Genomic DNA, 55,335 nt, shown 5'->3' on the forward strand with positions numbered 1-55,335 from the left:
CGCGGGGACCCGCTCCGAGGGCACCATCTCCCCCTTCCGGTCGATCCGGCGGGCTCGCGCCGCTCCGTAGGGTCGGGGCATGCCCTCCTCCGCGCACGTCCCCCGCATCGGGTCCGCCCGCCGTGCCCGCGCCATCGGCCGGGAGGCGGCGCTCGTGATGCTGTCGCTCGCGATCGGCACGGTGGCGTTCGGCGCCATGCTCACGCTCGTCGACGAGGCCGGCGCCGGCGGCACGCGCGTCGGGCTCCTCCTCCTGCTCGACGCGGCAGCCGGCCTCGTGGGCATCGCGCTCCTGCCGCTGCGCCGGTTCGCGCCCCTCGCGGTCGCGTCGGTGCTGGCCGCCATCGCGGCGGTGTCGAGCCTCGGGCTCGTCGCCTCGGCCATCGCCCTCGTGTCGCTCGCCGTGCGCCGTCGGCCGCGGGAGATCGCGATCGCCGCCGCCGTCTGGATCGCCGCCGTCGGCGTGTGGGAGGGCGCCGGCCTCTCCGCCCTGCCGGTGACCCCGGCGGAGCTGCCGCTCACGGCGGCCCTCCTCCTCGTGGCGCTCGGCCTGCTGATCGTCGTGGGGCTCTACGTGGGCGGCCGCCGGGAGCTCCTGGCGTCGCTCCGCGAGCGGGCGCGGCTCACGGAGGAGGAGCAGGCGCTCCGATCCGCGCAGGCCGCCGACCACGAGCGCACCCGGATCGCCCGGGAGATGCACGACGTGCTCGCGCACCGGCTCTCCCTGGTCGCCCTGCACGCGGGGGCGCTGGAGTACCGCGACGACCTGGACGCCGCCGAGGTCCGCGCCACCGCGGGCGTGGTGCGCGACAACGCCCGCACCGCGCTCACCGAGCTGCGCGGCGTCCTCGGCGTGCTGCGCGATCCGTCGGGCGCGCCGGCCGTGGCGCCTCCGCAGCCGACGCTCGCCGAGCTGCCGGCGCTCCTCGACGAGGCCCGCAGCCTCGGTGTCGAGGTGCGCGCCGACGTCCACCCCGACACCAGGGACGACCTCCCGCGGCTCTCCGCGACGACCTCCCGGCATGCCTACCGCGCGATCCAGGAGTGCCTCACCAACGCGCGACGGCACGCGCCGGGCGCGCCGATCGACGTGTCGCTGGACGGCAGGGCGGGCGGACGACTGCGCATCGTCGTGGGGAACCCCGTGCCGCCGCCGGCCGCCGCCGGGTCGCCGGAGCCGACGATCGGCCACGGCCTCGCGGGGATCGCCGAGCGGGCCCGCTCCGTGGACGGCACGCTCGACGTCGCCCGGCGCGACGGGCAGCACGTGGTCGAGGTGGTGCTCCCGTGGACGGCATGAGCGCGGGCGGTCCGCCGATCCGGGTCGTGATCGTCGACGACGACGCGCTCGTCCGCGCGGGCCTCGCGATGCTGCTGGGCGGCGGGCACGGGCTGGAGGTCGTGGGCGAGGCGGCCGACGGGCTCGCGGCCGGCGCCGTGATCAGCCGCAGCGCGCCCGACGTCGTGCTCATGGACATCCGCATGCCGGTGTGCGACGGGATCACCGCCACCGCCCGCGAGGTCGCCCGCCGGCCCGACCTGCCGGTCATCGTCCTCACGACCTTCGACGCCGACGAGCTCGTGCTCGGGGCGCTCCGGGCGGGCGCGCGCGGCTTCCTGCTCAAGGACACTCCCCCGGTGGACCTCGTCCACGCGGTGCGGCAGGTTGCGGCGGGCCGGTCGATCCTCTCGCCGTCGGTGCTCGACACCGTGATCGGCGTGGCCGCGCAGCGCGACCGCGCCGACCGCACGGCCGAGCGGGAGCGCTACGCGACGCTGACGGAGCGGGAGCAGGAGGTGGCGCTCGCCATCGCGCGCGGCTGGTCGAACGCCCGCATCGCGGCCGACCTGTTCCTCGGCGTCGCGACCGTGAAGACCCACGTCGGGCACGTGCTCGACAAGCTCGGCGTCGACGGCCGCGTGCAGGTCGCCGTGCTCGTGCACGAGGCCGGGCTCGCTCCCTCGGAGTGAGCCCGGCCTCGTGCGGTGCCGGCCTGCGCCGGTCAGGCGGCGCGGATCAGCGCACGAGCGCCGGGTAGTCCGTGTAGCCCTCGGCGCTGGGGCCGTAGAACGTCGCGGGGTTCGGCTCGTTGGTCTCGAGGCCCTGCTCCCAGCGCTCGACGAGGTCGGGGTTGGCGATGACCATGCGGCCGACGGCCACGACGTCGGCCGTGCCCTCCTCGACGAGCTGGATCGCCTCATCGCGCTCGGTCTGCACGCCGAAGCCGCTGTTGATCATGAGCGGACCGCCGAACGTCGTCCGCAGGCCCTGCACGAGCTCGCCCGCGGGCTCCGCGTGCAGGATGCTGACGTAGGCGAGGCCGAGCGGCGCGATGCCGGAGAGCAGCGCCTCGTAGGTGGCGCGGGTCTCGTCGGCGTCCTCCTCGAGCACGTCCTGGATGTTGTGCGACGGCGAGATGCGGATGCCGACGCGCTCGGCGCCGATCTCCCGCGCGACCGCGTGCGCCACGTCGATGCCGAGCTTCGCGCGGTTGGCGGGCGATCCGCCGTAGGCGTCGGTGCGCACGTTCGAGACGGGCGAGAGGAACTCGTGCAGCAGGTAGCCGTTGGCGGAGTGGATCTCCACGCCGTCGAACCCGGCGTCGACCGCGTTGCGCGCGGCGACCGCGAGCTCGTCGACGATGAGCGGGACCTCGTCGGTCTCGGGCTCGCTCGGCACGGGGTACGGCGCCTTGCCCGAGGGCGTGTGCACCTCGCCCTGGATCGCGATGGCGCTCGGCGCGAGCAGCGGAAGGCCGCCCGTGATCTCCTCGTGCGAGACGCGGCCGCCGTGCATGAGCTGCATGACGATGCGTCCGCCGGCCTCGTGCACGGCGTCGGTGACGCGGCGCCAGCCGGCGATCTGCTCGTCCGTCACGATGCCGGGCTGGCCCGGGTACGCCTTGCTGCGCTCGCTGGTGAACACGCCCTCGGAGACGATGAGGCCGGTGGAGGCGCGCTGGCGGTAGTACTCGACGACGAGGTCGCCGGGCACGCCGTGCTCGTCGGAGCGCATGCGCGTGAGGGGCGCCATGGCGACGCGGTTGGGGAGCTCGAGGGCGCCGAGGGCGACGGGGGAGAACAGCTTCACGTGGGGATCCTTCGTCTCGCGGGTGGCCGGGGCGCGCACCGCGACGGATCGCGTCGGGGAGGGCGGCGGGCCAGCGGCCCCAGCGGACCGCCCTCGGGCAACCCGGCGACCCCGCGACGGCATTCCTCGGCGACGCCTTCTCCCAGGCCCTCGTCAGGCTCGCCGCGACCCGGGCGCGTCCGCGGACGCCTCCGTCAGTACGCGGGGAACGGCTCCGCGCGGCGCGCCAGCACGACGTCGTCCGCGGCGAGGTCGTGCCATCCGCGGAGGAGGTGCCGCGGGTCCCAGCCGACGGACGCGTACGGCAGCCAGACCGTGAACAGCCAGCCGAGGACGAACCCGTTCTGCACGACGCCGCGGAGGAGGGCCCGTCCGAAGCCGAGCGCGCCGGGCTCCGAGAAGCGCTGGACGCGGATGCCGACCATGGCCTTCCCGGGCGTCGTGCCCTTCCATCCCAGCCACCACGTGGCGATGAGGAGGTAGGCGATGAGGCTGATGAAGATGGCGAGCACGGCGCCGCCGAACGAGGCGTCCATCACGTCGTCCGCGGCCTCCCCGAACAGCTGCAGGTCGGTGATCCGCTGACGCGCCATGCCCTGGATCGGGATGATGGACGCGGCCGCCGACAGCCCGCCGACGAATCCGAGGACGACCTGGTCGAGGATCCGGCCGGCCGCACGCCGGCCGACGCCCGCGAGGCGCCAGGCGGGGTCGATGTGCGCCGGCAGCGGACGCAGCGCGTGCGGCAGGAGGACCATCCCGTGGTAGCCGGGCGGCGGCACGGAGCCGGGGCCATAAGCCGATCCCTCCGCCACAGACGCCTGACCCTGTCCCGCGTCCGGCCGTCCGTCGTCGTGCGTGTCGCCCATCGCGTCTCCCGTGCTCGCTGCGCCCCGTGGCGCGGATCCAGCGTATCCAGCAGCTGAGGGAATCAGGACGCACGAAGGGCCCGGCACCCTCGTGGATGCCGGGCCCTCCCGGTGGTGCGGTGTCGCCGTCGTCAGCCCGTGATCTCCCCGCGGGAGACGGCCTCGGCGTACTTGCGCAGGTCCGGCCCCGGCTCGAAGTCGATGAACCGGCCCTTGAGCTGCTCGAAGAGGCGCTGGTACACGGTCTCCCAGTCCTCGCCCTGCAGCTCCTTCGCCGCGGTGAGCACGGCCTCCTGGAGCACGCGGTCGCTGTCGGTGAGGATCTTGTCGCGCGCCTCCTGGTTCCAGACGATCTCGGAGGTGTCCACGATCAGGCCTGGACGTCCCCGCGCCAGGCGCCGTCCTCGGTGCCGCGCTTCTCGATGAACTCCTTGAAGTTCTCGAGGTCCTTCTTGATGACGTGGTCGTCGACGCCGATCGCGGCCCCGACCTTCTCGACGAGGCCCTTCGCCTCCCAGTCCAGCTGGACGGTGACGCGGGTCTCGGCGTCGCTGAGCTTGTGGAACGTGACGACGCCGGCGTGGTCCTCGTCGCCGCCCGTGGAGTTCCAGGCGACGCGCTCGTCGGGGTGCTGCTCGGTGATGTTCGCCTCGAACGTGCGCTCGATGCCGCCGATCTTGACCTTCCACTCGGTGAGCGTGTCGGTGACCTGCGTGATCGACTCCACGTAGCTGAGGAAGTTCGGGAACGACTCGAACTGGGTCCACTGGTTGTAGGCGGTGCTGACGGGGACGTTGACGTCGACGGTCTCGATTACTCGGGGCATTGCTTCTCCTCGTTCGGATTCGGTGCGTGGGTCGGATCCTCGTGCGATCCAGGAGCCCGAGCGCCGATGTGGGCACCGGCGCGGGCACGCCTTCGACGCTACGCCGGGGCCCGGCCGGGCATCCGGCACCCGAGGAATGCACAGGGAACGGTCAACCGCAGGTCACGCCTCGCCGGAGCGGGAGGACCCGAGGAGCTGCTGGACGCAGGCGCGCGACCACGAGGCGTAGACGCGGGAGGCCTGTGCGGCATCCGGATCGCCGAGGTCCACGACCCGGTCGCCGGGGAACGGGACGGCGACGACCTGCGGGCGGGACGCGACGATCTCGGCCGTCACGCGGTTGAGCAGCCGGGCGTGCCGGGCGGCGACCGCACGCCAGGCCACGGGGATCCCGACGCTGCCGTTCAGCGGCGGGACCTCGGGGATGAGCACGCGCGCATCCTCCGGCAGCCCCCGCGTCAGGTCGTCGACGGCCGCGCCGAGCAGCCGACGCCAGGTGCGCTGGGGCGTGAGCCGGATGCTGTCGCCCACGCCCACCATGAGGAGCACCACGTCGACCCCGTCGAGGAGCGCCCGGTCGCGGACGGTGCTCGAGGCGCTGTGGATCGTGAGGTCGGAGAAGGGGCGCGTCGCCCACTCGACGCCGCGACCCGTGCGGCGGGCCAGCTGGCGGGAGAAGTGACCGGCCATGCCGAGCTCGTGCGAGAGCACGCCCATGCCGACGGCCGTCGCCTCGCCGATGACCAGCACGCGTTGCGGGAAGTCGCCCGGCACGACGCCGGACGCGGCATCCCGGGGGAAGACCGCGCCCTCGAGGCCCGTGCGGAGGGCGACGAACTGCGCGAAGATCGCCGGGCGGGCCACGGCCTCCGCGAACCGCCTGATGCGTCCCGTCATGCGTCGCACCCTCCGGTCGTCGACGCGCTCAGCGTACTCGGAGGGTCAGACGCCGCGGGCGCGGAGGAACGGCATGGGCGAGGTGGCGACGCCGCCCTGCCGGATCTCGAAGTGGAGGTGGCAGCCGGTGCTGTAGCCCGCGTTGCCGACCGCGCCGATCTGCTGCCCCGCCTGCACGGTCTGGCCCGTGCGCACCATCACGCCGTACGAGTACATGTGGCCGTACACGCTCGTGACGCCGCCGCCGTGGTTGAGCGTGATCGCGTTGCCGAACCCGCTGGATCCGCCCGCGAACTGCACCGTGCCGGCCGCGGCCGCGTAGATGGGCGTGCCGCAACCCGTGCCGAAGTCGTCCCCGGCGTGGAGCCGCCACACCTTCGCGATGGGGTGCAGGCGCATCCCGTAGGACTGGTAGAAGCCGTAGCTCCGGATGGGCATCGTCCAGCCGGACGCGGAGGGCTGGCCGCCCGACGACGGCGGGCGCGGGGCGTTGGCGGGCGGTCGCGCGGCGGCGTTGGCGGCAGCGGCGGCCGCGGCGGCCTCCGCCCGGCGACGCGCCTCGGCGGCCGCCGCCTCCTGGCGCTTCCGCTCGCCGATCGCGAAGCCCTCCTCGACGGAGATGCGGGAGTCCCGGAGCGTGGTCAGCTGCGCCTGGAGCTCCGAGCTGCGGGTCTCCTGCTCGGCGAGCGCCTGATCCGCACGGGCCTGCGCCGCGGACGCCTCCTGCAGCTTGGCCTCGGCATCGGCGGCGAGGGCGGCGAGCGCCTCCTTCGCGACGGAGGCCTGCTTGCCGAGGGACGCGGCCGTGCGAGCCGAGGTGACGGCGGCGGTGAACGCGGTGTCCTGGCGGTCGGCGAGCTTGGTCGCGGTGCCCATGCGGGAGAGGAGGGCGTCGGCGTCCTCGCCTCCGCTCGTGAAGAGGCGGAGGGAGACGTCGCCGCCGCCGCCGCTGCGCGCGAGCTGGGCTACGAGCTGGCCGACCTGGCGCTTCGCCTGGTCGGCGTCGGCCTGCGCCCGCTCGGCCTTGGACTCGAGGGCCTGGAGCTCGCCGGTCGCCTCGTCGAGCGCATCCACCGCGGCGGCGTGCTCGTCGGCGCGCTGGAGAGCGAGCGCGGCGGCCGCATCGACCTCGGCGGCCAGGCCGGAGATGAGCGAGGTGATGCGCGTGACCTGGTCGGCGGTGGCCTGCTCGCTCGAGCGCGCGGCCTGCACCTCGGACCAGGTCGGGTACTCCTCGGCGGCCTGCGCCGACGGGACGCCGAGGCCGAGCAGGAGGCCGGACGCGGCGAGCGCGGCGGCCAGCCGGAGGCGCGGCGCGGCCGCGTTCCGCGGGCGCCGGACGGCGGGGCGGGAGGTGCGTGCGGTGCGGGAGATGGCGGGCCTCGTCGAGGTCGGTGGAGCGCGGACGTTTCGACGCTAACCGAAATCAGTGCGAACATCACCATCCACTTCTATTTCCATACCCGATGAGATCCGCTGGACGATGCCGGAGCGGCGCGGCGCCGACCCTAGGATCGGGCGACAGGACCACCGGCGTCCGGTCGGGAGCGCGCATGACGGTCATCGAGGCGCCCGGCGGTCGGGGGCAGGCGCGCGGGGCGGGCATCGTGACCGCGGTCGTCGGCTTCGCCGGCACGTCGGCGGTCGTGCTCACGGGCCTCACCGCGGTGGGGGCGTCGCCATCCCAGGCCGCATCCGGGCTGCTCGCGCTGTGCGTCACGCAGGGGCTCGGCACCGTGCTCCTCGCGCACCGCTTCCGCCGCCCGATCACGCTCTCCTGGTCGACCCCGGGGGCGGCGCTGCTCATCGGATCCGGCGCGGTCGAGGGCGGCTGGGCCGCGGCGGTCGGCGCGTTCCTCGTCTGCGGGATCCTCGTGCTCGCGACCGCGCTCTGGCCCCTGCTCGGCCGGCTCGTGCGCCTGATCCCCGCGAGCGTGGCCGCCGCGATGCTCGCGGGCGTGCTCCTCCCCCTCTGCGTCGCGACCGTGACGGCGGCCGTCGCGACCCCGCTCGTCGTGCTGCCCGTGATCCTCGCCTGGCTCGTCGCCGCCCGCCTCGCCCCGCGCTGGGCGGCCCCGACCGCGCTGGCCGCCGCGCTCGCGGTGGTCGGGATCTCGCTCGCGGTCGCGGGGCCCGCCCCTGGCACGTCGCTCGACCTCGCGCACCTCGTGCCGCGCATCGAGCTGACGGCGCCCGTCTTCACGGCCGCGGCCGCGGTCGCGCTCGGGATCCCGCTGTTCGTCGTGACCATGGCGTCGCAGAACCTGCCGGGCGTCGCGGTGCTCGCGAGCTTCGGCTACGAGACGCCGTGGCGGGCCGCGATGACGACGACCGCCGCGGCCACCCTCGTGAGCGCGCCCTTCGGCGGGCACGCCGTGAACCTCGCCGCCCTGTCGGCCGCGCTCTCGGCGGCGCCCTCCGCGCACCCGGACACGCGTGAGCGGTGGCGCGCCGCGAGCACCGCCGGGTGGACCAACCTCGTGCTCGGGCTGGCCTCGGCCGCGCTCGCCGCCGTGATCGTCGCGGGGCCGGCCGGCGTCGTCGCGGCGGCCGCCGGGCTCGCGCTCGCGCCGTCGCTCGCGTCGAGCCTCGCGTCCGCGGTGCGGGAACCGGGGGCGCACCTGCCCGCGGTCGCGACCTTCGTGGTGGCCGCGTCCGGGATCACGGTCGGCGGGCTCGGCGCCGCCTTCTGCGCGCTCGTCGCCGGCGTCCTGGTGCACCTCGCGCTCCGGACGCGCGCGACACCGCGTGGCAGACTCGATCGACACGAGGAGCGCGACGCCGCATGAGCCACGACACCACCCCCGCCACGCCCGGAACCGACGCCGCCGCCGCGCCCCGGGATCCCGAGCTGCAGAGCACGACCTGGACGCTGGTGCTCGCCCTCAGCGCCGAGCAGGTCTCGGGCGACGGCACGAGGTCCGCCCGCCTGGCCGAGGCGCAGGCCGCCTTCGAGCGCCTGCTGCCCGCCGACCACGTCGTCGTCCGCTGGACGCGCGAGGTCGGCCGCATGATGACGGAGGAGGCGCGCCTCTGGACCCGGTGGGAGCTGTTCACGCCCACCGTCGCGACGCCGCTGAAGCTGTGGTCGGAGGGCTACGTCGACGAGACGTGGTTCGCCGAGCGGCTCGAGGACGACCCGTTCGTGCCCGTCGTGATGACGGCGCCCGACGGCCAGGCGGGGGTCGGCGCATGAAGGTCCTCGTCACCGGATCCCGCGGGAAGGTCGGCCGCGCCGCCGTCGAGGCGCTCGTCGCCGCGGGCCACGACGTCACGGGCGTCGACCTGGTCCGCCCCGTCTTCGACGCCGGCGTCGTCGTGCCCGGCCGCTACGTCATGGCGGACCTCACCGACCAGGGCGCCGCGTTCGCGGTCGTCGCCGGCATGGACGCGGTCGTCCACGTCGCCGCGATCCCGCAGCCCACCGGCAACCCGGCGCACGTCGTGCTGCAGACGAACCTCATGTCGACGTTCCACCTGATCGAGGCCGCCGTGCGCTTCGGGGTGCCGCGCTTCGTGAACATCTCGAGCGAGAGCATCGTCGGCAACTTCTTCCCGGAGCGGCCGTTCCTGCCCGACTACGCGCCCGTCGACGAGGAGCACCCGCTCCGCCCCCAGGATCCGTACGCGCTCTCGAAGGCCTTCGGCGAGCAGCTGATGGACGCGGCCGTGCGCCGCTCCGACATCCGCGTGATCTCGCTCCGCCCGAGCACCGTGCACAACGAGGACAACTACGCGTCGAACCTCGGCAAGCAGGTGCGCGACGCCTCCGTGCTCACGGCGAACCTCTGGAGCTACATCGACGCGGACGACCTGGCCGACGCGATCGTGCTCGCGGTCGCCTCCGACCTGCCGGGCCACGAGGTCTTCTACATCGCCGCCGCCGACAACGCGGGCGGCCACGACTTCGCCGCGGAGCTGAAGCGGCACTACGGCGACGCCATCGAGCTGCGCGCGATCGAGCGCGTGGACTCGTCGGGCATCTCGACCGCCAAGGCCCGCCGCCTCCTCGGCTGGGAGCCGACGCGCAGCTGGCGCGACCACCTCGACGCCGACGGGAACGCGCTGCCGCGCTAGGCGGACGCGCCTGCCCGTGCCCACCTTCGTCCGCCCCGCCATCGACGCCCCGCCGGGGCTCGACGACGCCGGCGTCCCGTACGGATCCCGATGGGACGACGCCGACGGCCCGCCCGAGGACGCGTACTCGCACACCTCGCACCTCGAGCGGTTCGCGCCGCTGCACGCGGTGGCCGATGCGCTCGTCGCGCACCTCGCGGCGACGCACGAGGTGAGCGTCGTGGAGGGCCCGGATCCGGCCCTCGCGGATCCTCACCCCGACGCCGTCCGCTCCGTCCGTCTCACGCCGCGCGACGGGAGCGGCGGGACGCTCGCGCTCGAGTGGACGTCGTTCCCCGGGGTGATGCTGCACGCGGGCCGCCGGTTCCCCGAGGCGTTCCCCGCGTGCGGCTGCGACGCGTGCGACGACCGCTGGGAGGACGTGGCGGACGAGCTCGAGCAGGCGGTGCTGCTCGCGGCGGGCCAGGTGCCTCCGCCGCCCGAGCCGTTCGGCGACCTCGTCCGCTGATCCGCCGCGCGACGCCGCCGATCGCCGCCCGGTCGTCCGTCCCCCGCGTCGGTACGCTCGCGAGGTGACCAGCCCCGGGGACCCCGCCGACCCCGCGGGCGCGCACCCGGGATCCGCCCCCGGCACCACCCCGGCCGGCGTCGAGGGCGCGGTCGTCGGCGCGACGGACGCCCACGGGACCCGCAGCACCGCCGCGGGCGCCGCGCTGCAGGTCGGCACCATCGTGAGCGTCAGCTACGGGTCGTCTCTCGCCGGGCTCGTGATCCCCGTCGTCTGCCCCGTCCTGGTGGTCGCCGCGCGGCAGGTGATGATGGCGGCGCTCGTGCTGCCGGTCGCGCGGCCGCGGATCCACCGCATGACGCGCGCCCAGCTCGTCCCCGCCGTGATGCTCGGCCTCGCGCTCTCGCTGATGAACCTCTCGTACTACGCGGCCGTCGACCGGCTGGGACTCGGCATCGCCGCGACGATCGAGTTCCTCGGGCCGCTGTCCATCGCGCTGCTCGCGTCGCGCCGCCTGCTCGACGCCGCGTGCGCGCTCGTCGCGGCCGCGGGCGTCGTGGTGCTCACCGGGCTCGAGGGCCGGATCGACCCGTTCGGCCTCGTCTGCGGCGCGACCGCGGCGATCACCTGGGCGGGCTACATCGTCTTCACGCGCCGGGTCGCCGAGCGGCTGCCGGGCTTCCAGGGGATCGCGGTCGCCAGCATCGTGAGCCTCGTCGTGCTGGTGCCGTGGGCGCTCCTCACGCTCGACCTCGCCGCGATCGACGGGCGGATCCTCGGCCTCCTCGTGGCGATCGGCCTACTGTCGTCCGCTGTGCCGTACTCGCTCGACACCGTGATCCTCCGCCGCATAACCCCGCGCCTGTTCGCCGTGCTCACGAGCCTCAGCCCGGTGGTCGCGGCGATCCTCGGCGTGATCGTGCTGCGGGAGTCGCTGTCGCCGATCCAGCTCGGGGCGATCGTGGTCGTGTGCGTCGCCGCCGGCGTGGCCATCGCGACGCGCGCGCCCGCGGGACCCGCAGCGCCCCGCCGACCGCGCGGCCCCCGGACGCGGACGCGCCCGGCCGCGTCGTGAGGCGGCCGGGCGCGGATCGATCGGACGCGGGTCAGCGCGCCCCGAGCTCCGTCAGCACCTCGGCGAGCTGCTCGACGGCCCAGACGAGGTCCGCCTCCTCCACCACGATGGGCGGCGCGAGCCGGATCGTCGAGCCGTGCGTGTCCTTGGCGAGCACGCCGCGCGCGGCGAGCCGTTCGCAGACCACGCGGCCCGTGGCGAGCGCCGGGTCGATGTCGATGCCGGCCCACAGCCCGCGGCCGCGGACCTCGAGGACACCGTGGCCGACGAGATCCGCCAGCCGGGCGTGCAGCACGGCGCCGAGGCGACGCGCGCGCTCCTGCGGCTCGCCCGTCGCGAGCATGTCGACCACCGCGTGGCCCACGGCCGCGGCCAGCGGGTTGCCGCCGAAGGTGGATCCGTGCTGCCCCGGCTGGATGACGCCCAGCACGTCCGCGTCGCCGACCACAGCCGAGACGGGCACGATGCCGCCGCCGAGCGCCTTGCCGAGCAGGTACAGGTCGGGCACGACGTCGGAGTTGTCGCACTCGAAGGTCGCGCCCGTGCGGCCGAGGCCCGACTGGATCTCGTCCGCGATCATCAGCACCCGCTCGCGCGTGCAGATCCGCCGCACGTCGGCGAGGTAGCCGGCGGGCGGCACGACGATGCCGGCCTCGCCCTGGATCGGCTCGACGAGCACGGCGACCGTGTCCTCGTCGATCGCCGCCTCGAGCGCCACGGCGTCGCCGTACGGCACCGTGACGAACCCGGGCGTGAACGGCCCGAAGTCGGCGCGCGCCTCCTCGTCGTCGCTGAAGCTCACGATGGTGGTGGTGCGGCCGTGGAAGTTGCCGGCCATCACGATGATCTTCGCCCGGCCCGCGGCCACGCCCTTCACCCGGTAGCCCCAGGCGCGCGCGACCTTGATCCCGGACTCCACGGCCTCGGCGCCCGTGTTCATCGGCAGCACCATGTCCTTGCCGGCGAGCGCGGCGAGCGCCGTGACGAACGGGCCCAGCTTGTCGTTGTGGAAGGCGCGGCTCGTGAGCGTGATCCGCCCGAGCTGCTCGGTCGCGACCCGCACGAGGTCCGGGTGCGAGTGGCCGAAGTTCACGGCCGAGTACGCGGCCAGGCAGTCGAGCAGGCGCCGGCCGTCGAGGTCGGTGACCCAGGCGCCCTGGCCGGACGCGACAACGACGGGCAGCGGGTGGTAGTTGTGCGCGGCGTGCGCCTCCTCGGCGTGGATCGCGCGGGCGCCCGCGTCGGACGCGGCGGGGCGGTCGATGGTGTCGGTCATGGTCGTGCCTACTTCCGCAGCTCGAGCGTGCAGCACTTCACGCCGCCGCCGCCGAGCAGCAGCTCGGACAGGTCGACGCCGATGGGGTTGTAGCCGCGCTCGCGCAGCGACGCCTCGAAGCCGACGGCCTTCTCCGCGATGACCACGTTGTAGCCGTCGCTGTAGGAGTTGAGGCCGAGGATCGACGCGTCCTGCTCGCTGACCTCGACCGCGTCGGGGAAGCGGCGCTCGATCTCGTCGAGGCTGTCGGCGTCGAACGCGCTCGGCAGGTAGGCGATGTTGGTGTCGTCGAGCACGGCGATCGCGGTGTCCAGGTGGTAGAACGACGGGTTCACGAGGCGGAGGGTCACGACCTCGCGATCGAAGATCCGGGCCACCTCGGCGTGGCTGGTGCTGTCGCTGCGGAAGCCGGTGCCCGCGAGGATCGTGTCGCCGACCAGGAGGATGTCGCCCTCGCCCTCGTTGACCTGCTCGGGCACGCGCACGTCGAAGCCCGCCTCGCGGAACCAGTCCATGTACGCGGGGCCCTCGGGCTGGCGCTCGGGGTACTGGAACGCGGCGCCGTACGCGATGCCGTCGAGCGTGAAGCCGCCGTTGGCCGCGTAGACCATGTCCGGCAGGCCGGCGATCCCGTCGATCAGCTCGACCTGGAAGCCGAGGCCGACGTACGTGTCGTGGAGGGTCTGCCACTGGCGCACCGCGAGCGAGGTGTCGGTCGGGACGGCCGGGTCCATCCAGGGGTTGATCTTGTAGACCACGTCGAAGTGGTCGGGCCGGCACATGAGCACGCGCTTCGCGACGGGCGTGCGGCCGGTCGGGGCTTCCGTGGGCCGAGGGAGGGTGGAGGGCATGGTGCTCCTGCTTCGTGCGGCGCGCCGGGTGGCGCGGTCGTGGAGGCGGACGATGTCCCAGAGCCCCGAGGGGACGCCTTCCGCACAGCCTGGCACGCGGATCACGCCCGTTCACCCGGTCGCCACGCGGATCCCGCGCGTGAGACCCCCTTCTCGCGCAGGATCCCGCCATAGGCTCGGAGCATGGACAACCTCGACCACCGGATCATCGACCTCCTCCGCCAGAACGGACGCGCCGGCTACGGCGACATCGGCGGCACCGTCGGCCTCTCGGCCAGCGCGGTGAAGCGGCGGGTCGACCGGCTGGTGGCCGACGGCGTGATCCGCGGCTTCACCATCCAGGTCGACCCCGCGGTCGACGGCCTCAGCACCGAGGCCTACGTGGAGCTGTTCTGCCGCGGGACGGTCGCGCCCGACGAGCTGCGCCGGATCCTGCAGGGCGTCCCCGAGGTCGTCGACGCGGGCACCGTCACGGGCGACGCGGACGCCATCGTGCGGATCCGCTCCCGCGACATCCCGAGCCTCGAGGACGCCCTGGAGAAGGTGCGCCTCGCCCCGAACGTCGACCACACGCGCAGCGCGATCGTGCTGTCGCGGCTGGTGAACCGGACGCTGGAGTAGCGGCGGGGCACCGCCGGCTCAGGAGAAGAGCGCGACCAGGATCACGACGTAGATGACCACGAAGAGGGCCGGCAGCGCGTAGCGGACGAGGTTCGTGAGGCCCTCGGACGCGATGACCGTGCGGGCCGCGTGCGACGTGGCGCCCTGGTCGCGGAGGTCGCGGGCGATGGCGATGCCCTGCGACGTGATCGAGAACTGGGCGGCGGCGCCCATGGCGCCCGTGGCCAGGAGGATGAGCGCGGCCGCGAGGCGCGTGCCGAGGTCGGCGTCGGCGAGGCCCGTGCGGAGCAGCACCACCGTGGAGGTCAGCAGGAACACCGGGGCCAGCTGGCTCGTGATCATCTGCGTGCGGGCGCGCGACCACATCGTGATCAGCTCGAGCTCGGACATGCGGTTCCTCCCGTCGGCGGCCGTGCGCCGCCCTCCCATCCTGCCTCGCCGCGGGCGTCCCGGCGTGCGCCGACGTGCATGTCGCGCCCGCCGACCGTCTCCCGATCGCTAGCCTCAGCGCATGGATCCCGCGCCCGGCTACCGCATCGAGCCGGGCTCCGCGACCCCGCCCTACGCGCAGCTGCGCGCGGAGATCGCGCGCCGGGCCGCCGACGGCGAGCTGCCGGTCGGGGCGCGGCTGCCGACCGTGCGGGCGCTCGCGGAGCAGACCGGCGTCGCCGTGAACACGGTCGCGCGGGCCTACAGGGAGCTCGAGGCCGACGGGGTGATCGAGACGCGCGGCCGTGCCGGTTCGTTCATCGCGGCGCAGGACGACGTGCCGCAGGCGCTGCGGGCGGCGGCGATCGCGTACGCGCGGCTCGCCGGCCGCCTGGGAGTGGCCGACGGGGAGGCGCGGCGCCTGGTGGACGAGGCGCTCGCGGCCGGATGACCGATCCGCAGGGTGCGGCGGGCGCGGCGGCGACGCCGGGTCGCGGCGAATCCACCTCCCGTTCACCCGGAGGCCCGACAGTGCACACGCCGCACGATCCGAACGGAGACCACATGCCCGAGTCCTCCCCGGAGGCGGCGACGCCGCACGACGACGCCCCGCGCGCGAGCGCTCCCGTCGAGCCCACCGGCACCGCCGAGGCCCCCGCCGCCGACGCCCAGCACGTGCTCGACCGGGCCGACGCCGTCACGCCGCCGCGCACGCTCGTCGACGTGCTCCGGGCCACGGTCGCCGCGCACCCCGACGCGTCCGCGATCCAGGACGGCGACGGCGCGCTCAGCTACCGCGAGCTCATGGCGCGCGTGGTGCAGGTCGCCGCGTCGCTGCGGGACGCGGGCGTCGGCAAGGGCGACCGGGTGGGGATCCGCATGCCGTCGGGATCCCGCGACCTCTACGTCACCGTGCTCGGCGTGCTCGCCGCCGGTGCCGCGTACGTGCCGGTGGACGCGGACGACCCCGACGAGCGCGCCCGGCTCGTGTTCGGCGAGGCGCGCGTCGCCGGCGTCGTGACCGGCACGGGCGAGTTCACGCCGCGGGCCGCGGACGCCGCCGAGACCGCCGCCGGCACCGCCGACGTCACCGCCGCGGCCGCCGCGCTCCGGATCCTCCCCGCCGCCACCGCGCACGCCTCCACCTCCGCGCTCCCTCTCGTCGCGCCGCCCGCGCCCGAGGACGACGCGTGGATCATCTTCACCTCCGGGTCCACCGGCACCCCCAAGGGCGTCGCCGTCTCGCATCGCTCGGCCGCGGCGTTCGTCGACGCCGAGGCGCGCCTCTTCCTGCAGGAGGAGCCCATCGGCCCCGGCGACCGCGTGCTCGCGGGCCTCTCGGTCGCCTTCGACGCGTCCTGCGAGGAGATGTGGCTGGCCTGGCGCCACGGCGCGTGCCTCGTGCCGGCGCCGCGCAGCCTCGTCCGCAGCGGCATGGACCTCGGTCCCTGGCTCACCACGCACGGCGTGACGATCGTGTCCACCGTGCCGACGCTCGCGGCCCTGTGGCCCGCGGAGTCGCTCGAGAACGTGCGCCTGCTCATCTTCGGCGGCGAGGCCTGCCCGCCCGAGCTCGGCCAGCGCCTCGCCACCGACGGGCGCGAGGTCTGGAACACGTACGGCCCCACCGAGGCGACCGTCGTCGCGTGCGCGGCCCCGCTCGGCGGTCCCGGCCCCGTGCGCATCGGCCTGCCGCTCGACGGCTGGGACCTCGCGGTCGTCGATGCCGAGGGCGCGCGCGTCCCCGAGGGCGGCGTGGGCGAGCTGATCATCGGCGGCGTCGGGCTCGCCCGCTACCTGGATCCCGCCAAGGACGCCGAGAAGTACGCCCCGTTCCCCGCGCTCGGCTGGGACCGCGCCTACCGCTCGGGCGACCTCGTGCGCTTCGAGGCGGAGGGCCTCGTCTTCCAGGGCCGCGCCGACGACCAGGTGAAGGTCGGCGGCCGGCGCATCGAGCTCGGCGAGATCGAGGCGGCGCTGCAGGGCCTCGACGACGTGCAGGGCGCGGCCGTCGCGGTGCAGACCACGGGCGCGGGCAACCCGGTGCTCGTCGGCTACCTCGTGCCCCGGGATCCCGCCACCTTCTCCCGCGAGGACGCCGTGCAGCGCCTCCGCGTCGCGCTGCCGGCCGCGCTCGTGCCGCTCATCGGCGTGGTCGAGTCGCTGCCGACGCGCACGTCCGGCAAGGTCGACAAGGCCGCGCTGCCCTGGCCGCTCCCGGGCGCCGCGGGCGACGACGGCGCCGACCTCGACGCCGAGCTGCGCCCGCTCGCCGAGATGTGGTCGGCCGCGCTCGGCACGCCCGTGGCGAGCGCCGACGCCAACTTCTTCGACCTGGGCGGCGGATCCCTGTCGGCCGCCCAGCTCGTGGCCCGGATCCGCACCATCGATCCCGAGTTCACGGTCGCCGACGTCTACGCGCACCCGCGCCTCGGCGCGATGCACGCGGCGATCGCGGGACGCGCCCCGCGGGCGGAGCGCAGCGGGCCACGCGTCGACGTGACGCCCACGCCCCGCCGCACGCAGTGGATCCAGACCCTCCTCGGCGCGCCCCTCCTCGCCCTGCAGAGCCTCCGCTGGCTCGCGCTGCTGCTCACGGCGAGCGCGCTGCTGCGCCCGCTCGGCGGCTTCGACGCGCTCCCCGACGTGTCGTGGTGGCTGCTGATCCCGGGCCTCCTCCTCTTCGCGACGCCGTTCGGCCGCATGGCGATCTCCGCGGCGGCCGCGCGGCTGCTGCTCCGCGGCCTCACGCCGGGCGACCACCCGCGCGGCGGGACGTGGCACCTGCGGCTCTGGCTGGCCGAGCAGATCGCGCAGCAGATCGGCGCGGTCGGGCTCGCGGGCGCGCCCTGGATCACCTACTACGCGCGGGCGCTGGGCGCGCGCATCGCCGACGACGTGGACCTGCACACGCTGCCGCCCGTCACGGGCATGCTCCGCATCGGCCGCGGCGCGTCCGTCGAGCCCGAGGTCGACCTCTCCGGCTACTGGATCGACGGCGACACGGTGCGCGTCGGCGCGGTCCGCATCGGCGCGGGATCGACGGTCGGCACGCGCTCGACGCTGCTGCCGGGCACGCGCATCGGCAAGGGCGCCGAGATCGCGCCGGGCTCGGCCGTCTTCGGACGCGTGCCGTCGGGCCAGCGCTGGGCCGGATCCCCCGCCGCACGCGAGGGCAAGGCCCGCGTCTGGTGGCCCGACCACCGGCCGCCGCGCAACACGCGCTGGGTCACGGCGTACGGCGCCGCCTCGGTCGCGACCGCGCTCGTGCCGGTGGTGGGCTTCGTCGCGGGCGGCGGGATCCTCGCGGCGGCCATCCACGGGGCCGCCGACCTCGGCGACGTGTGGTGGCGCGGCCTCGGCGCGCTCGTGCCCGCCGTGCTCGTCACCGGCCTCGTGCTGGCGCTGCTCGTGGTCGGATCCGTGCGCCTCCTCGGTCTCGGCGTGACCGAGGGGATCCACGCCGTGCGCAGCCGCGTCGGCTGGCAGCTGTGGACCACCGAGCGCCTCCTCGACCTCGCGCGCACCGTGCTCTTCCCGCTCTACGCCGGCCTCTTCACGCCCGTCTGGCTGCGCCTCCTCGGCGCGCGCGTCGGCAAGGACGTCGAGGCGTCGACGGTGCTCCTCATCCCCGCGATGACCACGATCCGCGACGGCGCCTTCCTCGCCGACGACACGCTCGTCGCCGGCTACGAGCTCGGCGGCGGGTGGATGCGCGTCGCCCGCGCCGAGATCGGCCAGCGCGCGTTCCTCGGCAACTCGGGCATGGCGGGTCCCGGCCACAAGGTGCCGAAGGACGGCCTCGTCGCCGTGCTCTCGGCCGCGCCGACCAAGTCGAAGTCCGGATCATCCTGGCTCGGCTCCCCGCCCGTCCGGCTCCGGCGCACGGTCGCCGCGGCCGACGACTCGCGCACGTTCCGGCCGGCGACCCGGCTCCGCGTGGCCCGCATCCTCTGGGAGCTGCTGCGCGTGGTGCCCGTGTTCGTGACCTGCGCGATCGGCCTCGCCGTGCTCGTGGCCCTCGCCGCGCTCACCGAGGCGTGGGGCCCGCTCGTCGCGTTCCTGCTCGGCGGGGTGGTGCTGCTCGTGGCCGGCGCGGTGGCGGCGGGCGTCTCGACGGCGGCCAAGTGGATCCTGATCGGCCGCATCCGCGCCGAGGAGCACCCGCTGTGGTCGTCGTTCGTGTGGCGCAGCGAGGTGTCGGACGTGTTCACCGAGATGGTCGCGGCGCCCTGGTTCGCGTCGTCCGCCGCGGGCACGCCCGCGCTCGTCTGGTGGCTGCGGAGCCTCGGCGCGCGCATCGGATCCGGCGTCTGGTGCGACTCGCACTGGCTGCCCGAGGCCGACCTCGTGACCCTCGGGGACGCGTCCACGGTCAACCGCGGCTGTGTCGTGCAGACGCATCTGTTCCATGATCGGATCATGAGCATGGACACCGTCACCCTCGACGCGGGTGCGACCCTCGGGCCGCACAGCGTCATCCTCCCCGCGGCGCGCATCGGCCCGCAGGCCACCGTGGGCCCCGCCAGCCTCGTGATGCGCGGGGAGCTCGTGCCCGAGGCGAGCCGCTGGAGCGGCAACCCGATCGGCCCGTGGCGCGAGGTGACGCTCGGCCGCTACCTCCCCGCGACGGGCTCCCCGGCGTCCGCGAACGCCACCACCGCTCCGACCGACGCCGCCGCGCGCGCGACCGCCGGTCACCGGTGAGGGCCGCCGCAGGTCCGTCGTCCGGCGACGCGTACACCCCCGAGGTCGGATCCACGGCCTTCGCGGTCGAGCGCTACGACCTCGACCTCGACTACCGCGTCGCCCGCAACCGCCTGAAGGCGCGCGCCGTCATCACCGCGGTCGCGCGCGAGCCGCTCCCCCGCTTCGAGCTCGACCTCACGGGCCTCCGCGCGGGCGACGTGCGCGTCGACGGGCGCCGCGAGACCCGGCACGTGCAGCGCGGCGGACGCCTCGTCGTCACGCCCGCCGCCCCCATCGCCGCGGGCGCCACCTTCACGGTCGACGTCGCCTACTCCGGTGAGCCCGGCCCGCGCCGCACGGTCTGGGGCGATCTGGGCTGGGAGGAGCTCGGCGACGGCGTGCTCGTCGCGTCGCAGCCGAGCGGCGCGTCCACCTGGTTCCCCTGCAACGACCGGCCGGACGACCGGGCCGCCTTCCGGATCCGCGTCGCGTGCGAGGTCGACTACTCCGTGATCGCGAGCGGCCGGCTCGTCTCGCGGATCGAGCGCTCGGGACGCGCCACCTGGACGTACGAGCAGGACGCCCCCACGGCGCCCTACCTCGCGACCGTGCAGATCGGCCGGTACGTCGAGAAGCGCGTGCCCGCTGGATCCACCCAGGCCGTCTTCGCGTACCCGAAGCCCCGCGAGGCCCGCGTGCTGCAGGACCTCGCGCTCGTGCCGCGCATGATGGCGTTCTTCGAGACGCTGTTCGGGCCGTACCCGTTCGACGAGTACCGGGTCGTGGTGACGGACGATGACCTGGAGATCCCGCTCGAGGCGCAGGCCATGGCGGTGCTCGGCGCGAACCACGCGGACGGCACGGGCGGATCCGAGCGGCTCGTCGCCCACGAGCTCGCGCACCAGTGGTTCGGCAACTCGGTGGGCCTCGCGTCGTGGCAGCACATCTGGCTCAACGAGGGCTTCGCCTGCTACGCCGAGTGGTTGTGGTCGGAGGAGTCCGGCGGGCCCACCGCGGACCAGCTCGCGCGCCAGCACCACGCGCGCCTCGACCGCTACGGCACGCAGATGGGCATCGGCGATCCCGGACCCGAGGCGATGTTCGACGACGTCGTCTACAAGCGCGGCGCCCTCGCGGTCCACGCACTGCGGCTGACGCTCGGCGACGCGGCGTGGCGGCAGCTGCTGCTGCGCTGGACGGATCCGGCGTGGACGGCCCCGCGCACCACGGCGGACCTCGTCGGCGCGGCCGGCGACGCGGGCGCGCTGCTGCGCGCGTGGCTCGCGGACGCGCCCCTGCCGGCGCTCCCGCGGGTGCGGCGGCGCTGAGGGCTCCGGCGTCGGATCCGGCCGGGCGGCCGGCGCGGGCCGCTCGTCACACCACGGACTGCTCGCGCCGGGCGGACGCCGCGACCAGGTCGGGGGAGAGCTCGACGTCCGCGACGCGGTAGCGCGCGGGCTCGCCGTCGATCCACGCGACGGTCCCGTGCGCGTCGTCCGCGAACCGCACGCGCGCCGGATCCACCGCCAGCCCGCGACCGTCGGCCTTCAGCACCGCCTCGATCCGCACCCAGTCGGCGAGCGTCATGCCGGGCGGCCCCTCGCGGTCCCGCGGCTCGGCGTCGATGCCGATCGGGCCGTCGGCGCTGACCGCGACCACCACCGCGTCGCCCGCGTGCGCGACGCACGCGTGCAGGCCATCGAGCGCGCGGGATCCGCCGAGCACCGGCCGGCCGTGCGCGCCGCCGCACGTGGCGCAGCGGGCGCGGACCGTCACGTCAGCGGGATCCGCCCCCACGATCCCCGCCGCGAGCGTCCGCAGCGCGTCGCGGCCTGCGGCGGTGCGGGCGCGGCGATCGGCGGACGCATCCACCGCGACGTGCGCGACGAACACGACGTCGCGCGTCATGATCCGCCGGGGGCGCCGGGGCCGGGCGGATCCGCGGGGAGCACGCCCTCGTCCAGGTCCTCCGCGGTCGGCCTGGCCGGTGTCCGCAGCGCGTTCACCCAGGCCAGCACGACCGCGGCGACCGCGAGCACGAGCACGGCCGCCGTGATCCAGCGGGTGAAGCCGCTCGTCGACGCGCCGAGGAGCGCCCCGACGAACGTCACCGCGATGTCGACGAGGAGGAGCACGACGGCGATGATCCCGACGACCGGGGCGTAGCCGTCCAACGGGCCGGGAGGTCCGGGCAGCGGGCCCGGCGTCGGGGGATCCGCCCGGCGGGACAGCAGCTCCCGCTGCACCGGGATCCGCGCCGCCAGCAGCCGCGCGTCCTCCGGGATCGGCCCGGCGGGGAGGTGCAGGAACGCGAGCACGTCGCCGCCGACAGGGTACGAGGCCGCGAACAGCCGTGCGGTGCGGTCGCGCTCGTACGTCGTGGTCCACCCCGGGAGGACGATGCCCCACCGACCGGCCTGGTCGTGCGTGCCGTCGTCGCGGTACCACTCCGCGAGGAGACGCCGGGCGGCCAGCTCGGTCGGATGCGCCTCCACGCGCGAGCGCAGCGACTGGATCCCCTTCGCGCGCTCACCCGCATCCCGCATCGCCTCGGCGCGCGCGATCGCCTCGGCCTGGTCCATCCGCTCATCGTGGCAGGCGGGCCGCTCGACCGCACCCGGCCGATCCGCGGCGGCGGTCAGACGGCCATGCGCGCGAGCGCCACGGCGGCCGCCATCAGGGCGACGGCGAGCAGCACCGCCGACGGGCCGATCCACCACCAGCCCCGGCGGGCTCGCGTGCCCTCCACGACCGCGGCCACGGCGAGCAGGACGAGTCCCACCGCGACGCCGCCGCGCGCGGGGGACGTGGCATCGTCGCCGGTCAGCGCCACGAGCCCGGACGTCAGGAGGGCGCCGGCGAGCAGCAGCCAGCCGAGCACGTGGACGGCGTGCGCGATCCGGCTCCGCAGGTCGCACGGTCGCAGCGGCTTCGCGCCGCGCCAGCCGTCGGGGGCGCGCAGCCCGTCCACGATCGCCATGACCTCATCCAGCTCCGCGGGCCGCTCGCCCGCGGGCAGCGCGAGGAAGCGTCCGAGGCGGTCGTCGGGCACGCCGGACGACGCGACCAACCGCGCCAGCAGCTCGCGCTCGCGCGGGGTGGTCCAGCCCGGGAGCGCGATCCCCCAGCGTCCGGCCTGGTCGGGCGCGCGGACCTCGCGGTACCAGGACGCGAGCAGCAGGCGCGCGACCGCGTCGCCCGGTTCCGCCCGCACGCGGGTCCGCAGCTCGACGATCGCGTCCCGCCGCCGGCCGCCGTCCCACAGCGCGCGGGCGCGGTCGACGGTCTCGGAGCGCTGCATCCGCCCAGGGTCGCGGATCTCGGCGGGCCGCGCGCGGATCATCCCCGGCGCCGCACCAGCGTCTCGTCCGTGTCCGTCTCCGTCGCCTGCGCCGCCCGCACGGGGCGCGCGAATCCGCGGCCGGGCGACTCCTCCTGCTCGAGCCGCCCGACCTCCGAGGCCGCGAGCGCGCTGACCTCGATCACGGTCACCTAGATGACCGCCTCGCTCCAGTCGTCCGGGTTGCCGAAGCGGTGGGCAGTGATGCTGATCGCCTGCTCGCGCAGGAACGTGAGCATCTCGACGCGGCCGGCCGCGGTGATCTCGTCGGCGAAGACGGCGACGTCGGGCGTGCCGCGGAGCGCGTCGGACAGGGCCCGCGCCTCGACGAGCCGCGAGTCGCGCGCGGCGACGAGGCGCACGCGCTCCGTCGGGATCCCGTCAGCGGCGACGCGGGCGAGCCACGCCTCGTCGGTCTCGATGGTCACGTGCACGCTCGGCAGGTCCTCGAGCACCTGGCCGAGGCCGGCCGGGAGGATCCCCGGCACCGACACGTGCATCTCCGCGCGCGCCAGGCGCCCGGCCGCGAGCACGCGCAGCAGGTCGGCGAGCGCGCCGGACTCGGTGAGCCGCACCGTGACGGGCAGCGGGCGGTAGCGGAACAGGTTCCGCTCGACGCCGAGGCCGCTCGGGTCCTTCACCTGGCCGAACTCGTCGTGCCACGCGACCGCGTCGCTGAGGGCGGAGCGGCGCACGAGGTCGAAGTCCTCGTAGCGGATGGCCGGCTGCGCCGACTCGATGAGCTCCGTGACCCGCGGCGACAGCCCGCGCAGGTGCAGCGAGCTCGAGTGCCGGCCCTCGTCGGAGACCCAGGAGCCGAGGCCCATGAGGTAGTTCGGGCCGCCGGCCTTGGTGCCGGATCCGACCGAGGAGCGCTTCCAGCCGCCGAACGGCTGGCGCTGCACGATCGCGCCCGTGATCCCGCGGTTGACGTAGAGGTTGCCCGCCTCGACCGTCTCCAGCCACTGCTCGAGCTCGCGCGCGTCGAGGCTGTGCAGGCCCGCGGTGAGGCCGTACGGGATCGCGTTCTGGAAGCGGATGGCCTCCTCGAGCGTGCGGGCGCGCATCACGCCGAGCACGGGGCCGAAGAACTCGGTGAGGTGGAAGTACGACCCCGGCTTCACGCCGTCGCGGACGCCCGGCGACCAGAGGCGGCCGGTCTCGTCCTTGACCTCGGGCTCCACGAGCCACTTCTCGCCGACGCCGAGCTGCGTGAGCGCGTGCTTGAGCTTGCCGGCCGCGGGCTCGATGATCGGGCCCATCTGCGTGGTCGGATCCGACGGGTACCCCACGCGCAGCGACGACACCGCGTCGGTGAGCTGCGTGAGGAAGCGACGGGACTTGCCGACCGAGCCCACGAGGATCACGAGGCTCGCCGCCGAGCACTTCTGGCCGGCGTGACCGAACGCGCTCTTCACGACGTCGGCGGCGGCCAGGTCGAGGTCGGCGCTCGGGGTGACGATGATGGCGTTCTTGCCGCTGGTCTCCGCGAGGAGCGGGAGGTCGCTCTTCCAGGAGCGGAAGACCTCGGCGGTCTCGTAGCCGCCCGTGAGGATCACGCGGTCGACCGCCGGATGGGAGATGAGGTGCTCGCCGAACTCGGCCTCGCCGGCGTCGACGAGCGCGAGCAGCTCGCGCGGCACGCCGGCCTCGCGGAGCGCTTCCACCAGCACGGCGCCGGAGCGGCGGGCCTGGCCGGCGGGCTTCACGACCACGCCGCTGCCGGCGGCCAAGGCTGCGAGCATGCTGCCCGCGGGGATCGCGACGGGGAAGTTCCACGGCGGCGCCACGACGGTGACGCGCGACGGCACGAACCGGGCCCCCTGCACGCGGTCGAGGTCGCGGGCGCGCTCGGCGTAGTAGTGCGCGAAGTCCACGGCCTCGCTGACCTCGGGGTCGGCCTCGGCGATGGTCTTGCCGGTCTCGGACGCCATCACCTCGATGAGGCGCGCGCGATTGCGCTCGATCGCGACGCCCACCCGGTGCAGGAGGGCGGCGCGCTGGTCGCCGGGACGGGCGCCCCAGGACGCGGCGGCCGTGCGGACCCCGTCGATCAGGTCGTCGAGCTGCGCGGTGGAGTCGATGCGCGCGGCCTCGATCGTCGCGACGCCGAGCCGCGACGCCTCGACGCGCGACAGGATCTCGCGGCCCCAGGCGCGGTTCGTCGGCAGCGCCGGATCCGTGTCGGCCGCGTTGTGGAACGGCGTCGCGGAGGCGTCCGGGTCCACCAGCGCGTCGGGCGTGAGCAGCGAGCCGCGCGTGAAGCCCTGGACCACGCTCGTGAGCTGCGGGTCGACCTCTTCCTCCGGCTCCTCCGGCGTCGCAGGCGCGGCGAGCGGATCCACGTCGTCGAGCTCCGGCGGGAAGCGGCGGTCCTGCGTGCGGTTCGGCGCCGGGATGGCGTCGTCCACGCCGGCGAGCGACGAGCGGAACCGCTGCTCCTCCCGCGCGAACAGGGCGCTCGACGTGCTCAGCTCGAACACCGCCGACATGAAGTTCTCCTGGCTCGCGTTCTCCTCCAGGCGGCGGATGAGGTACGAGATGGCCACGTCGAACTCGGTCGGGTGCACCACGGGCGTGTAGAGCAGCAGCCCGCCGACCGTGCGCTTCACGGCCTCGGCCTGGCCGGTCGCCATGCCGAGGAGCATCTCGAACTCGATCCGGTCGGTCACGCCGCGCTCCTCCGCGAGCAGCCACGCGTAGGCCACGTCGAAGAGGTTGTGCCCGGCGACGCCGATCTTCACGGCGTCGGCCGCGGCGGGCTGGAGCGCGTGCTCGAGCATGCGCTTGTAGTGCGTGTCGGTCTGCTCCTTGGTGGCCCAGGTGGCCACGGGCCAGTCGTGCATCCGGCCGTCGACCTGCTCCATGGCGAGGTTCGCGCCCTTCACGACGCGGACCTTGATGGGCGCGCCACCCGCGGCGCGCCGCTCCTGCGCCCACGCGGTGAGCCGCTGGAGGCCCGCGAGCGCGTCGGGCAGGTACGCCTGCAGCACGATGCCGGCCTCGAGGTCCTTCAGCTGCGGCTGGTCGAGCACGCGCGTGAACACCTCGATGGTGAGGTCGAGGTCCTTGTACTCCTCCATGTCGAGGTTGATGAACTTGGGGGTCTCCGCCTCCGACGCCAGCTCGTACAGCGGGGTGAGCCGCTCGACGACCTTGTCGACGGCCTCGTCGAACGCCCACATCGACAGCTGCGAGACGACGCTCGACACCTTGATGGAGACGTAGTCCACGTCGTCCCGGGCGAGCAGCTCGCGCGTGCCCGCCAGGCGGCGCGCGGCCTCCTTCTCGCCGAGCACGGCCTCGCCGAGCAGGTTGAGGTTGAGGCGGGATCCGCCCTCGCGCAGCTTGGCGATCGCCGGGCCGAGCTTCTCGCTCGTCGCGTCGACGATGAGGTGCCCGACCATCTCGCGCAGCACGCGCCGCGCGACCGGGACGACCACCTGAGGGAGGACGGGGCCGAGGATGCCGCCCGCGCGGATCGCGCCCTGCATGTACCAGGGCAGGAAGCCGGGGGTCTTGGCGGTCAGCGCGGCGAGGCTGTTGCCCGCGACCGGCAGGTCCTCGGGACGCACCACGCGGTCGACGAAGCCGATGGTGAAGTCGAGGCCGTTCTCGTCCTTGAGGACGCCGGCGAGGCGCTCGGCGGACGGATCGGCGGGGTGCTGCGCCGCCTCCGCGAGCCACGTGCGCACGAGCGCGACGGACCGGTCGGCGAGCGCCGCGCGATCCGGGGCGGCGGAAGCGCCGTCGACCGTCGGGATCTGCGCGGTCTCGGGGGCGGATGCGGTCTCGGCGGTCATGCGGGAACCTCTTCGTCTCGGGTGGGCCTCGGCCCCGTCGTCGGCCGCGCTGCGGGCGCGTCCTCCCAGTGTGCGACCATGCTCTCATCGGATGCGCTGAACGTTTCCGATGATCATCGTGCGGCCCTGCCGATGATTCCACGCTCGCCTGAGATCCCGGGGAGGCGCACGTGCTCGAGATGCGTCGGCTGCGGCTCCTGCGCGAGCTCAAGCTCCGCGGCACGATCGGCGCGGTCGCCGACGCGCTCTCGTTCAGCCCGTCGTCGGTGTCGGAGCAGCTGTCGCAGCTGGAGCGCGAGGCGGGCGTGACGCTGCTGCGGCGGGTCGGCCGGAGGGTCGTGCTCACGCCGCAGGCGGAGATCCTCGTGGAGCACACGACCGCGCTGCTCGAGCGGCTGGAGCGCGCCGAGACCGAGGTGAACGCGTCGCTCGCGAACGTTTCCGGCACCATCCGCGTGGCCGCGTTCCAGTCGGCGCTGCTCGCGCTCGTGCCGCCCGCGCTCACGATCCTCCGCGACGACTACCCGGACCTGCGGGTCGAGATCACGATGCGCGAGCCCGAGTCGGGACTCCACGACGTGTGGGCGCGCGACCACGACCTCGTCATCGCCGAGCAGTACCCGGCGCACGCGGCGCCGCGGCCCGCCGATCTCGACCGCGAGGAGCTGTGCGTGGATCCGCTCCGCCTCGGCCTCCCGCCCGGCCGCGACGACGTGCGCTCGATCTCCGACGCGCGCCGCCTGCCGTGGGTCATGGAGCCCGCGGGCACGGCGTCCCGCCACTTCGCCGAGCAGGTGTGCCGCGTCGCGGGCTTCGAGCCGGACGTCCGGTACGTGACGGCCGACCTGCAGGCGCACATCGACCTCGTGCGCGGCGGGCACGCCGCATCCGTGCTGCCCGACCTCGTGTGGGCCGGGCGCGAGCCCGACGTGCGCCTGATCGGCCTCCCCGGCTCGCCGCGGCGCACGGTGTTCACGTCGTCGCGCGTGGGGAGCCTCGACCGGCCGGGGATCCGCGCCTGCCGCGACGCCCTGGCCCGCGCGGTCGAGGTGATGGGGCCGGGCTCCCGCTGATCCGCCTGCGCGGGCGGACGACGACGGGCCCGGATCCGCAGGGATCCGGGCCCGTGCTGCTCAATCCCCCGCGAGCCCAGGGCGAGCAGCGGACGAGAAGAGCAACGCCCCCGCCTCACCCGAGGCCGTGTCGTCCTCGAGTGTCACCACCGAGGACGAGTAGTACGAGATGTCCATGGTCTCCGTGTAGTCGAACGACGTCGGCTTCTTCGCGGCCTCGAGGACGGAGTTGATGTCGAGAGCCCAGAAGTGGTGCCCCTGGTATGTGTCGCCGTAGTTGATGGCGGTCATGCCGGTCAGATAGGCCCGGTAGCCGATGCTGACGGAGAGCGCACCGAGCGTGGCGCTCAGAACAGCCTTCTTGTGCTGCCCCGGCTGGAGCAGGACCGACACCGAAGTCGACGAGCCCAATGTCACCGCCAGCGACTCGGTGTCCTGCTTTCCCCAATCGTGGGTGTACGACAGCGAGGTCTCGCCTCCGACGTCCGTGCCGAGGAAGCCGATCTTGTAGGTGATCTTCTGCCCCACCGTGACCGAATCGGTCGACGAGACCGCCGATGACGCCGTGTCGGTCTTGGAGTCCTGGATCACTGCGGAGAACGTCGCGGGCTCGGAGCTCGGGTTGTTGAACTCGACGTTCTTGACGAGAGAATCCGTGATCTTGAGGCCTAGGACCGTTGCGCTGACCGGGACGAGCGTGACCTGCACCTGCGGCCACCCGTACGTGCGATAGAGGTCGTTCCACGGCGTCGGGCTGCAGAGGTAGGCGTCGTCCGGCGCCTTGCCGAAGTACGCCGCGACAGCGGACTTCAGGTCGCCATCTGTGAGGCCGAACTGCGCCGCCTGAGCGGGCGTGATGACGGCCTGCACCGATCCGGTCGCCTGGACGGTCGACTGCGCCTCGGTGACCCCAGCGGTGACGAGCACTTGGATGGACATTGATTCCCCCTGATCCTCGTCGAGCCGTGGGACGGCGGCCCGGAAGCGACCCGACGTGGACCAGTAGATCCGCGAATGCCGTGACGGACAACGACCCCCGTGCGGTACCTACCGGCCTCAGCACTGGGTTCTCCGCGTAGCGCGGCCCGATGGGCCGCGTACCGTCACGCGGGGATGACCCCGTCGCGGGGGCTCGCCGCCGCGGGGACGAGGTGGGCACGAGGACGAGAGCCCGCGTGCCCACCTCGATGGCCCAGCCGCGATCAGACCCCCGAGGCGCCCGGCCCTCCATCGCTGTCGAGATCGGAGGAGGGGTGCCCCGTCGCAGCCGCCCCGGCCGGCTTCCGCCGCCCGGTCACCACGATGAGCACCACGGCTGCTGCCGCGAGCACGACGATCCCGATGCCCACGCCGACGATGACGCCGAGGTAGGGTGCGAGGCCCTGCTCCTGCCCGGCCGCGGTGCCCGGGTCGGCGGCGGACGGGTTCGACCCGCCGGACGAGGCGGCGCCGGATCCGGCGGCCCCCTCCTCGGCGGCCGCGCAGCCCGGGCCGGCGGGCGTGCCCGCGGAGGGCGTCGCGCCGTCGGGGGCCTGGTACGTGAACGCGATCGAGTCGGAGACGGGGTGCCCGTCCGCCGAGACGACGCGCCACGTGACCGTGTACTGCCCGGATCCGCCGAGCGCGACCGGCACCGAGACGGTGCGCCCGGAGTTCACGGCGCAGCCGGTCTCGAAGTGCGTGCCCTGCGCGTCCGGTCCCGTCACCTGCACGATGGACGACCCGCCCGCGCCGGATGCGCCGCCGGTCGCGGCGTCGCCGCCGGCGCCGGCCGCCGTGCCGAGGTCGAGGATGACGTCGTTGAAGGTCAGCGCGACCTCCGACGGCGGCGCGTCGACGGTGGATCCGGCCGCCGGCGAGCTCGACACGAGGTAGTCGTGCGCGGACGCCGACAGCGCGCCGTCGGGCCCGCTCCCCTGCGCCAGTCCGGCGAGCGCGAACGCGCCCGTCGCGAGCGCGGCGCCGGCGACCGCCGCGGCGAGCCGCCGACGTCGCGAGGCCGACGGGCGCCCGACGCGGGCCGTGATGCGCTCGCCGGGCGTCACGCCTGGCCGCCGCCCTCGCGGCGCACGCGGGTGAGGGCGAAGACCGCGACCACGAGGGCCACCGCGCCGAGGGCGAGGCCGCCCACGCCGAGGCCGACCGCGACCGCGCTGCTCGTGGAGCCGGCGTCGGAGGACGCCGTCGTGACGGTCGCGTCGGGCGCCGCGGTGGTGGTCATCGCGCTCATGGAGTCGGCGGGCGGGGCGTCGTCCACGTAGAGCGTCGGCGCGGGGTGCTCCGGCTCCTCGCCGGAGGCCGGGGTGGCCTGGTCCCAGTCGACGATGGATCCGTCGGAGTAGCCCTGGTGCGCGGGCAGCATGATGCTGCCGGTGTCGGGCACGGGACCGACGGAGACCGTGAAGCGCTGGAACTCGCCGGCCGTCAGGCCCACGCCGTCGTCGGCGGTCCAGGTGACCTCGATGGGCGCGTCCGTGATGGTCGCGTCGTCCGTCTTCACCGGGGTGTCGAGCTTCTCGGTCGTGACCTTCGCGGTCCAGCCGGGCACGGGCTCGGTGGAGAGGCTCGAGAACGGGGTGTCCTTGGGCAGGTCGACGGTGACGCTCGTGGTCGTCGCGGTCGCGGACTCGGTGGGGACCTTGAAGGTCAGCGTGCTGTAGCTGCCGGCGGCCGCCTGATCGGGCGAGACGCGCACGTGGGCGGAGGCCGCGAGCGGCACGGCGACGGCGAGCGCGACGCCGCCGACGAGCGCGGTGGCCGAGCGGAGGATCCGGCGACGGGGGGCGGAGGGGGATGAGGTGGTCATTGCTGGTGTCCTGTTCCGGGCCGCGCAGGGGCGGCCCCGGGAGCGGACGCGGCGGGGCCGGCGTCCGGTGCGGGAGAGAGGGGGCGGGCGATGCGGGGCATCGCGTCCGCGGCGCGAGCGGGCTCGCGCGATGGGCCGGGATCCGCGGTCCGCGGGATCCGGCCGGCGCGTCAGGCGGCGGCGAGCGCGCGCGCGCGCGGCGGGCCGCGGTGCCGGAGGCGGCCGAGGCGCGCGCAGCGGTCGCGCAGCGCGAGCGGCGCGCGGGCGACCCGGGCGAGCGCCGTGGTGCGGCGCCCCTCGGGCCGGAGGAAGGGGATCGCGAGCGCGCGCACCACGCCGAGCGCGGAGGCAGCGACGAGCGCGCGGATGGCAGCCTCGCCATGCCGCAGCGCGAGGACGGTGACGATCAGCGCGCCGCCGTGCGAGAGCAGCATGACGGGGTCGAGCGCGCCCGACGCGCCCATGGCGCCCGCGCCGGCCGGGTCCAGGCCGGGGAGCGCGAGGGGCGTCGTGCCGTGCCCCATGCCCGCGTGCGGATCCGCCGCGACGACCTGCCCGGTCGCGCCGCCCGCCGCCGTGAACAGGCCGTGGAAGAGGAGCTGGCTGACGCCCACCGCGGCGACGAGGCGCCACAGTGCCGTGCGCCGGCCGGCGAGCGCGATGGCCGCGAGCGACGCGAGCGCCAGCCCGAACGCCACGACGCCCCACGACGGAGCGGCCCCGCCGCCGGCCTCGTGGAAGAGGGCGGCCACGAACGTGGCGGTGGTGGATGCGGCGAGCCCCCGGATCACGCGCAGGACGCGCGGAGGGATCGGGGACGGGACAGGCATCGAGGGAAGTGTAGAGGAGCGGCCCGGGAGGGCGCGGCGACGGCGGGAGGCCGCCGCCGCCGCGCCCGGCCCTACTGCGGCGGGTGCGCCGGGTCGTAGACCCGGGTGGTCGGGATGTCGGCGTACCCGCCGAGCCCCCCGTCCCCGTAGCCCCGGTCGAGCTCCGAGGTGTCGCCGTCGAAGTCGAGCTTCACGGTCGGCCCGAGCGTCCCGCCGCGGCGGAAGGACTCCTTCGTGCCGACGGCGTCGATGAACGACTCCACCAGCCCGCCCGGCAGGATGTAGCTCGAGTACGCCTGGAACGCGCCCGGCGTCTGGTTGTAGTCGGGGGCGTACGCGGTGCCGCCCGCGTAGTTGAGGTTCGTCGGGTTGACGAGCACCATTCCGGATCCGCCGTTCATGGGCTTGTAGTCGCTCCGCAGGCCGTTCCCCACGAAGCCGTAGACGCCCTCGGGCCCGTCGAGGCCCGTCGCGAAGGTCGACCGGTGGCTGATCGTGAACAGGTAGTGCTTGCCGTTCTCGATCACCACCTCGGGCCGCTCGGTCTGGTCGGTCACGCAGGCGGACTCGAGCAGCGGATCCAGGTAGTGCCACTTCGTGAGGTCCGCGTCGTCCGCGACCGCCAAGCCGATGGACGCCATCTGGTAGTTCGCGCCGCTCGCCGTCACCTCCTTCGGGTCCTCGGCCGCCGGATCCCCCTTCCGGTAGCCGAGGTCGGTGGCGTCGCACTCCTGCTCGCCGCGCTTCCCCGCGACGTTGGCCTCGAACACCATGTACGTCTTGCCGGGATGCTCCGGATCCGTGAACGTGAACGGGTCGCGGAAGTTGGTGGACCAGTTCTGCTCGTTGGTCTGGTACCTCTGCCCGTCGGGGCGCAGGAGCGGCGTCACCGTCTCGAAGCCGGCGGTCTTGACCGCGCCGTCGACCTTCTCGATGCGCCCCTGGCTGAGCGAGATCACCGGGTCGGCGGGCTTCACGTCCTGCCCCTTGTCGTCGCGGTAGAACGCCACGTCGGTGAAGAAGAGCTTGACCGTGCCGTCGGCCATGATCCGCGCGGAGCCCGACCACTCGGCCTGCTGCGAGAACGACTGGTCGGGGAAGATCCCGTCCGTGACCCCGTCCTCGAACACGTTCCCCTGGTAGGTCCAGCCGCCGTTCTCGGGCCGCTGCTCCGTCGGGATCCCGGTGGGCCGCGTGAAGTAGCCGATCTTGGCGTACGTGTGCCGGTCGTCGAACGACAGGGTGCGCGGGGCGGTGAGCGCGAAGATCACGTCATAGCCGTCGACGCTGTAGGTCTGGCCCGACGCGTCCGTGAGCGGCCAGGTGTCCCAGACGTACACCTGGTCGGTCATCGTCGGGAAGTCCTGCGGCACCTGGGGCATCGTGAGCGCCTCGGGCATGGAGTTCTGCCGGGGCGGCGCGGTCGGGTCGGACAGCTTCGCGATCTGCTTGGCGTCCGCCCGGGTCCAGTGGGCCGTGAAGTCGTCCTCCGGCGCGTACGCCTCCTGGGTGTGGACGGCGGGCCGAGGCGGCGTCGTGCCCGCGGCCTGGGCGGATCCGCCGGCGAGCAGCGCGGACGCCACCACCAGGGTCGCCGCAGCGGACGCGGACAGCCCGCGTCTGATTCTCTTGGTCACCTGTTCTCACTCTCGTTCTCGTATCGACAAGACCGATCGCGACGCGCGGTGCACGCTCCCCCGGACGGCGAGCCTAGGGGCGGAGGCGCCCCCGGACGGGGTCGGCGACCGATCCCGGGCGTGTCTCCCGGGAGGGGTGGACGCGACCCCGTCGAGCCGGTACCGTCGCTGGTCGGTCGTGCGGCGGTGCATGCTCTCCCGCTCCGCTCCGCCACCCGTCTGCCCCGATCGCCCACCGCGAGGAGACCGACGAGATGACCGCTCCCCCGTCGCGCCCGCCTGCCGCCGGCGTCGCGTCACGACGGCGCGACCGCATCCGCTCGCTGGCCCGCCGGCACCGCCGCGCCCTCCTCGCCGGCGTCGCGATCCTCCTGGTCGCCGCCCTCGTCGTCGCCGTGCGCGGCATCACGGGCGCCGACCGCGGGCCGGTCGCGCCCCCGCCGCCCGCGCCCCGGGCCGCCGCCGACGGCATCCACATCCGCCCGTCGGGCGAGTTCATGAACGACCCGCAGCGCCCCTTCCTGCTCGACGGCGTCTGGCACGCCTACGCGCTCGTCAACGTCGACCACCCGGGCGGCAACGGATCCGCGTGGCGCCACTACACGTCCGCCGACCTGGTCACGTGGCACGACGAGGGCATCGCCGTCGACAAGTACGACACCCCGCTCGGCGACGCGGAGACCGGCAGCGTCGTGGTCGACACCACGGACACGTCCGGCCTCGGCGCGGGCACGGTGATCGCGATCCTCACGCAGCAGTCCGACGGCGTGCAGCGGCAGTCCCTCTACTACTCCACCGACGGCGGCTACCGGTTCCAGCCCTACGCGGGCAATCCCGTCCTGGACAACCCGGGCGGCCCCGACTTCCGCGACCCGAAGGTGGTGTGGGACGGCGAGCACGGCAGGTGGAGCATGGCGCTCGCGGAGGGCCGCCGCGTCGGCTTCTACACGTCGCCCGACCTCATCCACTGGACCTACCGCTCCGACTTCGCGCGCGACGACCTCGGCACGCTCGAGACCCCGGATGTCTTCCCCATCGCCAGCGCGGACGCTCCGGGCCGCGTCCGCTGGGTCCTCGGCGTCGGCGCGAACGGCGCGGGCCAGGGCCGCGGCACGGGGTACGCGTACTGGGTCGGCGACTTCGACGGCGAGCGCTTCACGACCGAGGACGACGCGCCCCGCTGGCTCGACCAGGGCGCCGACCTCTACGCGGGTGTCACCTGGGCGGATCCGACCGACGGCGCCACGCCCACCCGCCGCTACGCGATGGGCTGGACGAGCAGCTGGGACTACGCGGACCGCCTGCCGCTGCGGGACGGCGGCGCGGGCGGCGGCCAGTCGCTGGTGCGCGAGCTGCGGCTGGTGGCCGACGGCGCGGGGTGGGCGCTGCGCTCGGCACCCCTCGACGCCCTCGCCGCCCGCGAGGGCGATGCCCGGGACATCCCGGACGCGCGCGTCGACGCCGCGACCCGGCTCGGGGACGCGCCGCGCGGCCCCTCGCGCCTCCGCCTGACGCTCACGCCCGACCCCGCGGATCCCGCGCGCGAGGCCCGCGTGCGCCTCGCCTCGCCCGAGGGCGGCACCGTCACGGTCGGCTACGACGCGGCCAGGCGCCAGGCGTTCGTCGTGCGCGACGACGACCCGGACGGGATCATGCCCGACGCCTACGACCGGCCCGCGACCGCGCCGCTGCCCGACGCGGCGCCGGCGGATCCGGTGACCCTGGACCTCGTCCTCGACGACCGCACGCTGGAGGCCTTCGTCGACGGCGACGCGGCCGTCCTGACGACCGCGACGGTCGGCACGCTCGACGGCGCGGGCCTCTCCGTGGAGGGCGTGGACGGCACGACGCGCGTGACCGACGCGAGCTGGGCGCCGTTCGACGTCGGGCGCTGATCACGGGCGGAGCCGATGCGGGCGCGCTCGCGGTGGCGATGCGGCCGCAGCCGGATCAGGCCGCGGCCTCGTCCTCCGCGAGCGCGCCCGTGAGCCGCCCCACCACGTCGTCGAGCGCGTCGCGGAGCGCCTCGAGCTCGGCGACGGTCATGCCGGTGCGCGCCGCGGCCCGCGCGGGCACGTCCAGCGCACGCCCGCGGAGCTCACGGCCGGCGTCCGTGAGGGAGACCACGACGACGCGCTCGTCCACGGTGCTCCTGGCCCGGTCGACGAACCCGGCGCCCTGGAGCCGCTTGAGCAGCGGGGTGATCGTCGCCGGCTCGAGCTGCAGGGTGGATCCGAGGTCCGAGACCGAGCGGTCGTCCCGCTCCCAGAGCGCCAGCATCACGAGGTACTGCGTGTGCGTGAGGCCGAGCGGCTCGAGGATCGGCCGGTAGACGGCCACCACGGTGCGGGCGGCGACCACCGCCTGGAAGCAGACCTGGCTCTCGAGCGCCAGCGGATCCGTCGTCGTCATCGCGTCCTCCTCGGCCGGTGCGGTGCGCGGTTCGGCACTAGGGGAAATTGTAGGCGCGCGCGCGGATCAGCCCGCGGCGACGAGCTCCACGTTGATGTCGTCGGGGTCCTGCACGGAGAGGATCGACATGCCCGTGGGGAAGTCCATGACCTCGCCGTGGGCGATGCCGCGCTCCTCGAACAGCGCGGCCGCGCGCACGAGGTCGTCGCGCGACCCCACCTGGAGGCTCACGTGGTCGAGCCCGCGGGACGCGGGGTCGATCGCGGCGCCGTCGCCTGCGGCCCCGCCGTCGGAGATGGGGCGGAGGCCGAACAGCTGCGAGCCGACGCCGTAGATGACGCCGCCGAAGTACTGCGCGGGATCCTCGCGCACGGCCGCGTCGCCCGGGTCGCCCTCGCTCACGATGGCGGGGGTGAGGCCCAGCACGCCCTCGTAGAAGGCGCGCGAGCGGCCCAGGTCGGTCACGGAGATGCGCACGTGGTGCACGCCCGTGATGCTGTCCAGGGGAGCGGTGGTCGTGGTGTCGTCGGTCATGCTCCGACGCTAGGACGGTCGGCGCCCGGCGTCCGGGGCCGCTTCGGTTTCCGACCACGGGCTCCCGCTGGAGCCCCGACGGGGCGGCCTCCCGCGGGTCAGTCGTGCAGGTCGATGCCCCAGGTGCCGGACCACTCGGATCCGGGGGCGAGCGTGATCAGCCCGTCGCCCGAGTTGAACGCGTCGGCCGGCGCCGTCATCGGCTCGACCGCGACGGCCCACACGTGGCCGTCGGCGACGGGGTACCACGGCGTGACGAAGACCTGCCAGTAGGTGAACTCGCCGTCGGCCCAGATCTCGGTGCGCCGGCCGTCGGGCGCCTGCACGCCGTGGCGGGTGACGCCGTCGACCACGCGGGCGTCGGCCCACGCGTCGTCGAGCTGGGCGTCGCGGACGCGCACGCCCTGGCGCAGGTCGAACCGCGTGCCGTCGACCGGCGCCTGGACGCCCGTGGGGTTCAGGCGCACGGGATCCACCTCGATGTGGGTGGGCGCGTCGACGACGACCTCGAGGTCCTCGGTGGGCACGTCCCCCACGCGGAGGAAGGGGTGCGTTCCGACGGCGACGGGGGCGTCAGCCGACCCGACGTTGCGGATCACGTGCGTGACGCGGACTCCCTGGCCGGTGAGCTCGTAGCGCACGCTCGTCTCGAGGGCGAAGGGGTAGCCGCGCTGGGGGTGGACGTCGGCGGCGAGCGTCACGGAGACGTCGTCGCGCTCCACGAGGCGGTACGGCGCGTGCTGGAGCAGCCCGTGGATCGCGTTCTCGCGGTCGACCTCGGTGATGTCGAGCTGGTGGGTGACGCCGTCCTGCTCCCAGATGCCGTCGCGGATCCGGTTGGGCCAGGGCGCGAGCACGACGCCGCTGCAGAAGGGGGGCCGCGCCTGGTCCGGGTAGGACTGGACGAGGTCGGTGCCGTCGACCTGGAGCACGCGGAGCGCGGCGCCGACCTCGGCGACGACGATCCGCTGGGTGCGGCCGTCCACCTCCGCGAGGAGCTCGTGCTGCTGGCCGGTGGGGAGGCGGGGTACGTACGTCACGTCGTCGGGCACGCGCCGAGCCTATCCATACGCGCCACTGTGGCGCCTCCCAGGGCCCGGGTCACGCGGATCCCTAGGATCATCGGCATGGCCCGGCATGAGAACGAGAAGGTACGCGCGATCCGCGAGAAGGCACGCATCGAGAGGGCCCTCGACGACCGGCGCCGCAAGCGCCGCCGCCTCATCGCCCAGTTCTCCGTCGCGGGCGGCCTCGTCATCGTCATCGCCGCCATCGCCGGCGGCGTCTACCTCCTCGGGCAGTCCCAGTCGGCGAGCGCCGCGGGACCCTCGCAGGACACGACCGCGGCGCTGTCCACGGGCGACCAGGTGCGCATCGCGACCGAGCCCACCGGCGTGAGCGTCGGCGCGGCGGACGCCCCCGTGACCATGGACGTGTTCGAGGACTACTCGTGCCCCCACTGCGCGCAGTACGAGGCCGAGACCGGCCCGCTGCTCGACAGGATCGCCGCCACGGGCCAGGTGCGCATCGTCTACCACCCCATCCAGATCGTCACGAAGTACGGGGTGGTCGCGGGCAGCGCCGCCGCGTGCGTGCTCGCGGAGGAGCCCGACAAGTGGCCGGCCGTGCACTCGGCCCTGTTCGACAACCACTCGACGATCACGGACTCGTGGACCCACGCCGACTTCGTCACCTGGCTCACCTCGCAGGGCGTCACGGCGGACGCGGCGCGCACGTGCGTGGCCGAGGGGAAGTACTCGTCGTGGATCACGAGCAACACCTCCGACGCGACCTCGGCGGGCGTCACGGGCACCCCGACCCTGAGGGTCCAGGGCGACATCATCACCACCGTCGCCGGCCAGGACCTCGTGGACGCGCTCACGAAGGCCGGCGCGGACCTGCCCCAGGGCATCGCCGCCGACAGCTGATCCGGCGGCCAGTGGCCGGCGGCCGGCGGCCGGCGTCCCGGCGGCGCGAGACCGCGGCCCGGCGCTCAGTGGGCGCGGTGGTCCTGCACCGTCATGCGCGGGCCGAAGCGCGGCTTCCGGAACCCGCTCGACTCGATGAGCCGCATCACCCGCTGACGGTGGCCGCGCCACGGCTCCAGCAGGTCGAGCATCCCGTCGTCGTCGACCGCGTGGCCCGCGAGCGCCCACCCGACCATGTCGTGCACGTGGTAGTCGCCCACGCTCACCGAGTCCGGATCCCCGTGGGCGCGCTGCGTGGTCTCCGCCGCCGTCCAGATCCCGACCCCCGGGATCGACCGCAGCCGCCGGGTGATCTCGTCGCTCCCCCGCCCGAGCGCGAGCGTGCGCTCGAGGTCCGCCGCCGAGGTCGCGACGGCGATGAGCGTGCGCGACCGCTTCGGATCCACGCCCGCGCGGTGCCACTCCCACGACGGGATGAGGCGCCACCGCTCGGGCGACGGCAGCACGCGCATGCCCGGCGGCACGGGTCCGGGCGCGGGCTCGCCGTGCGCGAGGACCAGCTGCCGCCACGCCCGCCTGGCCTCGAGCCCGGTGACCTTCTGCTCGAGCACCGCGGACGCCATCGCCTCGAACACGTGGTTCGTGCGCATCAGCCGGAGCGCGGGCAGGCGGCGGCGCGCGTCGCGGAGGAGCGGGTGGGCGGAGACGTCGAGGTCGGACCAGTCGTCGCCCTCGCCGAGGAGCTCCGGCACGCCGGCGATCGCCCACTCGGCGCCGGGTCCCCAGGCGCGCGCCTCGACGCCTCCGTCGGCGCGCGGATCCAGGCGGAGCGACGCGTTCCCGAGCGGCGTCCTGGCGGTGCGCCAGACGCCGACGCGGCGGGAGCCGGGCGGGGCGGCATCCCAGCGGCAGGTGGGATCCACGACGCCGCGGAACAGCGGACGCAGGAGCAGCCGGAGGTCGACCTCGCGATCGGGGAGGTAGGCGGTGCGCGCGTCGGGGGCCGTCGCCTCCACGCCGCCCTGGTCCATCCCCTCAGGGTACGCACGGCCGCCGACCCTCTCCGGCCGGGCCCGGCGCGCGTAGCGTCGGCCGCATGACCGACACCACGAACGACCACCAGGACGACCGCGAGCGCGTCGCCGAGCTCGTGAAGAGCGCCCGCATCGCGCTGCTCACCACCGTCAACGCGCACGGCCAGCTCGTGAGCCGCCCGCTCGCCAGCCAGGAGCGCGACTTCGACGGCGACCTCTGGTTCTTCACGCAGGACCCGAGCGACAAGACCGCCGAGATCCGCGCGAACGACCAGGTGAACGTGTCGCTGCAGTCCGGCGACGGGTTCCTCTCCATCGCGGGCACGGCCGAGGTCACCCGCGACCGCGCGCGCATCGACGAGCTGTGGTCGACGGGCGCCGAGGCGTGGTTCGAGGACGGCAAGGACGACCCGACGGTCGCGCTGATCCGCGTGCACGCCGACGCCGCCGAGTACTGGTACCAGGACACCCCGAAGCCGATCGCGCTCATCAAGTACGCCAAGGCCGCGATCACGGGCGAGCGCCCGAAGGACGTCGGCGAGCACGGGACCGTCGAGCTCTGACCCGTCCCCGCTAGCCGGCGGACGCCTCCGGTACGCCCGGGGCCGTGCCCGCCACGACGAGGTCGGCGCGGCCGCGGGTCCCCTCGATGAGCGCCGCGTTCGCGCCGTCCACCTCGCGGGCCCAGGCCTCCGCCGCGTCGGGCGCCCGGCCGCCCGTCGTGTGCCGGTCCACCAGGCGCGCGAACCGCTCGTCGCCCGGCGTCGCGCAGAACCACGCCTCGTCGACCTCCGCGCGGAGCTGGGCCCACGGGTCCTCGTCGACGAGCAGGTAGTTGCCCTCGATCACGACGAGGCGCGCGTCCGCCTCGACCGCGACCGCGCCGGTGACGCCCTCGTCGACGGCGCGGTCGAAGGACGGCGCGTACACGGCGTGGCCGGTCTCCGTGCGGAGGCGCCGCACCAGGGCGAGCACGCCCCAGCCGTCGAACGTGTCGATCGCGCCCTTGCGGTCGTGGCGGCCCAGCCGGTCGAGCGTCGCGTTGGCGAGGTGGAAGCCGTCCATGGGCACGTACGCGGCCGTGCCGTCGCCGGCCAGCGCGTCCACCCGCGCGACGAGGGCCCGCGCGAGGGTCGTCTTGCCGGCGCCGGGGCTGCCCGCGAGGGCGAGGATCGCGCGGCCGTCGTCGCGCACGAGCCCGAGGGCGCGGCGCGCGAGCGCGTCGAGGTCGTCGACGGGGCGAGGGGAGGGGTGCGGGCGCGCGGCCGGCTCGATGTCCATCCGCCCAGTCTCGCGGGACCGTGCCCCATGATGGACGTGTGCGCATCGGAATCCTCACCTCAGGCGGAGACTGCCCCGGACTCAACGCGGTCATCCGCGGGGCCGTGCTCAAGGGAACGACCATCCACAAGCAGGAGTTCGTGGGCTTCCGCGACGGCTGGCGGGGGGTCGTCGACGGCGACGTCATGCCGCTCGCGCGCCGCGACATCCAGGGCATCGGCAAGCAGGGCGGCACGATCCTCGGCACCAGCCGCACGAACCCGTTCGAGGGCGACGGCGGGCTGGAGCGGATCCAGGAGAACCTCGACCGCCTCGGCATCGACGCGATCCTCGCCATCGGCGGCGAGGGCACGCTCGCGGCCGCGAAGCGCCTCACCGACGCGGGCCTGAAGATCGTCGGCGTCCCCAAGACCGTCGACAACGACCTCGACGCCACCGACTACACGTTCGGCTTCGACACCGCGGTGCAGATCGCGACCGACGCCATGGACCGCCTCCGCACCACGGGCGACTCGCACAGCCGCTGCATGGTGGCCGAGGTCATGGGCCGGCACGTCGGCTGGATCGCGCTGCACTCCGGCATGGCCGCGGGCGCGCACGCGATCCTCATCCCCGAGCAGAAGACGAGCATGGACGAGATCATCGCCTGGGTCCGCTCGGCCTACGACCGCGGGCGCGCGCCGCTCGTCGTCGTCGCGGAGGGCTTCGTGCCCGAGCACGCGTCGGATGCGCACGGCGAGCGCGGGCTGGACGCGTTCGGCCGCCCGCGCCTCGGCGGCATCGGCGAGCAGCTCGCGCCGATCATCGAGGAGCGCACCGGCATCGAGACCCGCGCGACGACCCTCGGCCACATCCAGCGCGGCGGCACGCCGTCGTCGTACGACCGCGTGCTCGCGACGCGCCTCGGCCTCGCCGCGGTCGACAGCGTGCGCGACGGCCACTGGGGCCGCATGGTCGCGCTCCGCGGCACCGACATCGTGCACGTCGGCTTCGAGGAGGCGCTCGGCCGCCTCAAGACCGTGCCGCAGCACCGCTACGACGAGGCCGCGATCCTCTTCGGCTGATCCCGGCGGGCGGCGGCCGTGCGTCGCGCCGGGCCGGGCCCCGGGCGTAGCGTGACGGCATGACGTACCGCGCGCTCGTGGCCGAGCAGACCGTCGCCGACGACGGCACGACAGGCATCGGGGTCGCGCTGCGCGACCTCCCCGACGATCGGGCGACGGGCGGTGCGGCCGGCCCCGGCGTCGGCGAGGTCGCGCTCGACGTCCTCTTCTCGAGCGTCAACTACAAGGACGGCATGCTGCTCGGCGGCCGCCCGGGCATCGCGCGCACGAGTCCGCTGGTGGCCGGCATCGACGCGGTCGGCACCGTCGCGGCGAGCGGATCCGACGCCGTCGCCCCCGGCGACCTCGTCGTGATGAACGGCGCCGGCCTCGGCGAGAGCCGCGACGGCGGGCTGGCCGAGCGCGTGCGCGTCCCGGCCGCATCCCTCGTGCGCGTCCCCGACGGCATCTCCGCGGTACGCGCCGCCGCCATCGGCACCGCCGGCTTCACGGCGATGCTCTCGGTGCTCGCGCTCGAGCGCGGTGGCGTGGAGCCCGGATCCGGCGACGTGCTCGTCACCGGCGCGGGCGGCGGGGTCGGATCCATCGCCGTCGCCCTCCTCGCGCGCCTCGGCCACCGCGTGGTCGCCTCGACCGGCCGCGTCGACGAGCTCGGCGACCGGCTGCGCGCGCTCGGCGCCGCCGACGTCATCGACCGCGCCGAGCTGGGCGAGCCCGGCAAGCCGCTGCAGCGCATCCGCTGGGCGGGGGCCGTCGACAGCGTCGGCAGCGCCACCCTGGCCAACGTCCTGGCGCAGACCCGATGGGGCGGCGTCGTCACGGCCGCCGGCCTCGCGCAGGGGCCGGACCTGCCGGGCACGGTCCTCCCCTTCATCCTCCGCGCCGTCACGCTCGCGGGCATCAACTCGGTCGAGGCGCCGGCCGCGCTCCGGCAAGAGGCGTGGGCGCGGCTCGCCGCCGACCTCGACCCGGCGCTCCTCGACTCCCTCACGACGACGGTGCCGCTGGACGGCGCGATCGCCGCCGGCGAGCGGATCCTCGCGGGCACGTCGAGCGGACGCGTCGTGGTGGACGTCCGCGCCTGACCGCTCGGCGCGTACCTACCACGGCACCGGCGCGACCCCCGCCCGCGCTAGCCTGGGCCCGACGCGGCACGGTGCCGCCGGAGTGAGGGATCATGACCGCTGTCGCCACCACCGGCACCATCTTCGTCGGACTCGCGGCGCTGCTGCACGCGTTCTTCTTCCTCCTCGAGAGCGTCTGGTTCGAGAAGCCGTTCGCCTGGAAGCGCTTCGGCGTCGCCGACCAGGAGAAGGCGCTCATCATCAAGCCGTGGGCGTACAACCAGGGCTTCTACAACCTCTTCCTCGCGCTCGGCGCCGGCCTCGGGCTGATCCTCTACTTCGTCGGCAACGTGCCCGCCGGCCTCACGCTCGTGCTGTTCACGACCGCGTGCATGGTGCTGGCCTCGATCATCATCGCGAGCACGGGCAAGAAGTACCTCATCCCGGCGCTCGTCCAGGGCGTGCCGCCGCTGCTCGGCCTCGTCTTCTTCGCCGCCGCCTCCTGAGGCGCGGCCGGCCGGCCCCGATCGTGACCGCCGCCCCCTTCCGCGCGAGCGGCAGATGAGGTTAGGCTCACCTACATCATGACCGTCGTCTCCCTCACCGAGGCCCTCCGCGACCGGGCACGACCGCGCGCCGAGACGCCGGACGCCGACGACTTCATGACCGCCCTCGTCACCGGACGCGGCTGCCGCGACGACTACGTCGCCCTCGTCGCCCAGCACTACTTCATCTACCGCGCCATCGAGGCCGCGACCGAGCGCATGGCGGCGGATCCCGTGGCCGCGCGCTTCATCAGCCCCCGCCTCACGCGCCTGCCCGCCATCGAGGCTGACCTCGACTTCCTCGTCGGGCCCGACTGGCGCGACGTCGTGCGGCCGCTCGCGAGCACCGCCGCGTACGTCGAGCGGATCGAGCGGGTCGCCTCGGTCTGGGTCGGCGGCTTCGTCGCGCACCACTACACGCGCTACCTCGGCGACCTGTCGGGCGGTCGGCTCCTGCGCTCGCTCCTGCAGCGCCAGTTCGGCTTCGACACCAACGGCGTCGGCCTGTACCTCTTCGCGGAGATCGCGGAGCCGCGGCGCTTCTGCGGCACCTACCGGGAGGCGCTGGACCAGGCGCCGTGGGACGACGACGAACGGGCCCGCGTCGTCGCCGAGGTCGAGCACGCGTACCGGCTCACCACGGACGTGTTCGCGGAGCTCGCCCGCGGCCGCACCGCCTCCCCCCTCCGCCGGGCTTGATCCTCCCTCCCGTCGCCCGCCGGCCCCCGAGCGTCCACCCGGCCGGCCGGTCGGGCGTCCGAGGCCGGGCATAGGCTCCGGGCATGGACGGCTACGACCTCGACTTCCTGCCCATCGCCCTCCCGCTGCCGGAGGCCCCGGCCGACGCGCGGCCCGTGCGGCTCGACTACCTGCACTTCACCGTGCTCATGGACACCGACCGGCGCCTCGCGGCCCTCACCGCCGTGAACATCGACGGCGCCCGCCTCGTCGACGTGGAGCGCTCCGACGACTGGCACCTGGATCCGCGCCTGCACGAGGAGCAGCAGTGCGGCCCCGAGCTGTACGCGCGCAACGACATCGACCGCGGGCACCTGGTGCGGCGGCGGGATCCGGTATGGGGCGACATCGCGGAGGCCGCCCGCGCGAGCGCCGACACCTTCGTCTACACGAACGCGGCCCCGCAGGCCGCGGAGTTCAACCAGTCCAAGGAGCTGTGGCTCGGCCTCGAGGACTACGTGCTCGACAACGCCGACCTCGGCGACCGGCGCATGACGGTGCTCACCGGCCCCGTCTTCTCGGATGACGACCCCGTGTACCGCGGCGTGCGGATCCCGCTCATGTTCTGGAAGATCGCGGCCTGGGTCTCGGGCGACCGGCTCGCGGCCACGGCCTACCTGCTCGACCAGGCGCCGGAGCTCGGCGACCTCGACCGCGCGACCGCGACGGCGGAGGCGCCCGAGCTCGGGCCGTACCGCACCTACCAGGTCGCCGTCGCGGAGATCGGCGCGCTCACGGGCTACGACGTGGCGCAGCTCGCCGCGGCCGACCGGCTCGGCGTGCCGGCGACGGCACGCCAGGGCACTCCGGCGGACGGCCGCGACGGCTGGGTCGAGCTGGAGCGGTTCGCGGCGATCACGCTCTGACCGTGCACGCGGGCGGCGCCTACGCGGGCGGGGTCGCCGCGGCGGCCGCGCGGGCGGCGGCCGGGAGGGCGCGGATCACGCGGTCGAGCGACGCCTCGTCCATGGCGGCCGAGACGAACCAGGCCTCGAAGACCGACGGCGGCAGGCTGACGCCCTGGTCGAGCATGGAGTGGAAGAAGGCGGGGTAGCGCCAGGTCTCCTGCGCCTGCACGGTCGCGTAGTCGGTGATCCCGTGCTCGGGCGGCGTGCCGAACGTGAAGCTGAAGAGGCTCCCGGCCCGCTGCACCGAGTAGGCGAGGCCCGCGCGGTCGAAGGCGAGCTGCACCGCGTAGATGAGGATGTCGGCGGCGATGTCGAGCGCGCGGTACACGTCGTCGTCCGCGAGGCGGAGGGTCGTGAGGCCCGCGGCGACCGCGACCGGGTTCCCGGACAGCGTGCCCGCCTGGTAGACGGGGCCGAGGGGCGCGAGGTGGTCCATCACGTCGGCCCGGCCGCCGAGCGCGGCGACGGGGAGGCCGCCGCCGATGACCTTGCCGTACGTGACGAGGTCGGGGGTCCAGGCGTCGGGGTGGTCGGCCGCGAGCCCGGCGTTGTCGAGGCCCCAGTAGCCGGCGGGGTGCACGCGGAAGCCCGTGAGCACCTCGTCGGAGATGAGGAGGGATCCGTTGTCGTGGGCGATGCGCGCGAGCTCGGCGGTGAAGCCGGGCAGCGGCGGCACGACGCCCATGTTCGCGGCGGCGGCCTCGGTGATCACGGCGGCGATGCGCGGCCCGTGCTCCGCGAAGACGGCGCGCACGGCATCGAGGTCGTTGTAGGGCACGACGACGGTCTGCGCGGCGATGGCCTCGGGGATCCCCGCGGAACCGGGCAGCGCGAGCGTGGCGACGCCGGAGCCCGCCTCGGCGAGGAGGCTGTCGGAGTGGCCGTGGTAGTGGCCGGCGAACTTCACGAGGAGGTCGCGGCCCGTGAAGCCGCGCGCGAGGCGGATCGCGGTCATGGTGGCCTCGGTGCCGGTGGACACGAGGCGGAGCTTCTCGATGGGGCGACGGTCCGGGGATCCGTCGACGCCCGCGACGCGCACGCGCTCCGTGACGAGCTCGGCGAGCTCCGTCTCCGCGGGCGTCGTCGCGCCGAAGCCGAGGCCGAGGGCGGCGGCGTCCTGCACCGCCTTCACGACCTCGGGGCGGGCGTGGCCGAGGATCGCGGGGCCCCACGAGTTGACGAGGTCGACGTACTCGACGCCGTCGGCGTCGGTCACGTAGGGGCCTGCGGCCTTCACCATCATGCGGGGCGTGCCGCCGACGGAGCCGAAGGCCCGGACGGGCGAGTTCACGCCGCCCGGGATGACGTCGCGTGCGCGGTCGAAGAGGTCCTGGGAGTGGGTCACGGTGATGTCCTTCGGTGCCGGGCGGGGAACCGCTCGGAATGCGGGCCGGATGCGGGTCCGGCGATGAGGTGGGGCGGCGGCGCGGCTCAGCGCCGGGCGAGGCGCTGGGCGAGCTCGACGGCCCAGTAGGTGAGGACCGCGTCGGCGCCGGCGCGCGTGATGCCGAGGACGCTCTCCTCGATGGCGCGCTCGCGGTCGATCCACCCGTTCTGCGCGGCGGCCTCGATCATCGCGTACTCGCCGGAGATCTGGTACGCCCACACGGGCACGCTGCTGGTCGCGGCGACGTCGGCGAGGATGTCGAGGTAGCTCATCGCGGGCTTGACCATGACGACGTCGGCGCCCTCCTCGATGTCGAGCTCCACCTCGCGCAGCGCCTCGCGGCGGTTGCCGTTGTCCATCTGGTAGGTGCGGCGGTCGCCGACCAGCTGCGAGTCGACGGCCTCGCGGAACGGCCCGTAGAAGGCGCTGGCGTACTTGGCGGCGTAGGCGAGGATCGCGACGTCGTGGTGCCCGGCGTCGTCGAGGGCCTCGCGCACGGCGGCGACCTGGCCGTCCATCATGCCGCTGAGGCCGAGCAGGTGGGATCCCGCCTCCGCCTGGGCGAGGCCCATCGCGCGGTAGCGGTCGAGGGTGCGGTCGTTGTCGACCACGCCGTGGGCGTCGAGCACGCCGCAGTGGCCGTGGTCGGTGAACTCGTCGAGGCACAGGTCGGTCTGGACGACGAGCGCGTCGCCCACCTCCTCGATCGCCACGCGCGTGGCGACGTTGAGGATCCCGTCGGGGTCGCTCGCGCCGGAGCCCTCGGCGTCGCGCACGGAGGGGACGCCGAACAGCATCACGCCGCCGATGCCCGCCTCGGCGGCCTCGACGAGCGCGCGGCGCAGGCTGTCGAGCGAGTGCTGGGAGACGCCGGGCATCGACGTGATGGGCGACGCCTCCGTGAGGCCCTCGCGCACGAACATCGGCAGCACGAGGTCGGCCGCGTGCAGGCGCGTCTCCGCCGTGAGCCGGCGCATCGCCGGGGAGGTGCGGAGGCGGCGCGGGCGGTAGTACGGGGAGGTCATTCGGTGGTGCTCCGATCGAGGAGGTCGGCGAGGCCGGTGAGCCCCGCCGTGTCGGCGCGCGGCTCCTCGTGGCGGGCGATCTCGACCAGCGACTGGATGAGCGACGCGGCCGAGCGCTCGGAGGCGACCACGTCGACGCGCACGCCGGAGCGGCGCGCGTCCTTCGCGGTGCGCGGGCCGATGCAGGCGATGAGCACGCCGTCGGGCACGTCGCCCAGCTGCTCGTGCACCTGCTCGGCGACGCTGCCCGACGTGACGAGGATGGCGCGGACGCGGCCCGAGGTCACGTCCTCGCGGATCCGGTCGCTGACGGGCACGCCGACGGTGCGGTACGCGACGACCGAGCGGACGTCGTGCCCGCGCGCGATGAGCCCGTCGGTGAGCGTCGGCTTCGCGATCTCGGAGCGGAGCGTGAGCACGCGGCGGAGCGGGGATCCGGCGGCCATCTCCGTCCACTCCTCGAGGAGCGCGGTGGCCGAGGAGTCGATGGACGGCACGAAGTCGACCGTGTAGCCCGCCGCCACGAGCGCGGCGGCCGTGGTCTCGCCGACGGCCGCGATGCGCGTGCCCTCGGGCACGACCGCGCGATGCGAGGACAGCACGTCGACCGTGGTGGCGCTCGTGACGGTGAGCCAGTCGAAGGATCCCGCGGCGAGGTCGGCGAGCGCCGACTCGAGCGCCTGCGCGTCCTGCGTCGCGGCGAAGTTGATCATGGGCGCGACGACGGGCGTGGCGCCCTGCGCGCGGAGGTCGTACGCGACCCCGTCGCCCCACGGTCCGCCGCGGGGCACGAGCACGCGCCAGCCCTTCAGGGGCTTCTGGTCTGTCGAGGTCATCGGGTCCCTCCCAGCGGCGCGAGATCGGCCGCTCCGGCGTCGAGGAGCTCGCGGGACACGGGCCCCGAGAGCGCGGAGGCGGATGCGCCCAGCTGGGCGAGGTCGAGCCCCGCGGTGTCGAGCTCGTGGCTCGCGGCCATGCGCTGCGTGCCGTCGGGTCGGTAGACCACGGCGGTGAGGGCGAGGCGGGCGCTCGTGACGGTGGCCCAGGCGCCGATGGGCGCCGCGCACCCGGCCTCGAGCGCGGCGAGCACGCCGCGCTCCGCGAGGACGGCGGCGTGGGTGAACGGGTCATCGACGGCCTCCACGGCGCGGCCGACGACCGAGTGCGTCTCGGCGTCCTCCGTGCGGATCTCGAGGGCCAGCGCGCCCTGTCCGGGGGCGGTGGGCCAGCGGTCGAGCTCGAGGTGCTCGGTGGCGGCGTCGATGCGGTCGATGCGCTCGAGGCCCGCGGCGGCGAGCACCACGGCGTCGAGGTCGCCCGCCGTCACGCGGGAGAGCCGCGTGTCGATGTTGCCGCGGATGTCGACCACGTCGAGGTCCGGGCGCTCGGCGAGGATCTGCGCGCGACGGCGCGGGGATCCGGTGCCGACGCGGGCACCGCGCGGCAGGGTCGCGAGCGTGAGGCCGTCGCGCGCGCAGAGCACGTCGCGCGGATCCTCCCGCGCCGGCACCGACGCGACGGTCAGTCCCGCGTAGGGCGCGGTCGGCAGGTCCTTGAGCGAGTGGACCACGAGGTCGCACTCGCCGCGGAGGAGCGACTCCCGGAGCGCGCTGGCGAACACGCCCGTGCCGCCGAGGCTCGACAGGGACTCGCGCGACGTGTCGCCGTGCGTGGTCACGGGCACGAGCTCGACCTCGAGTCCCGACGCGTCGGTGATCTCCGCGGCGATCGCCCGCGTCTGGGCCAGGGCGAGCGCGCTCCCCCGGGTCCCGATGCGGAGCGTCGTCGCCGGAGCCGACGTCGTGGGACCGTCCGTCACGGTGCCAGCCCGGAGACGGCGGGCTTGAAGCCCAGCCGCACGTTCTCGCAGCAGCCCGGGCGGCACACGTCGTACCAGGGTCCGAGGTCGGTCATGTGGGGGCGGTCGGCCGCCTTCACGCCGTCGCGGCGCTCCAGCACGAGGTCGATGAGGCCGTCCACGTACGCGGCGTGCACGCCCGGCGTGGGCACGCGCACCGAGTAGAGGCCGTTCTCGGCGGCGGACTCGGTGGCCTCGTTGTCGAGGTCCCACTTGACCTCCATGTGGTCGCTCACGAAGCCGAGCGGCACGATCACGACGGCGCGGCGGCCCTGGGCGGGCAGCTCGCCGATGGCGTCGTTCACGTCGGGCTCGAGCCACGGCATGGACGGCGGGCCGGAGCGCGACTGGTAGACGAGCTGCCACGGCACGTCCTGGTCGATGCCGAGCTCCTTCCGCACCTCGTGCATGACGACCTCGGCGACGGCGAGGTGCTGCGCCGCGTACGCGCCGTCCTCGTCGAAGCCGCGCTCGGCGGGGCCGGACTTGGAGGCGTCCGACGACGGGATGGAGTGCGTGGAGAACAGGATCTCGACGTCCGTCGCGAGGTCGACGGGCGCGCCCTCGGCCTCGAAGTGGGCGACGACGTCGCGGATCCCGTCGCGCGTGCCCTCGATGAACGGCGTGACGAAGCCCGGGTGGTCGAAGAATTGGCGCACCTTGTCGATGCGCACGACGCCCTGCAGCTGCGTGTCCTCCAGCGCGTCCGCGAAGTCCTCGCGGTACTGGCGGCACGAGGAGTACGAGCTGTACGCGCTCGTGGCGACGGCGATGAGCTGGCGGTAGCCCTTCTCCTCGGCCTCGCGGAGCGCGTCGTTGAGGTACGGACCCCAGTTGCGGTTGCCCCACAGCACGGGCAGGTCGATGCCGCGCTCGGCGAGGCGCGCCTGGAGGGCGGCCTTCAGCTCGCGGTTCTGCTCGTTGATGGGGCTGATGCCGCCGAAGGCCCGGTAGTGGTGGGCGACCTCCTCGAGGCGCTCCTCGGGGATCCCGCGACCCGCGGTGACGTTGCGGAGGAACGGGATGACGTCGTCCTGGCCCTCGGGCCCGCCGAAGGAGGCGAGCAGGATGGCGTCGTAGGCGACGGGCTCCTCGACGTGCGCGGGGCCCATCTTCGCGGCCTCGCTCGCGGCGGAGACGAGGGCTCCGGGGGCGCGCGGGGCGTCGGTGGCGGGGGCGGGCTTGCGACCCAGGTTCACTGCGGCCATTACTGGAGGACCTCCACGAGCTCGGCGGTGGTGATGCGGCGGCCCGTGTAGAACGGGACCTCCTCGCGCACATGACGGCGCGCGTCCGTGTTGCGCAGGTCGCGCATCATGTCGACCAGGTCGACGAGCTCGTTCGACTCGAGCGGGAGGATCCACTCGTAGTCGCCGAGGCCGAACGACGAGACCGTGTTGGCGACGACGCTGCGGAAGGCCGCGCCCTGGCGGCCGTGCTGGGCGAGCATGCGCCCGCGCTCCTCGGGCGGCAGCAGGTACCACTCGTAGGAGCGCACGAAGGGGTAGACGCAGAGCCAGTCGCGCGGCTCCTCGCCCCGGAGGAAGCCGGGCACGTGGCTGCGGTTGAACTCGGCATCGCGGTGGACGCCCGCGGCGCTCCACGAGGGGATGAGCGCGCGGATGAGGCGCGCGCGGCGGATCTCGCGGAAGGCCCACTGGAGGGTCTCCATCTGGGGGCCGTGGATCCAGACCATGAGGTCGGCGTCCGCGCGCATGCCCGAGACGTCGTAGAACCCGCGGACGGTGACGCCCTCGGCCTCGACGATGTGGACGATGCCGTCGAGCTCGTCGACGGCGCCCGGGACCTCGCGGCCGTCGAGGTCGTCGGGGCGGGCGGGATCGCGGCGGAGGACCGCCCAGAGGGCGTAGCCGCTGGGGGATGCCTCGGGGGTGGACCCGTCGTCAGGACGGGCCTCTCCGGGGGACTCGATCGGGGGGACCTGAGATGCCGCCGACTCGGCAGCCGGGATGCTCATGATCTCCATGGTACGTCGCGCGGGGACCCCGCCCATGCATCGGGCGGACGGCCGTCAGATCATTCGCGGCCTACCGGGCGTCGCGGCCCGTCAGCGCGAGCAGCCGGACCTGCAGGGGCGCGTCCTCGGCGACCGGCACGGGCGACGCGAAGAGGCCACTGGCCTCCAGCGTGTCCTTCTGCGGGGCGAAGACCGTCCACGTGGCGCGCACCAGCTCGTCGTCGATGCGCTCGTCGACGCCGACCGCGCGCGCGAGGTCCCAGCCGTGGATCACCACGTCGGACAGCTGCTCGCGGAGGTACTCCCGGGCGGGGACGCGGTCGGTCGACAGCAGCACGGGCCGCTCCGGGTCGACGCCCTCCCACGCCGCGAGCGCCTCGCGGGAGTAGCGGCCCCACTCGGCCACGAGGTCGTCGTCGAGGTCGCGGATGAGCGGCTGGCCGGTCTCCGTCGTGTGGCCGGCGAGGAGGAGCGGCACCCACTGCTGCTCCTCGATGACGTGCGCCACGAGCTCGCGCACGTCCCACTCCACGTCGGGCGTCGGCGCCGTCCAGTCGGTGACGGCGGCGAGGCGGTCGGCGAAGCCGCCGTGGGCCCGGCGGATCAGGTCGTGCCAGTCGAGGTCGGTGTCCATGGTCGAGCTCCCGTCGGTGGTGTCACCGGGGAACGTCCGCGGCGTCCGCGCGCATTCCCGCGGGGTGCTCCCGTCGACGCGCCGGGCGTCAGGCCGGGGGCTGCCGGGCGGCGGAGAACTGGTGGCGGGGCGCCCGGAGCGCCCGGAACGGATCGGTCCCCGCGAGCCCCTGCAACCCCGGCGCGAGCACGCCGAGGATCCCGACGACCGCCACGACGACGACCAGCACCCGCGGCCAGCCGGAGGCGACGGAGTGCACGACGGCCATGGGCTCCAGCAGGTTGACGCCGACGAGGAACACGGTCGCCGAGACCGCGAGCGACATGGCGGCGCCGTCGGCGATGCCGACCACGGCGAGGATCACGAGCACCCACAGGCCGTACCAGGGGTACACGACGGGCGACATGGCGACGATGCAGACGAACGCCAGCGCGAGGCGGGCCTCGCCGGAGAGCGTGCGGGTCGTGAGGATGCACCAGGCGGCGCCCGCGAAGCCGAGCAGGATGCCCGCGGTCTTGATCCCGCCCTCGACCGCGCCGCCCGGCCCGCCGAGCGCCTCGACCAGCGGCCCGAATGCGCCCGCGGCCACGCCGAACGGCATGAACCAGGAGACGACGGAGACGGGGCTCGACAGCGCGGAGATCCAGCCGAGGCCGACGCCGAGCAGCTGGCCGCCGAGCGCGAGGAGGCCCATGGCGGCGATGCCGGACGCGGTCCACGCCGCCCAGACCCGCGGGTCGCGCGTGGGCGGTCGGAGGCCGACGACGCCGCCCGCCGACCCGTCGACGGCGACGCCCTCCGGCGCCCGGTCGTCGACGCGACGGGCGCGCATCTCGGCGTGCACGATGGCGACGATGGGCAGGGCGAGGAGCGCGATGGGCTTGACCGCCACCGCGCACGTCACGAGCAGCACGCCGAGCACGGGCCGGGAGTCGATGGCGGCGAGGAGGCCCGCCACCAGGAGCCCCATCATCAGCGCGTCGTTGTGCGCGGCCACCACGAAGTTGAAGGTCACGAGCGGGCTGGCGGCGAGGAACCACGCCGTGCGCACGGGGTCGATGCGGCGACGGCGCGCGATGCGCAGGCCGCACACGACCATCAGGACCACGCCCGCGACGGCCACGCCGCGGGCTGCCAGGACCGCGACCTCGACGCCGAGGGCGTCGTCGATCGCGCCGACGACGCGCTCGATCGCGAGGAACAGCGGGCCGTAGGGGGCGGGGTTGTGCGCCCACAGCGGGTCGACGCCCGTGCTCCGCCAGTCGGGCAGCACCGCGGGCCCGTGCTCGTACGGCGAGAGGCCGGCGCCGAGCACGCGCCCCTGCGCGATGTACGAGTAGATGTCACGGCTGAACAGCGGCGCGCTGAACAGGAGCGGGGCCGTCCAGATCGCGGCGAGCCGGAGCGTGGCACGGAGGCCCGCCTGGCCGAGCCGCGGGAGCAGAGCACCGAGGAGGAGCCACGCGGAGACGAGCATCACGCCGCCCACCACGACCCCGATGGACGCGATGCTCGTCGCGAGGGGCGAGACGCGGAGGGCGCCGATCACGGGCGTCCGCGACAGCTCCGACTCGGCCGGCGCATGGCCGACCACGAACGAGGCCAGGAGGACGAGCAGCGAGCCGCCGAGCCCGACGAGCCCCGGCAGCAGCAGCGGGTGCGCGCCCAGGGACCCCGGCTCACGCGCCTCGCGGCGGCGCAGGCGGGCGGATCCCCCCTCGGCCATCACGGACCCCCGACCGGCGGGTCAGCGGCGCGCGGCGCGGGCCACGGCCCAGACCACTCCGCCGACGACGACCACCGCGCCGACCCCGACGGCGACGAGGAGCAGCGGGTCCTCGTCGGCCGTGCGGCGGATGCGCCGGCGCAGGTCGGCGATGCCCTCCTTCGCCCGGCGGCGGACGTTGAGCTTGGCCTCGAGGGCGTCGAGCGTCGCGGAGATCTCCTCGCGCGTGTGCTGGATGTCGAGCTTCAGCTCGGTGCGGGAGCGGGGTCCCGTGGGGCGGGGGCGATCAGTGGTCATACTTGCCGGTCCCCTTCACCGCGTCGACGTCCTCCTTGAGGCTGTCCACCGTCTCCTCGGGCGTCGGCGGGACGCCCTTCTTGATCCAGCGGATGCCGAGCAGCGCGAGCACCACCGTGACGAGGAGGAAGAAGCCGGCGACGATGAGCGCCGACAGCCACGGCGAGAACGCCTCGGACAGGCCGAGGATCGCGGCGGCGACGAGCACCAGGAACGCGATGAGCGCGAAGAACAGGGCCACGACGAGGAAGGCGGCGCCGATCCCCGCGTGCTTGAGCTTGGAGACGAGCTCGTTCTTGAACGACTCGATCTCGTCCTTGATCAGCTGGACGATGAGCGTCGGCAGGTCGGCGACGAGCCGGACGAGCGAGCGCTTGCTCTTCGGATTGAGATCCTGATCCGTCATGCGGGTTTCCCTCCTGGGGATGGGCGTGCGGGTCAGCGGGAGGTGCCGGAGCCGTTCGGCTCGGGCGAGGCGGGGTCCATGGTCGGGTGGTGGGTGGCGGACGCGCTCGAGGGGGTGGAGCCGCTCGCGGAGTCCTTCTTGCCGCCGGTGACGGTGCCGACGACCTTCTTGGCGCCGCCGACGACCGCGTGCGCGACGTCGGGGGTGTGGTCCTTCACGAAGCCGGCCGCGTTGTCGACCTGGCGCTGGACCTTCGGGTCGTCCCAGACCTTCTTGGCGTTCGTGCGGATCTGCTCGTAGCGCTTGCGTCCGGCGCGGGCGCCGAGGACGTAGCCGACACCGGCTCCGGCGACGAAGAGAAGCTTGCCTTTCATGGGAGATCTCCGATCGTTGAGGGGGCACGTGCAGCACACGTCGGTCCAGCGTATCCCTCCGGCGCAGCCGCGTGGTCGGGGGCGACGGGGCGGTCGGTGCCCGGCCACGCGGGGCGACGAGCGCCCATCAGCCGGCCAGGAGGCGCGCCGCGGCGGCCTCCGCGTCGGCCACCACGGAGGCGAGCCCGGTGCCCGCGACGGCGGACCCGGTGATCTCGAGCCCCGGGTGCTCGGCCGCCTCGTCGCGCACGGCCTGCACGCGCTCGCGGTGGCCGGACGCGGCGAACGGGAGGGCGTTGGTCCAGCGCACGCGGGCGGATCCGGTGACGCGGCCCGCGAGGTCCACCCCGAGCAGCGCGGACGCGTCGCGCACGGCGATCGCGGTGAGCTCCTCGTCGGGGACGGCCGCGGTGTCGTCGTCGCCGCCCGCGCGCCCGTAGGAGAGGCGGAGGACGTGGCGGTCGCCCGCCAGCTCCTTCAGCCACGGCCACTTCGCGGTGGCGTGCGTGAGGGCCTTGGCGCGGATCCCCGGGGCGTCGGCCGCGACGAGCACGCCGGTGCCGCGGGGAGCGGCGTCGAGCTCGGGCGCGCGGACGACGAGCGTGACCAGCTCGACGGAGGACGGCGCGGGCCAGCCCTCCGTGACGGCGCGCGGCGCGAGACCCGAGAAGAGGTGGATGAGCCCCGCCGCGGGGATCGCGAGGACCACGCCGGCCGCGTCGATGCCGCGGCCGTCGGCGAGCTCGACGTGCCAGTCGTCGTTCGCGGCCGCGCCCTCGTGCGAGCGGTGCCGGTGCACGGACCGGGCGGCGAGCGAGGTGCGCACGTCGACGCCGAGGCGCGCGAGGTCGGCGACCAGCGCGTCCACGAGCAGGTGCACGCCGCCGACGATGCCGCTGACGGCGGATCCCGCGGGCGACGCGGCGCGCATGGACGCGACCGCGCGCCCCAGCGACCCCTGCTCGGCGAGGCCGGCGCGGAGGCCGGGCGCGACGGCGTCGGCGTCGACCTCGTCGGGGTGCGCGCTGTGCACGCCGGAGACGATGGGGGCGACCAGCCGGTCGACCACGCGGTCGCCCATCCGGGCGCGGACGAGGCCGCCGAGCGTGCGCTCCTTCGCGCCGACGGCGGCGGGGAGGAGGAGGTCGGCCTTGGCGCGGGCGACGCCGGCGCGGCCGATCGCGGTGGCGATGGTGGAGTCGAACGGGTGCGCGGGGATCCCGAGCAGGCCCGTGCGCGGCAGCTGGATGGCGCGCTCGGCGAGCTGCACCCACGCGCCGTCCGGGTTGGGCTGGACGATCAGGTCGGCGAGGCCGAGCTCGCCCAGGAAGGCCGCGACGGTGCCGCGGCGCGTGGCGAAGCTCTCGGCGCCGCTGTCGAGTCGGAGGCCGTCGACCACGTGGGATCCGACGGTGCCGCCGAGCGCCGGGGACGCCTCCACGAG

The 55,335-nt window shown here is 74.7% G+C and carries 56 protein-coding genes (1 of these 56 only partly in view); 20 read left to right on the forward strand and 36 right to left on the reverse strand.

Annotated elements, in window-relative coordinates:
* The first annotated feature begins 79 nt into the window (after positions 1-79).
* Positions 80-1,300, forward strand: coding sequence for a sensor histidine kinase (locus ITJ44_RS06310; RefSeq protein ID WP_194633857.1), 1,221 nt, complete (start codon positions 80-82; stop codon positions 1,298-1,300).
* Positions 1,297-1,971, forward strand: a complete 675-nt coding sequence (locus ITJ44_RS06315; RefSeq protein ID WP_194633858.1) for a response regulator transcription factor — start codon at positions 1,297-1,299, stop codon at positions 1,969-1,971. The genes ITJ44_RS06310 and ITJ44_RS06315 overlap by 4 nt, the downstream gene beginning before the upstream one ends.
* A gap of 46 nt (positions 1,972-2,017) precedes the next feature.
* Here ITJ44_RS06315 and ITJ44_RS06320 read toward each other — a convergent pair whose 3' ends face one another.
* From ITJ44_RS06320 to ITJ44_RS06345, 6 genes are all read right to left on the reverse strand, one after another.
* The gene (locus tag ITJ44_RS06320) at positions 2,018-3,091 is read right to left on the reverse strand and encodes an alkene reductase (RefSeq protein ID WP_194633859.1); all 1,074 of its coding nucleotides are present in this window, start codon (positions 3,089-3,091) and stop codon (positions 2,018-2,020) included.
* Positions 3,092-3,285: 194 nt separating this feature from the next.
* Complete coding sequence (locus ITJ44_RS06325; RefSeq protein WP_194633860.1) at positions 3,286-3,960, reverse strand: RDD family protein; 675 nt, start codon at positions 3,958-3,960, stop codon at positions 3,286-3,288.
* Positions 3,961-4,091: 131 nt separating this feature from the next.
* Complete coding sequence (locus ITJ44_RS06330; RefSeq protein WP_194633861.1) at positions 4,092-4,328, reverse strand: hypothetical protein; 237 nt, start codon at positions 4,326-4,328, stop codon at positions 4,092-4,094.
* Positions 4,329-4,330: 2 nt separating this feature from the next.
* Positions 4,331-4,786, reverse strand: coding sequence for an SRPBCC family protein (locus ITJ44_RS06335; protein WP_194633862.1), 456 nt, complete (start codon positions 4,784-4,786; stop codon positions 4,331-4,333).
* A 162-nt stretch (positions 4,787-4,948) separates the two neighbouring features.
* Positions 4,949-5,683 (reverse strand): SGNH/GDSL hydrolase family protein, encoded by a 735-nt coding sequence (locus ITJ44_RS06340; protein ID WP_194633863.1) that lies wholly within the window; start codon positions 5,681-5,683, stop codon positions 4,949-4,951.
* A gap of 45 nt (positions 5,684-5,728) precedes the next feature.
* Complete coding sequence (locus ITJ44_RS06345) at positions 5,729-6,895, reverse strand: peptidoglycan DD-metalloendopeptidase family protein (protein ID WP_370551629.1); 1,167 nt, start codon at positions 6,893-6,895, stop codon at positions 5,729-5,731.
* A gap of 341 nt (positions 6,896-7,236) precedes the next feature.
* Here ITJ44_RS06345 and ITJ44_RS06350 point away from each other — a divergent pair, with 341 nt between their 5' ends.
* From ITJ44_RS06350 to ITJ44_RS06370, 5 genes are all read left to right on the forward strand, one after another.
* Complete coding sequence (locus ITJ44_RS06350) at positions 7,237-8,472, forward strand: benzoate/H(+) symporter BenE family transporter (RefSeq protein ID WP_194633864.1); 1,236 nt, start codon at positions 7,237-7,239, stop codon at positions 8,470-8,472.
* Positions 8,469-8,879 carry a hypothetical protein gene (locus ITJ44_RS06355; RefSeq protein WP_194633865.1) on the forward strand — a complete coding sequence of 137 codons (411 nt, stop codon included), beginning with the start codon at positions 8,469-8,471 and terminating at the stop codon, positions 8,877-8,879. The genes ITJ44_RS06350 and ITJ44_RS06355 overlap by 4 nt, the downstream gene beginning before the upstream one ends.
* Entirely contained in the window at positions 8,876-9,760 is an 885-nt protein-coding gene (locus tag ITJ44_RS06360; RefSeq protein ID WP_194633866.1) for an NAD(P)-dependent oxidoreductase, read from the forward strand. Before ITJ44_RS06355 ends, ITJ44_RS06360 begins: the two co-directional genes overlap by 4 nt.
* Before the next feature lie 16 nt (positions 9,761-9,776).
* The gene (locus ITJ44_RS06365; RefSeq protein ID WP_194633867.1) at positions 9,777-10,268 is read left to right on the forward strand and encodes a DUF6226 family protein; all 492 of its coding nucleotides are present in this window, start codon (positions 9,777-9,779) and stop codon (positions 10,266-10,268) included.
* A gap of 64 nt (positions 10,269-10,332) precedes the next feature.
* Positions 10,333-11,343 (forward strand): EamA family transporter, encoded by a 1,011-nt coding sequence (locus tag ITJ44_RS06370; RefSeq protein WP_194633868.1) that lies wholly within the window; start codon positions 10,333-10,335, stop codon positions 11,341-11,343.
* Positions 11,344-11,374: 31 nt separating this feature from the next.
* Here the strand turns inward: ITJ44_RS06370 and rocD are convergent, their stop codons facing one another.
* Positions 11,375-12,619, reverse strand: a complete 1,245-nt coding sequence (rocD, locus tag ITJ44_RS06375) for an ornithine--oxo-acid transaminase (protein ID WP_228494504.1) — start codon at positions 12,617-12,619, stop codon at positions 11,375-11,377.
* An 8-nt stretch (positions 12,620-12,627) separates the two neighbouring features.
* Positions 12,628-13,470 (reverse strand): dimethylargininase, encoded by an 843-nt coding sequence (ddaH, locus tag ITJ44_RS06380; protein ID WP_194633869.1) that lies wholly within the window; start codon positions 13,468-13,470, stop codon positions 12,628-12,630.
* A gap of 183 nt (positions 13,471-13,653) precedes the next feature.
* Here ddaH and ITJ44_RS06385 point away from each other — a divergent pair, with 183 nt between their 5' ends.
* On the forward strand, positions 13,654-14,091 hold the full coding sequence (locus ITJ44_RS06385) for an Lrp/AsnC family transcriptional regulator (protein WP_011931848.1): 438 nt from the start codon (positions 13,654-13,656) through the stop codon (positions 14,089-14,091).
* An 18-nt stretch (positions 14,092-14,109) separates the two neighbouring features.
* Here the strand turns inward: ITJ44_RS06385 and ITJ44_RS06390 are convergent, their stop codons facing one another.
* Positions 14,110-14,481, reverse strand: coding sequence for a hypothetical protein (locus tag ITJ44_RS06390; protein WP_194633870.1), 372 nt, complete (start codon positions 14,479-14,481; stop codon positions 14,110-14,112).
* A gap of 121 nt (positions 14,482-14,602) precedes the next feature.
* On the opposite strand from ITJ44_RS06390, the gene ITJ44_RS06395 reads away from it, so the two are divergent.
* The 3 genes from ITJ44_RS06395 to ITJ44_RS06405 all read left to right on the forward strand — a co-directional run bounded on the left by ITJ44_RS06395 (position 14,603) and on the right by ITJ44_RS06405 (position 20,537).
* Positions 14,603-14,971: a GntR family transcriptional regulator gene (locus ITJ44_RS06395; protein ID WP_194633871.1), complete on the forward strand. Its 369-nt coding sequence runs from the start codon at positions 14,603-14,605 to the stop codon at positions 14,969-14,971.
* 113 nt (positions 14,972-15,084) lie between these two features.
* Entirely contained in the window at positions 15,085-19,227 is a 4,143-nt protein-coding gene (locus tag ITJ44_RS06400) for a Pls/PosA family non-ribosomal peptide synthetase (RefSeq protein WP_194633872.1), read from the forward strand.
* Positions 19,224-20,537 (forward strand): M1 family metallopeptidase, encoded by a 1,314-nt coding sequence (locus tag ITJ44_RS06405; protein WP_194633873.1) that lies wholly within the window; start codon positions 19,224-19,226, stop codon positions 20,535-20,537. The genes ITJ44_RS06400 and ITJ44_RS06405 overlap by 4 nt, the downstream gene beginning before the upstream one ends.
* A gap of 46 nt (positions 20,538-20,583) precedes the next feature.
* On the opposite strand, the gene ITJ44_RS06410 is transcribed toward ITJ44_RS06405, so the two are convergent.
* Genes ITJ44_RS06410 through ITJ44_RS06430 form a run of 5 tightly spaced genes read right to left on the reverse strand, consistent with a single transcriptional unit; the run spans position 20,584 to position 26,352 of the window.
* Entirely contained in the window at positions 20,584-21,117 is a 534-nt protein-coding gene (locus tag ITJ44_RS06410; RefSeq protein ID WP_194633874.1) for a 4'-phosphopantetheinyl transferase superfamily protein, read from the reverse strand.
* Positions 21,114-21,791, reverse strand: coding sequence for a DUF6584 family protein (locus ITJ44_RS06415; RefSeq protein WP_194633875.1), 678 nt, complete (start codon positions 21,789-21,791; stop codon positions 21,114-21,116). The genes ITJ44_RS06410 and ITJ44_RS06415 overlap by 4 nt, the downstream gene beginning before the upstream one ends.
* A 56-nt stretch (positions 21,792-21,847) precedes the next feature.
* Positions 21,848-22,510 (reverse strand): hypothetical protein, encoded by a 663-nt coding sequence (locus ITJ44_RS06420; protein WP_228494505.1) that lies wholly within the window; start codon positions 22,508-22,510, stop codon positions 21,848-21,850.
* Positions 22,511-22,548: 38 nt separating this feature from the next.
* A complete protein-coding gene (locus ITJ44_RS06425) occupies positions 22,549-22,701 on the reverse strand; it encodes a hypothetical protein (protein WP_228494506.1) in 153 nt (50 codons plus the stop codon).
* Positions 22,702-26,352, reverse strand: a complete 3,651-nt coding sequence (locus ITJ44_RS06430; protein ID WP_194633877.1) for a proline dehydrogenase family protein — start codon at positions 26,350-26,352, stop codon at positions 22,702-22,704. It lies immediately after the preceding gene.
* A gap of 170 nt (positions 26,353-26,522) precedes the next feature.
* On the opposite strand from ITJ44_RS06430, the gene ITJ44_RS06435 reads away from it, so the two are divergent.
* Positions 26,523-27,425 (forward strand): LysR substrate-binding domain-containing protein, encoded by a 903-nt coding sequence (locus ITJ44_RS06435; protein WP_194633878.1) that lies wholly within the window; start codon positions 26,523-26,525, stop codon positions 27,423-27,425.
* A 60-nt stretch (positions 27,426-27,485) separates the two neighbouring features.
* Here the strand turns inward: ITJ44_RS06435 and ITJ44_RS06440 are convergent, their stop codons facing one another.
* From ITJ44_RS06440 to ITJ44_RS06460, 5 genes are all read right to left on the reverse strand, one after another.
* Positions 27,486-28,364: a follicular epithelium yolk protein subunit gene (locus ITJ44_RS06440; RefSeq protein ID WP_194633879.1), complete on the reverse strand. Its 879-nt coding sequence runs from the start codon at positions 28,362-28,364 to the stop codon at positions 27,486-27,488.
* 263 nt (positions 28,365-28,627) lie between these two features.
* Complete coding sequence (locus ITJ44_RS06445) at positions 28,628-29,470, reverse strand: copper resistance CopC family protein (RefSeq protein ID WP_194633880.1); 843 nt, start codon at positions 29,468-29,470, stop codon at positions 28,628-28,630.
* The gene (locus ITJ44_RS06450; protein ID WP_194633881.1) at positions 29,467-30,231 is read right to left on the reverse strand and encodes a YcnI family protein; all 765 of its coding nucleotides are present in this window, start codon (positions 30,229-30,231) and stop codon (positions 29,467-29,469) included. The genes ITJ44_RS06445 and ITJ44_RS06450 overlap by 4 nt, the downstream gene beginning before the upstream one ends.
* Before the next feature lie 170 nt (positions 30,232-30,401).
* The gene (locus ITJ44_RS06455; protein WP_194633882.1) at positions 30,402-31,061 is read right to left on the reverse strand and encodes a hypothetical protein; all 660 of its coding nucleotides are present in this window, start codon (positions 31,059-31,061) and stop codon (positions 30,402-30,404) included.
* Between the two features lie 71 nt (positions 31,062-31,132).
* Entirely contained in the window at positions 31,133-32,698 is a 1,566-nt protein-coding gene (locus ITJ44_RS06460; RefSeq protein ID WP_194633883.1) for a glycoside hydrolase family 68 protein, read from the reverse strand.
* Positions 32,699-32,952: 254 nt separating this feature from the next.
* Between ITJ44_RS06460 and ITJ44_RS06465 the strand changes: the two genes are divergently transcribed.
* On the forward strand, positions 32,953-34,593 hold the full coding sequence (locus ITJ44_RS06465) for a glycoside hydrolase family 32 protein (protein WP_194633884.1): 1,641 nt from the start codon (positions 32,953-32,955) through the stop codon (positions 34,591-34,593).
* Between the two features lie 55 nt (positions 34,594-34,648).
* Here the strand turns inward: ITJ44_RS06465 and ITJ44_RS06470 are convergent, their stop codons facing one another.
* The 3 genes from ITJ44_RS06470 to ITJ44_RS06480 all read right to left on the reverse strand — a co-directional run bounded on the left by ITJ44_RS06470 (position 34,649) and on the right by ITJ44_RS06480 (position 36,696).
* Positions 34,649-35,110 (reverse strand): MarR family winged helix-turn-helix transcriptional regulator, encoded by a 462-nt coding sequence (locus ITJ44_RS06470; RefSeq protein ID WP_194633885.1) that lies wholly within the window; start codon positions 35,108-35,110, stop codon positions 34,649-34,651.
* 66 nt (positions 35,111-35,176) lie between these two features.
* A complete protein-coding gene (locus ITJ44_RS06475; RefSeq protein WP_194633886.1) occupies positions 35,177-35,644 on the reverse strand; it encodes a VOC family protein in 468 nt (155 codons plus the stop codon).
* Between the two features lie 98 nt (positions 35,645-35,742).
* Positions 35,743-36,696, reverse strand: a complete 954-nt coding sequence (locus ITJ44_RS06480; RefSeq protein ID WP_194633887.1) for an aldose 1-epimerase family protein — start codon at positions 36,694-36,696, stop codon at positions 35,743-35,745.
* A gap of 75 nt (positions 36,697-36,771) precedes the next feature.
* Here ITJ44_RS06480 and ITJ44_RS06485 point away from each other — a divergent pair, with 75 nt between their 5' ends.
* Positions 36,772-37,572, forward strand: coding sequence for a thioredoxin domain-containing protein (locus tag ITJ44_RS06485; protein ID WP_194633888.1), 801 nt, complete (start codon positions 36,772-36,774; stop codon positions 37,570-37,572).
* A 65-nt stretch (positions 37,573-37,637) separates the two neighbouring features.
* Here the strand turns inward: ITJ44_RS06485 and ITJ44_RS06490 are convergent, their stop codons facing one another.
* Positions 37,638-38,603 carry a DNA-3-methyladenine glycosylase gene (locus ITJ44_RS06490; RefSeq protein WP_194633889.1) on the reverse strand — a complete coding sequence of 322 codons (966 nt, stop codon included), beginning with the start codon at positions 38,601-38,603 and terminating at the stop codon, positions 37,638-37,640.
* A gap of 65 nt (positions 38,604-38,668) precedes the next feature.
* Here ITJ44_RS06490 and ITJ44_RS06495 point away from each other — a divergent pair, with 65 nt between their 5' ends.
* Complete coding sequence (locus ITJ44_RS06495; RefSeq protein ID WP_194633890.1) at positions 38,669-39,169, forward strand: pyridoxamine 5'-phosphate oxidase family protein; 501 nt, start codon at positions 38,669-38,671, stop codon at positions 39,167-39,169.
* Positions 39,170-39,179: 10 nt separating this feature from the next.
* On the opposite strand, the gene ITJ44_RS06500 is transcribed toward ITJ44_RS06495, so the two are convergent.
* Positions 39,180-39,887 carry a nucleoside/nucleotide kinase family protein gene (locus tag ITJ44_RS06500; RefSeq protein ID WP_194633891.1) on the reverse strand — a complete coding sequence of 236 codons (708 nt, stop codon included), beginning with the start codon at positions 39,885-39,887 and terminating at the stop codon, positions 39,180-39,182.
* 38 nt (positions 39,888-39,925) lie between these two features.
* On the opposite strand from ITJ44_RS06500, the gene ITJ44_RS06505 reads away from it, so the two are divergent.
* The 5 genes from ITJ44_RS06505 to ITJ44_RS06525 all read left to right on the forward strand — a co-directional run bounded on the left by ITJ44_RS06505 (position 39,926) and on the right by ITJ44_RS06525 (position 44,164).
* Positions 39,926-40,951 carry a 6-phosphofructokinase gene (locus tag ITJ44_RS06505; RefSeq protein ID WP_194633892.1) on the forward strand — a complete coding sequence of 342 codons (1,026 nt, stop codon included), beginning with the start codon at positions 39,926-39,928 and terminating at the stop codon, positions 40,949-40,951.
* Between the two features lie 59 nt (positions 40,952-41,010).
* Entirely contained in the window at positions 41,011-42,036 is a 1,026-nt protein-coding gene (locus tag ITJ44_RS06510) for an MDR family oxidoreductase (protein ID WP_194633893.1), read from the forward strand.
* A gap of 92 nt (positions 42,037-42,128) precedes the next feature.
* Positions 42,129-42,521 carry a DUF1304 domain-containing protein gene (locus ITJ44_RS06515; RefSeq protein ID WP_194633894.1) on the forward strand — a complete coding sequence of 131 codons (393 nt, stop codon included), beginning with the start codon at positions 42,129-42,131 and terminating at the stop codon, positions 42,519-42,521.
* A gap of 78 nt (positions 42,522-42,599) precedes the next feature.
* Entirely contained in the window at positions 42,600-43,259 is a 660-nt protein-coding gene (locus tag ITJ44_RS06520; RefSeq protein ID WP_194633895.1) for a heme oxygenase (biliverdin-producing), read from the forward strand.
* 83 nt (positions 43,260-43,342) lie between these two features.
* Positions 43,343-44,164 (forward strand): DNA/RNA non-specific endonuclease, encoded by an 822-nt coding sequence (locus ITJ44_RS06525; protein ID WP_194633896.1) that lies wholly within the window; start codon positions 43,343-43,345, stop codon positions 44,162-44,164.
* Positions 44,165-44,183: 19 nt separating this feature from the next.
* Here the strand turns inward: ITJ44_RS06525 and ITJ44_RS06530 are convergent, their stop codons facing one another.
* The 12 genes from ITJ44_RS06530 to hemG form a co-directional block, all read right to left on the reverse strand.
* Positions 44,184-45,551 carry a glutamate-1-semialdehyde 2,1-aminomutase gene (locus ITJ44_RS06530; protein ID WP_194633897.1) on the reverse strand — a complete coding sequence of 456 codons (1,368 nt, stop codon included), beginning with the start codon at positions 45,549-45,551 and terminating at the stop codon, positions 44,184-44,186.
* Between the two features lie 86 nt (positions 45,552-45,637).
* Positions 45,638-46,618, reverse strand: coding sequence for a porphobilinogen synthase (hemB, locus tag ITJ44_RS06535; RefSeq protein ID WP_194633898.1), 981 nt, complete (start codon positions 46,616-46,618; stop codon positions 45,638-45,640).
* Positions 46,615-47,454 (reverse strand): uroporphyrinogen-III synthase, encoded by an 840-nt coding sequence (locus ITJ44_RS06540; protein ID WP_194633899.1) that lies wholly within the window; start codon positions 47,452-47,454, stop codon positions 46,615-46,617. Before ITJ44_RS06540 ends, hemB begins: the two co-directional genes overlap by 4 nt.
* Entirely contained in the window at positions 47,451-48,437 is a 987-nt protein-coding gene (gene hemC / locus ITJ44_RS06545) for a hydroxymethylbilane synthase (protein ID WP_194633900.1), read from the reverse strand. The genes ITJ44_RS06540 and hemC overlap by 4 nt, the downstream gene beginning before the upstream one ends.
* Positions 48,434-49,684 carry a ferrochelatase gene (locus ITJ44_RS06550; protein WP_194633901.1) on the reverse strand — a complete coding sequence of 417 codons (1,251 nt, stop codon included), beginning with the start codon at positions 49,682-49,684 and terminating at the stop codon, positions 48,434-48,436. The genes hemC and ITJ44_RS06550 overlap by 4 nt, the downstream gene beginning before the upstream one ends.
* On the reverse strand, positions 49,684-50,454 hold the full coding sequence (gene hemQ / locus ITJ44_RS06555) for a hydrogen peroxide-dependent heme synthase (protein WP_228494507.1): 771 nt from the start codon (positions 50,452-50,454) through the stop codon (positions 49,684-49,686). Before hemQ ends, ITJ44_RS06550 begins: the two co-directional genes overlap by 1 nt.
* 70 nt (positions 50,455-50,524) lie before the next feature.
* On the reverse strand, positions 50,525-51,088 hold the full coding sequence (locus tag ITJ44_RS06560; RefSeq protein WP_194633903.1) for a TIGR03086 family metal-binding protein: 564 nt from the start codon (positions 51,086-51,088) through the stop codon (positions 50,525-50,527).
* Between the two features lie 88 nt (positions 51,089-51,176).
* Complete coding sequence (gene mptB / locus ITJ44_RS06565; RefSeq protein WP_194634100.1) at positions 51,177-52,814, reverse strand: polyprenol phosphomannose-dependent alpha 1,6 mannosyltransferase MptB; 1,638 nt, start codon at positions 52,812-52,814, stop codon at positions 51,177-51,179.
* 21 nt (positions 52,815-52,835) lie between these two features.
* A complete protein-coding gene (locus tag ITJ44_RS06570) occupies positions 52,836-53,111 on the reverse strand; it encodes a DUF3618 domain-containing protein (protein WP_194633904.1) in 276 nt (91 codons plus the stop codon).
* Positions 53,101-53,517, reverse strand: coding sequence for a phage holin family protein (locus ITJ44_RS06575; RefSeq protein ID WP_194633905.1), 417 nt, complete (start codon positions 53,515-53,517; stop codon positions 53,101-53,103). Before ITJ44_RS06575 ends, ITJ44_RS06570 begins: the two co-directional genes overlap by 11 nt.
* Before the next feature lie 32 nt (positions 53,518-53,549).
* Positions 53,550-53,891: a YtxH domain-containing protein gene (locus ITJ44_RS06580; RefSeq protein ID WP_194633906.1), complete on the reverse strand. Its 342-nt coding sequence runs from the start codon at positions 53,889-53,891 to the stop codon at positions 53,550-53,552.
* A 127-nt stretch (positions 53,892-54,018) separates the two neighbouring features.
* A protein-coding gene (gene hemG, locus ITJ44_RS06585) for a protoporphyrinogen oxidase (protein WP_194633907.1) crosses the window boundary here: on the reverse strand, positions 54,019-55,335 show its 3' portion. 123 nt of this gene lie beyond the right edge of the window; 1,317 of the gene's 1,440 nt are visible here — the last part of the coding sequence; its start codon lies beyond the right edge, outside the window — the gene reads right to left on this strand; its stop codon occupies positions 54,019-54,021.

The sequence above is a fragment of the Clavibacter sp. VKM Ac-2873 genome (genome assembly GCF_015351075.1).
Lineage (GTDB): Bacteria > Actinomycetota > Actinomycetes > Actinomycetales > Microbacteriaceae > Clavibacter.

Bases quoted from the DNA above. Each gene is read 5' to 3' on its own strand.
- ITJ44_RS06440 (WP_194633879.1), bottom strand. From the start codon at position 28,364: ATGTCCATCCAAGTGCTCGTCACCGCTGGGGTCACCGAGGCGCAGTCG.
- ddaH (WP_194633869.1), bottom strand. From the start codon at position 13,470: ATGCCCTCCACCCTCCCTCGGCCCACGGAAGCCCCGACCGGCCGCACG.
- ITJ44_RS06355 (WP_194633865.1), top strand. From the start codon at position 8,469: ATGAGCCACGACACCACCCCCGCCACGCCCGGAACCGACGCCGCCGCC.
- ITJ44_RS06540 (WP_194633899.1), bottom strand. From the start codon at position 47,454: ATGACCTCGACAGACCAGAAGCCCCTGAAGGGCTGGCGCGTGCTCGTG.
- ITJ44_RS06490 (WP_194633889.1), bottom strand. From the start codon at position 38,603: ATGGACCAGGGCGGCGTGGAGGCGACGGCCCCCGACGCGCGCACCGCC.
- ITJ44_RS06390 (WP_194633870.1), bottom strand. From the start codon at position 14,481: ATGTCCGAGCTCGAGCTGATCACGATGTGGTCGCGCGCCCGCACGCAG.
- ITJ44_RS06465 (WP_194633884.1), top strand. From the start codon at position 32,953: ATGACCGCTCCCCCGTCGCGCCCGCCTGCCGCCGGCGTCGCGTCACGA.
- ITJ44_RS06575 (WP_194633905.1), bottom strand. From the start codon at position 53,517: ATGACGGATCAGGATCTCAATCCGAAGAGCAAGCGCTCGCTCGTCCGG.
- ITJ44_RS06385 (WP_011931848.1), top strand. From the start codon at position 13,654: ATGGACAACCTCGACCACCGGATCATCGACCTCCTCCGCCAGAACGGA.
- ITJ44_RS06420 (WP_228494505.1), bottom strand. From the start codon at position 22,510: ATGCAGCGCTCCGAGACCGTCGACCGCGCCCGCGCGCTGTGGGACGGC.
- hemQ (WP_228494507.1), bottom strand. From the start codon at position 50,454: ATGAGCATCCCGGCTGCCGAGTCGGCGGCATCTCAGGTCCCCCCGATC.
- ITJ44_RS06475 (WP_194633886.1), bottom strand. From the start codon at position 35,644: ATGACCGACGACACCACGACCACCGCTCCCCTGGACAGCATCACGGGC.
- ITJ44_RS06550 (WP_194633901.1), bottom strand. From the start codon at position 49,684: ATGGCCGCAGTGAACCTGGGTCGCAAGCCCGCCCCCGCCACCGACGCC.
- ITJ44_RS06520 (WP_194633895.1), top strand. From the start codon at position 42,600: ATGACCGTCGTCTCCCTCACCGAGGCCCTCCGCGACCGGGCACGACCG.
- ITJ44_RS06410 (WP_194633874.1), bottom strand. From the start codon at position 21,117: ATGACGCGCGACGTCGTGTTCGTCGCGCACGTCGCGGTGGATGCGTCC.
- ITJ44_RS06350 (WP_194633864.1), top strand. From the start codon at position 7,237: ATGACGGTCATCGAGGCGCCCGGCGGTCGGGGGCAGGCGCGCGGGGCG.
- ITJ44_RS06415 (WP_194633875.1), bottom strand. From the start codon at position 21,791: ATGGACCAGGCCGAGGCGATCGCGCGCGCCGAGGCGATGCGGGATGCG.
- ITJ44_RS06495 (WP_194633890.1), top strand. From the start codon at position 38,669: ATGACCGACACCACGAACGACCACCAGGACGACCGCGAGCGCGTCGCC.
- ITJ44_RS06510 (WP_194633893.1), top strand. From the start codon at position 41,011: ATGACGTACCGCGCGCTCGTGGCCGAGCAGACCGTCGCCGACGACGGC.
- ITJ44_RS06470 (WP_194633885.1), bottom strand. From the start codon at position 35,110: ATGACGACGACGGATCCGCTGGCGCTCGAGAGCCAGGTCTGCTTCCAG.
- ITJ44_RS06340 (WP_194633863.1), bottom strand. From the start codon at position 5,683: ATGACGGGACGCATCAGGCGGTTCGCGGAGGCCGTGGCCCGCCCGGCG.
- ITJ44_RS06580 (WP_194633906.1), bottom strand. From the start codon at position 53,891: ATGAAAGGCAAGCTTCTCTTCGTCGCCGGAGCCGGTGTCGGCTACGTC.
- ITJ44_RS06335 (WP_194633862.1), bottom strand. From the start codon at position 4,786: ATGCCCCGAGTAATCGAGACCGTCGACGTCAACGTCCCCGTCAGCACC.
- ITJ44_RS06455 (WP_194633882.1), bottom strand. From the start codon at position 31,061: ATGCCTGTCCCGTCCCCGATCCCTCCGCGCGTCCTGCGCGTGATCCGG.
- hemB (WP_194633898.1), bottom strand. From the start codon at position 46,618: ATGACCTCCCCGTACTACCGCCCGCGCCGCCTCCGCACCTCCCCGGCG.
- ITJ44_RS06570 (WP_194633904.1), bottom strand. From the start codon at position 53,111: ATGACCACTGATCGCCCCCGCCCCACGGGACCCCGCTCCCGCACCGAG.
- rocD (WP_228494504.1), bottom strand. From the start codon at position 12,619: ATGACCGACACCATCGACCGCCCCGCCGCGTCCGACGCGGGCGCCCGC.
- ITJ44_RS06430 (WP_194633877.1), bottom strand. From the start codon at position 26,352: ATGACCGCCGAGACCGCATCCGCCCCCGAGACCGCGCAGATCCCGACG.
- ITJ44_RS06485 (WP_194633888.1), top strand. From the start codon at position 36,772: ATGGCCCGGCATGAGAACGAGAAGGTACGCGCGATCCGCGAGAAGGCA.
- ITJ44_RS06360 (WP_194633866.1), top strand. From the start codon at position 8,876: ATGAAGGTCCTCGTCACCGGATCCCGCGGGAAGGTCGGCCGCGCCGCC.
- ITJ44_RS06310 (WP_194633857.1), top strand. From the start codon at position 80: ATGCCCTCCTCCGCGCACGTCCCCCGCATCGGGTCCGCCCGCCGTGCC.
- ITJ44_RS06315 (WP_194633858.1), top strand. From the start codon at position 1,297: ATGAGCGCGGGCGGTCCGCCGATCCGGGTCGTGATCGTCGACGACGAC.
- ITJ44_RS06560 (WP_194633903.1), bottom strand. From the start codon at position 51,088: ATGGACACCGACCTCGACTGGCACGACCTGATCCGCCGGGCCCACGGC.
- ITJ44_RS06325 (WP_194633860.1), bottom strand. From the start codon at position 3,960: ATGGGCGACACGCACGACGACGGACGGCCGGACGCGGGACAGGGTCAG.
- ITJ44_RS06395 (WP_194633871.1), top strand. From the start codon at position 14,603: ATGGATCCCGCGCCCGGCTACCGCATCGAGCCGGGCTCCGCGACCCCG.
- ITJ44_RS06500 (WP_194633891.1), bottom strand. From the start codon at position 39,887: ATGGACATCGAGCCGGCCGCGCGCCCGCACCCCTCCCCTCGCCCCGTC.
- ITJ44_RS06515 (WP_194633894.1), top strand. From the start codon at position 42,129: ATGACCGCTGTCGCCACCACCGGCACCATCTTCGTCGGACTCGCGGCG.
- ITJ44_RS06400 (WP_194633872.1), top strand. From the start codon at position 15,085: ATGCCCGAGTCCTCCCCGGAGGCGGCGACGCCGCACGACGACGCCCCG.
- ITJ44_RS06450 (WP_194633881.1), bottom strand. From the start codon at position 30,231: ATGACCACCTCATCCCCCTCCGCCCCCCGTCGCCGGATCCTCCGCTCG.
- ITJ44_RS06525 (WP_194633896.1), top strand. From the start codon at position 43,343: ATGGACGGCTACGACCTCGACTTCCTGCCCATCGCCCTCCCGCTGCCG.
- mptB (WP_194634100.1), bottom strand. From the start codon at position 52,814: ATGGCCGAGGGGGGATCCGCCCGCCTGCGCCGCCGCGAGGCGCGTGAG.